42 protein-coding genes are annotated in these 53,917 nt (G+C 52.9%); 36 read left to right on the forward strand and 6 right to left on the reverse strand.

Going from position 1 to position 53,917, the window contains the following annotated elements; genetic code table 11:
• Positions 1 to 227 precede the first annotated feature (227 nt).
• From PEL01S_RS27105 to PEL01S_RS27130, 6 genes are all read left to right on the forward strand, one after another.
• Positions 228 to 434, forward strand: coding sequence for a hypothetical protein (locus PEL01S_RS27105; RefSeq protein WP_127462467.1), 207 nt, complete (start codon positions 228 to 230; stop codon positions 432 to 434).
• Positions 424 to 573: a hypothetical protein gene (locus PEL01S_RS35400; protein ID WP_239551358.1), complete on the forward strand. Its 150-nt coding sequence runs from the start codon at positions 424 to 426 to the stop codon at positions 571 to 573. Before PEL01S_RS27105 ends, PEL01S_RS35400 begins: the two co-directional genes overlap by 11 nt.
• A gap of 586 nt (positions 574 to 1,159) precedes the next feature.
• Positions 1,160 to 9,568: a non-ribosomal peptide synthetase gene (locus PEL01S_RS27115; RefSeq protein WP_239551357.1), complete on the forward strand. Its 8,409-nt coding sequence runs from the start codon at positions 1,160 to 1,162 to the stop codon at positions 9,566 to 9,568.
• A complete protein-coding gene (locus tag PEL01S_RS27120) occupies positions 9,565 to 10,443 on the forward strand; it encodes a glycosyltransferase family 17 protein (RefSeq protein WP_127462469.1) in 879 nt (292 codons plus the stop codon). The genes PEL01S_RS27115 and PEL01S_RS27120 overlap by 4 nt, the downstream gene beginning before the upstream one ends.
• Positions 10,444 to 10,670: 227 nt before the next feature.
• The gene (locus PEL01S_RS27125) at positions 10,671 to 12,986 is read left to right on the forward strand and encodes a putative phage tail protein (protein WP_127462470.1); all 2,316 of its coding nucleotides are present in this window, start codon (positions 10,671 to 10,673) and stop codon (positions 12,984 to 12,986) included.
• A 95-nt stretch (positions 12,987 to 13,081) separates the two neighbouring features.
• The gene (locus PEL01S_RS27130; protein ID WP_127462471.1) at positions 13,082 to 14,464 is read left to right on the forward strand and encodes an extracellular solute-binding protein; all 1,383 of its coding nucleotides are present in this window, start codon (positions 13,082 to 13,084) and stop codon (positions 14,462 to 14,464) included.
• Between the two features lie 17 nt (positions 14,465 to 14,481).
• Here PEL01S_RS27130 and PEL01S_RS27135 read toward each other — a convergent pair whose 3' ends face one another.
• Positions 14,482 to 15,696, reverse strand: a complete 1,215-nt coding sequence (locus PEL01S_RS27135) for an MFS transporter (RefSeq protein ID WP_127462472.1) — start codon at positions 15,694 to 15,696, stop codon at positions 14,482 to 14,484.
• Positions 15,697 to 15,948: 252 nt separating this feature from the next.
• On the opposite strand from PEL01S_RS27135, the gene PEL01S_RS27140 reads away from it, so the two are divergent.
• The 5 genes from PEL01S_RS27140 to PEL01S_RS27160 all read left to right on the forward strand — a co-directional run bounded on the left by PEL01S_RS27140 (position 15,949) and on the right by PEL01S_RS27160 (position 21,224).
• Positions 15,949 to 16,428, forward strand: a complete 480-nt coding sequence (locus tag PEL01S_RS27140) for a DUF6530 family protein (RefSeq protein ID WP_063179280.1) — start codon at positions 15,949 to 15,951, stop codon at positions 16,426 to 16,428.
• 24 nt (positions 16,429 to 16,452) lie between these two features.
• A complete protein-coding gene (locus PEL01S_RS35405) occupies positions 16,453 to 17,562 on the forward strand; it encodes an AAA family ATPase (protein WP_127462473.1) in 1,110 nt (369 codons plus the stop codon).
• Between the two features lie 35 nt (positions 17,563 to 17,597).
• On the forward strand, positions 17,598 to 18,674 hold the full coding sequence (locus tag PEL01S_RS35410) for a vWA domain-containing protein (RefSeq protein ID WP_239551356.1): 1,077 nt from the start codon (positions 17,598 to 17,600) through the stop codon (positions 18,672 to 18,674).
• 29 nt (positions 18,675 to 18,703) lie between these two features.
• Entirely contained in the window at positions 18,704 to 19,063 is a 360-nt protein-coding gene (locus PEL01S_RS27155) for a GIY-YIG nuclease family protein (protein ID WP_108530675.1), read from the forward strand.
• Positions 19,064 to 19,259: 196 nt separating this feature from the next.
• Positions 19,260 to 21,224: a hypothetical protein gene (locus PEL01S_RS27160; RefSeq protein WP_163768018.1), complete on the forward strand. Its 1,965-nt coding sequence runs from the start codon at positions 19,260 to 19,262 to the stop codon at positions 21,222 to 21,224.
• A 230-nt stretch (positions 21,225 to 21,454) separates the two neighbouring features.
• Here PEL01S_RS27160 and PEL01S_RS27165 read toward each other — a convergent pair whose 3' ends face one another.
• Positions 21,455 to 22,072 (reverse strand): TetR/AcrR family transcriptional regulator, encoded by a 618-nt coding sequence (locus tag PEL01S_RS27165; RefSeq protein WP_063179288.1) that lies wholly within the window; start codon positions 22,070 to 22,072, stop codon positions 21,455 to 21,457.
• 149 nt (positions 22,073 to 22,221) lie between these two features.
• On the opposite strand from PEL01S_RS27165, the gene PEL01S_RS27170 reads away from it, so the two are divergent.
• The 6 genes from PEL01S_RS27170 to eat all read left to right on the forward strand — a co-directional run bounded on the left by PEL01S_RS27170 (position 22,222) and on the right by eat (position 30,628).
• Complete coding sequence (locus PEL01S_RS27170; RefSeq protein ID WP_239551355.1) at positions 22,222 to 23,181, forward strand: alpha/beta fold hydrolase; 960 nt, start codon at positions 22,222 to 22,224, stop codon at positions 23,179 to 23,181.
• 348 nt (positions 23,182 to 23,529) lie between these two features.
• A complete protein-coding gene (locus tag PEL01S_RS27175; protein WP_127462476.1) occupies positions 23,530 to 25,806 on the forward strand; it encodes a glycoside hydrolase family 65 protein in 2,277 nt (758 codons plus the stop codon).
• A gap of 42 nt (positions 25,807 to 25,848) precedes the next feature.
• Positions 25,849 to 26,514: a beta-phosphoglucomutase gene (pgmB, locus tag PEL01S_RS27180; RefSeq protein WP_127462477.1), complete on the forward strand. Its 666-nt coding sequence runs from the start codon at positions 25,849 to 25,851 to the stop codon at positions 26,512 to 26,514.
• Between the two features lie 178 nt (positions 26,515 to 26,692).
• Positions 26,693 to 27,712: a LacI family DNA-binding transcriptional regulator gene (locus PEL01S_RS27185; protein ID WP_127462478.1), complete on the forward strand. Its 1,020-nt coding sequence runs from the start codon at positions 26,693 to 26,695 to the stop codon at positions 27,710 to 27,712.
• 173 nt (positions 27,713 to 27,885) lie between these two features.
• Positions 27,886 to 29,241, forward strand: coding sequence for an HAD family hydrolase (locus tag PEL01S_RS27190; RefSeq protein WP_174807016.1), 1,356 nt, complete (start codon positions 27,886 to 27,888; stop codon positions 29,239 to 29,241).
• Positions 29,242 to 29,275: 34 nt separating this feature from the next.
• Positions 29,276 to 30,628 carry an ethanolamine permease gene (gene eat, locus PEL01S_RS27195; protein WP_127462479.1) on the forward strand — a complete coding sequence of 451 codons (1,353 nt, stop codon included), beginning with the start codon at positions 29,276 to 29,278 and terminating at the stop codon, positions 30,626 to 30,628.
• A 63-nt stretch (positions 30,629 to 30,691) separates the two neighbouring features.
• Here eat and PEL01S_RS27200 read toward each other — a convergent pair whose 3' ends face one another.
• Positions 30,692 to 31,261, reverse strand: a complete 570-nt coding sequence (locus tag PEL01S_RS27200; RefSeq protein WP_127462480.1) for a TetR/AcrR family transcriptional regulator — start codon at positions 31,259 to 31,261, stop codon at positions 30,692 to 30,694.
• Positions 31,262 to 31,510: 249 nt separating this feature from the next.
• Here PEL01S_RS27200 and asnB point away from each other — a divergent pair, with 249 nt between their 5' ends.
• The 4 genes from asnB (at position 31,511) to PEL01S_RS27215 (ending at position 36,924) form a co-directional block, all read left to right on the forward strand.
• Positions 31,511 to 33,343 carry an asparagine synthase (glutamine-hydrolyzing) gene (gene asnB / locus PEL01S_RS27205; RefSeq protein WP_127462481.1) on the forward strand — a complete coding sequence of 611 codons (1,833 nt, stop codon included), beginning with the start codon at positions 31,511 to 31,513 and terminating at the stop codon, positions 33,341 to 33,343.
• Positions 33,344 to 33,429: 86 nt separating this feature from the next.
• Positions 33,430 to 33,591: a hypothetical protein gene (locus PEL01S_RS34640; RefSeq protein WP_164824323.1), complete on the forward strand. Its 162-nt coding sequence runs from the start codon at positions 33,430 to 33,432 to the stop codon at positions 33,589 to 33,591.
• Positions 33,592 to 33,911: 320 nt separating this feature from the next.
• On the forward strand, positions 33,912 to 36,449 hold the full coding sequence (gene uvrA, locus PEL01S_RS27210; RefSeq protein ID WP_127462482.1) for an excinuclease ABC subunit UvrA: 2,538 nt from the start codon (positions 33,912 to 33,914) through the stop codon (positions 36,447 to 36,449).
• A gap of 91 nt (positions 36,450 to 36,540) precedes the next feature.
• The gene (locus PEL01S_RS27215) at positions 36,541 to 36,924 is read left to right on the forward strand and encodes a MerR family transcriptional regulator (RefSeq protein WP_127462483.1); all 384 of its coding nucleotides are present in this window, start codon (positions 36,541 to 36,543) and stop codon (positions 36,922 to 36,924) included.
• Between the two features lie 86 nt (positions 36,925 to 37,010).
• On the opposite strand, the gene PEL01S_RS27220 is transcribed toward PEL01S_RS27215, so the two are convergent.
• Positions 37,011 to 37,895: an NAD(P)-dependent oxidoreductase gene (locus PEL01S_RS27220; protein ID WP_127462484.1), complete on the reverse strand. Its 885-nt coding sequence runs from the start codon at positions 37,893 to 37,895 to the stop codon at positions 37,011 to 37,013.
• 34 nt (positions 37,896 to 37,929) lie between these two features.
• Complete coding sequence (locus PEL01S_RS27225; RefSeq protein WP_127462485.1) at positions 37,930 to 38,844, reverse strand: NAD(P)-dependent oxidoreductase; 915 nt, start codon at positions 38,842 to 38,844, stop codon at positions 37,930 to 37,932.
• Between the two features lie 385 nt (positions 38,845 to 39,229).
• Here PEL01S_RS27225 and PEL01S_RS27230 point away from each other — a divergent pair, with 385 nt between their 5' ends.
• From PEL01S_RS27230 to PEL01S_RS27260, 7 genes are all read left to right on the forward strand, one after another.
• Positions 39,230 to 40,705, forward strand: a complete 1,476-nt coding sequence (locus tag PEL01S_RS27230) for an FAD-dependent oxidoreductase (protein WP_127462486.1) — start codon at positions 39,230 to 39,232, stop codon at positions 40,703 to 40,705.
• Between the two features lie 124 nt (positions 40,706 to 40,829).
• Positions 40,830 to 41,426, forward strand: coding sequence for a TetR/AcrR family transcriptional regulator (locus PEL01S_RS27235; protein WP_127462487.1), 597 nt, complete (start codon positions 40,830 to 40,832; stop codon positions 41,424 to 41,426).
• A 34-nt stretch (positions 41,427 to 41,460) separates the two neighbouring features.
• On the forward strand, positions 41,461 to 42,177 hold the full coding sequence (locus tag PEL01S_RS27240; protein ID WP_108530656.1) for a response regulator transcription factor: 717 nt from the start codon (positions 41,461 to 41,463) through the stop codon (positions 42,175 to 42,177).
• The gene (locus PEL01S_RS27245; RefSeq protein ID WP_127462488.1) at positions 42,167 to 43,198 is read left to right on the forward strand and encodes a sensor histidine kinase; all 1,032 of its coding nucleotides are present in this window, start codon (positions 42,167 to 42,169) and stop codon (positions 43,196 to 43,198) included. The genes PEL01S_RS27240 and PEL01S_RS27245 overlap by 11 nt, the downstream gene beginning before the upstream one ends.
• A gap of 87 nt (positions 43,199 to 43,285) precedes the next feature.
• Positions 43,286 to 44,206: an ABC transporter ATP-binding protein gene (locus tag PEL01S_RS27250; RefSeq protein ID WP_127462489.1), complete on the forward strand. Its 921-nt coding sequence runs from the start codon at positions 43,286 to 43,288 to the stop codon at positions 44,204 to 44,206.
• Positions 44,199 to 44,933 (forward strand): ABC transporter permease, encoded by a 735-nt coding sequence (locus tag PEL01S_RS27255; RefSeq protein WP_127462490.1) that lies wholly within the window; start codon positions 44,199 to 44,201, stop codon positions 44,931 to 44,933. The genes PEL01S_RS27250 and PEL01S_RS27255 overlap by 8 nt, the downstream gene beginning before the upstream one ends.
• Before the next feature lie 38 nt (positions 44,934 to 44,971).
• Positions 44,972 to 45,799, forward strand: a complete 828-nt coding sequence (locus tag PEL01S_RS27260) for an undecaprenyl-diphosphate phosphatase (protein WP_029191421.1) — start codon at positions 44,972 to 44,974, stop codon at positions 45,797 to 45,799.
• A 270-nt stretch (positions 45,800 to 46,069) separates the two neighbouring features.
• On the opposite strand, the gene PEL01S_RS27265 is transcribed toward PEL01S_RS27260, so the two are convergent.
• Entirely contained in the window at positions 46,070 to 46,312 is a 243-nt protein-coding gene (locus PEL01S_RS27265) for a hypothetical protein (protein ID WP_127462491.1), read from the reverse strand.
• A 148-nt stretch (positions 46,313 to 46,460) separates the two neighbouring features.
• On the opposite strand from PEL01S_RS27265, the gene PEL01S_RS27270 reads away from it, so the two are divergent.
• From PEL01S_RS27270 to PEL01S_RS27300, 8 genes are all read left to right on the forward strand, one after another.
• Complete coding sequence (locus tag PEL01S_RS27270) at positions 46,461 to 47,195, forward strand: response regulator transcription factor (protein WP_127462492.1); 735 nt, start codon at positions 46,461 to 46,463, stop codon at positions 47,193 to 47,195.
• The gene (locus tag PEL01S_RS27275) at positions 47,192 to 48,295 is read left to right on the forward strand and encodes a sensor histidine kinase (protein WP_127462493.1); all 1,104 of its coding nucleotides are present in this window, start codon (positions 47,192 to 47,194) and stop codon (positions 48,293 to 48,295) included. The genes PEL01S_RS27270 and PEL01S_RS27275 overlap by 4 nt, the downstream gene beginning before the upstream one ends.
• Positions 48,296 to 48,404: 109 nt before the next feature.
• Positions 48,405 to 49,181 (forward strand): ABC transporter ATP-binding protein, encoded by a 777-nt coding sequence (locus tag PEL01S_RS27280; RefSeq protein ID WP_127462494.1) that lies wholly within the window; start codon positions 48,405 to 48,407, stop codon positions 49,179 to 49,181.
• Positions 49,156 to 50,505 (forward strand): FtsX-like permease family protein, encoded by a 1,350-nt coding sequence (locus tag PEL01S_RS27285; RefSeq protein WP_127462495.1) that lies wholly within the window; start codon positions 49,156 to 49,158, stop codon positions 50,503 to 50,505. Before PEL01S_RS27280 ends, PEL01S_RS27285 begins: the two co-directional genes overlap by 26 nt.
• 87 nt (positions 50,506 to 50,592) lie before the next feature.
• Positions 50,593 to 52,047, forward strand: coding sequence for a serine hydrolase domain-containing protein (locus PEL01S_RS27290; protein ID WP_127462496.1), 1,455 nt, complete (start codon positions 50,593 to 50,595; stop codon positions 52,045 to 52,047).
• Entirely contained in the window at positions 52,044 to 52,169 is a 126-nt protein-coding gene (locus tag PEL01S_RS35415) for a hypothetical protein (protein WP_010494255.1), read from the forward strand. The genes PEL01S_RS27290 and PEL01S_RS35415 overlap by 4 nt, the downstream gene beginning before the upstream one ends.
• A 106-nt stretch (positions 52,170 to 52,275) precedes the next feature.
• Positions 52,276 to 52,614: a prenylated flavin chaperone LpdD gene (gene lpdD, locus PEL01S_RS27295; protein ID WP_127462497.1), complete on the forward strand. Its 339-nt coding sequence runs from the start codon at positions 52,276 to 52,278 to the stop codon at positions 52,612 to 52,614.
• Between the two features lie 610 nt (positions 52,615 to 53,224).
• On the forward strand, positions 53,225 to 53,917 hold a 693-nt coding region (locus PEL01S_RS27300; RefSeq protein ID WP_127462498.1), incomplete at its 3' end, for a bifunctional 3-deoxy-7-phosphoheptulonate synthase/chorismate mutase.

Below are 53,917 nucleotides of genomic sequence, written 5' to 3' on the forward strand. Positions count from 1 at the left end.
ATATAGTAACGCTGGGCGCGTGGAGTTGGTTAGGGCATGAGTTAAGTTTAAGGATTTTACAGTAAAAAAATGATTACATAGGTCGCTCAAATGAGCGGCTTTTTCTTTTGTCCTGAAAGAAGGGAGGCTTTGCAGGGGGATAACCTTGCTGCTTTTTTTGTTACATGTTCGCATTTTGTTCGCATATAATAAATGCAAACAAATGTTCCTATCGGGAGGCGGACACATTGGAAAAGCAAATGCTTCGATATGTTGGACAACAGGTCGAAATCATCTACCTTGGGAATGACGGCAGCATGACACAGCGAAGGATTGCAGTTCGGTCAGTTGAACGAGACAGGGTCAAAGCGTTTTGTTTCCAGCGGCAAGCGCCACGAGTGTTCAAACTGGAGAATATCCTTGCCGTACAACAGGTGGTGTGTCATGCTGGCTGATGCTGAACGGAAAGTGCTGCGGATCGTTGCGAATTATTCGGCTGGGCGTAAAAGGATGCCTACTTTAATCGAGCTGGGGAGAAAGACAGGAAAAAGTCAAAAAAAGCTACTGGAGACTTTGTCGGAGCTGGCGAAGTAAGGTTATATTTCTTGGACCCCGGCCGATCCTGACCGGATCACGTTGCTTCAGGCGTGGGAACGAGAGGACAGGGAAAACTGGTGGCAGATGTACGGTTCAAGGTGAATATTTGGATATCATGTGGCTTTGGGGACGAAATGGGGACACACTTCGCCCGGGACATCAATAATTCACTCGGATTAAGAACAGTTAAAGATTTACACGGATTCAATACAGATGCATTTCGATTTTACGGTTAAGTTGTAATTGACAGATTGGAAAATTAAAGGATTAAAGTCTAAAATCGCACAACAATAATTAATGATGGAAATTAATGAATGGATTGGACTATATTAGAGTAGTACAAAACTTCTTTGTAATGCCCTCTTTATAATAGCGCTCAGCGTTTCACGAGGGGAGATTGTTCAGAATAAGTAGAGAGGAGAGTAAGTAACCGATGACACCTGCTAACGAAACAGCCCTCCGTGATGCCTTGGACGGCAGCCGATACAGCTTGCCGCTGTTTTCGAATAACAGGGGCCAGGGTGAACTCAGGGGCGATTACGTTTTCCATAAGATCCGTTTGGGGAGCCGACAATGCAAAGCAATGACGGAATTTGTCCACGGGCATCAGCTTTGCGTGCCTTCTTTCCTAACGGCGGTATGGTCTGTCCTGTTATCGCATTATGCCAATCAATACGAGGTGCCCGTTTTATATTCCGTCATGCCGGACGAAGCCGGGGACGAAAGCCGGCATAACTATCCGCTGCTGGTCAACATTCGGCAAGAAGACGGTCTTCTTGATTTGGTACGCAGAGTCAAAACGCAAATGGATGATCGGAAAGCAGGCGGCGGTTCTTGGAGCGAAACGTTAGCGCGGCAAGCCGAGGACTATTTTAATGTCGGCATCTTGGAAGCGCGCGGAAGTAGTCTGCTCCCTGACGTCAATACGAAAAACATTCGGCGCGGCAAGGACCGGCCGGAGCTTGCGCTTCGTTATCGTTATCGTCTCGACGGACTCGATTGTGCGGTCCAGTATGACGGCAAGCGCTTCGGTAAAACGCAGATCTCCCGGCTCGCGGGGCAGTTCCGGGTGCTGCTGAACAACGCATTGAACGGGCCGGAGAAGCCCGTGCTTTTCCACCCGTTCCTAACCGCAAGCGAAGGGAAGCAATTCCTCCGATGGAACGATACGGACAGGGCATATCCTGCGCATAAAACCGTTTATCAATTGGTCGAGGAACAGGCGGCCAGGACGCCGGACGCGGTCGCCTTGGAGTTTCGTCAGCAGAAGCTGACCTATTCCGAATTAAACCGCCGGGCGAACCGAATTGCCCGCGTCATTGTAGATGCGTATCGGGGGAACGGGCAGGCAGATCTGCTGCGAGGCACGCTGATTCCCATCATGATGGAGCGAAGCGCGGATGTGCTTCCGGCTATGCTGGGCGTGATGAAGACGGGAGGGGCTTACCTTCCGATCGATCCCCAGTACCCGGAGGAACGCATTCGGTTTATTTTGGAGGATGTACAAGCCCAAATCATTGTGACAACGAGCCAATTGGCCGGCAAGCTGAGTCCGGTGATTGCTCAAGCCGGTATGGAGGCGCATTCGGTTATTTGTATCGACGAATGGCTTGCGCAGCCCTGTGATTGCGCCGAAAATTTGAACGTTGAGGTCAAGCCCGACGATCTGGCATATGTCATCTATACGTCCGGTTCCACCGGAAAACCGAAGGGCGCGCTCATCGAACACGCCGGACTTGTTGCGTTGATTCCTTATCTTATCGACAAGTTTGGGCTGACTTCGGAGTCGCGAGTGCTGCAGTTCGCTTCCATCAGCTTCGACGCGTCGGTGTACGAATGGATCGGAACGCTAACAGTCGGTGGAACGCTCGTTGTCCTGTCGGACGAGGAGTTACCTCCATATGCTGATATTTCGGACGTGCTCGAACAAAAAAATATTCATATCACTATGCTGCCGCCATCCGTATTAAAAACGATGAAACAGCGTGATTTGCCCGATTTGCGGACGATCGTGTCAGGCGGAGAGGCTTGCACGCCGGATATTGTGAACGATTGGGGAAAAGAGCGGTTATTCCTGAACGCTTACGGTCCGACGGAAGTGACGATTATTTGTTCCGTAGGGCTCTGCCGTCCGGGGAAAAAAGTGACGATCGGCGGGCCCGTCTATAACAAGCGGCTGTTTGTGCTGAATCCGTTCGGCCAACCGGTTCCGGTCGGCGTTCCCGGCGAGCTGTGGGTGGGCGGCGTCGGGCTGGCCAGAGGCTATCTGAACCGCAAAGAGCTGACCCAGGAACGGTTCGTTCACAAAGAGCTTGTGATGGGGGACGGGCATACTCCACAGCGCGAGCGGTTATACAAAACCGGAGATATCGTCCAATGGACGCCGGGTGGGGAATTGCTATTCATCGGCCGAATTGACGATCAGGTCAAGATTAGAGGCTACCGCATCGAGCTGGGGGAAATCGAGCATCGGCTTCGGCAGTATCCGGACATCCGTCAATGCATGGTCCGCGCGTGGCATGATGGGCATTATCAGAAGCTGGCGGCGTACTATACCTCCTCCCAAGAGCTGGAAGAGGCCGAATTGGTGCAGTACTTGACCTCCGTGTTACCGGCCTACATGGTTCCGTCTTACTTTTGCCGACTGGAAGCGTTTCCTTTGAATACAAACGGCAAAGTGGACCGTTCGGCGCTCCCTCATCCGAATGCGGTATGGAGCCTCTCTTCCGAAGGGGCGGCGGAAGCGGGCGAAGACGAAATGGAAACGCGGCTGCTTCACATTTGGCGGCACCTGCTAAAACGGCCAAATATCGGGGTCAACGATCATTTTTATGCCGTTGGGGGAGATTCCATCCTCGCCATTCAGACGGTATCCATGGCCAGAGATCACGGAATTGTCGTGACTCCCCGACAAGTGGCGGAGCATCCGACCGTGAAGGATTTGGCGGCCGTGGCCGCTTGGGTGGACGGCGGGAAGCGTTCGGAGCAGGCCGTCGATTTGGCGGGCGAATTCGGGCTGACGCCGATTCAGCACTGGTTTTTCGAGCAGCGGTTCGAAGAGCCGAACTATTTCAATCAGTCGCATATGCTGCTGCTCAGCCACTGCGACCCGGCGAGGCTGGAGACGGCTCTTAACCGGCTGGTCCGGCTGCATCCGGAGCTGGCAGTACAATTCGTAAGGCGCGGGTCTACGTATGCGCAGCGCTACCGAATGGATGCTGTCGTACGGTTTGCTTCCCATACTATTCGGGAGACAGATCGCCCCGATCCGGAAATTGCCGCCGTCTGCGCGAAGTGGCACGGCCAACTGAACTATGAATCGGGAACGATGCTTCATGCCGGCTTGATCGAAAGCCACCCTGACGGTAAAATTCGTCTATTTCTTACCGTTCACCATCTGGTCATCGACGGGGTCTCCTGGAGAATTTTGCTTCAAGAGCTGTATCAGTTGTATCAAGGCACCGAGCTGCCCCCGGTTCCAAGCCCGTTTAAACAATGGCAGGCTGCGATCACGGACTATGTTCAAAAAAAGGACCTGCGCGATCATATCAGCTATTGGAGCGACGTGGTGACCCGTTCCGCCGCATACCAGTTACCCGTAGACCACTGCGCGGATAACCGAAGCAGCGCCGAATCCGCGGAGCTAATTGCAACGCTGCCGCCAAGCGATACACAGCGGCTGCTGCACCGGTGCGCTCACGCTTACCATACGCAGATCAATGATCTGCTGCTTACCGCCTGGTCGTTGATGTTGTCCGCCTGGACCGGACAGGGGACGGTTCCCTTCCGGCTGGAGGGTCATGGACGGGAGCACTCCGTATCCGACATGAATTTGACCCGGACGATCGGCTGGTTCACGTCGATGTTTCCCGTATGCATCCGGTTGTCGGCCGACGCTCCTTTGGGAGAAACAATCAAATCCGTCAAAGAACAGCTGCGACGCATCCCTGACCGTGGTATCTCTTACGGGGCTTTGCGGTACTGCCATCCGGACAAGGCGGTTCGAACAGCCTTAACGGCTTCCGAGCCGGAGGCGCTGTTCAATTATTTGGGCCAGTTCGATCAGGCCGAAGCCGGGGAAGCGAACGAATGGCTAAGCTTCACGCGTGATGCCGCACAGGATCATAGTTCGCCGCGAAACCACGGAACGAGTCTATTGGAGCTTAACTGCTCCATCGTTCAGGGCCAGCTGCACTTGTTCATGAAATACAGCAGACGTCATTACGAGGAAGCGACAATTGCCGGGTTGACCGAAGCCTTCATCTCTTATCTGATTTCCATCATCGAGCACTGCGAGGGGAAAGCGAGCGAAGAGTTTACGCCGAGCGATTTTCCGCTGGTTTTGCTTGATCAGCTATCATTGGACCGGATCGTAAATACGTACCATGCGCAAGACGGTTTGGATAAAATCATGCCGCTTAGTCCGCTGCAGAAAGGACTTTTGTTCCACTATTTGGATCATCCGTCCTCCGACCAATATTTCGTGCAGACAAGCTGGAAATACGAAGGCAGGCTCGATGTTACCCGTTATCGGGAAGCGTGGCAGCGTGTCGTTGCCGAAAACGATTGTTTGCGGACGTGCTTCGTCTGGGAAGCGGTGGACGAGCCGGTGCAGAGCGTCGTTCAAGCGGCGGAGCCGGATTGGACGGTAGAGGATATCACCTCACAACCTGCGGACCGGCAGCAAGAGTACTTCGAACGGTGGATGACGTTGGACCGCGAGCGGCGCTTCGACCTGCGACGGCCCGCGTACCGTCTTGCGCTGATTCGCAGCGGTCCGGATGAATGGACGGTAGTTTGGAGCTACCATCACATTTTGCTGGACGGATGGAGCCTGCCGCTGCTGCTCAATCGGGTTCACGACCTTTATGAATGCAGCTTGAAGGGGATAACGCCTCACCGCAATCCGTCGCTCCCTTTCGAACCTTACATGCGATGGCTGATGGCGAAGGAGCGGACGGAGGCCGAATCCTTCTGGAAGGCTTATTTGGCTGACGTTACCGAGCCGACCCCGCTGCCGATGGAGAAAAGCGGCATGCGCTTCGATGCGCACCGACCGATCCGCAAGCAGCAGACCGAGACGCTGCAATTGGACGCTGGCTTTACCGGGCGCATGACGGCATTTGTGCAGCAGACGCAAATCTCGCTCAATACGTTGGTGCAGTTCGCTTGGGGAAAAGTGCTGCAAGTGCTTCATGATGCGGATGTCACCGTATTCGGCATGGTCGTGTCCGGCCGTGGCTCCGACCTTCCCAAAGCAGACCGTATCACCGGCTTGCTGATTAATACGCTTCCTTTTATGATGCGTTGGAATACGGAGCAATCCGTTACCGGCTATGTGAAGGAGCTTCATCACACGATTCAAAAGCTGAACGATTACTGCTGCGTCAGCCTGAACGAATTGAAGGGCTGGAGCTCTGTGCAAGGCCATACTTTATTCCACAGCATTGTCGCCTTCGAAAATTATTTGAACGACTACCGTCAGCCGGCAAGCGGACTGAACATGTCGGCGATGGAGGAACGCGAGAAAACGAATTATCCGCTGACGATCACCATCGCGAGCGACGGAGACGGGATCGTCATCAAGCTGATTTATGATGCCGACCGGCTGGAGCAAGAAACGGTTTGCCGGTTGACAGAGCATTTGCGTCATGCTTTGCATTTTGCGGTGGAGCATCCGGATTGCGCTGTCGGAGATATGAATTTAACGACCACGGACGATTACGATCGCATCGTCTATGATTGGAACCGCACGTTCACGGAGTATCCAAGGGGGAGCTCGGTTCCCGAACTGTTCGGGGAACAGGTCCGGCTTCGGCCTTCCCAACCGGCGGTGATCGCATACGACCGGGTTGTGACTTACGATCGGCTCGACCAACTGTCCCGGCATGTGGCAAGCATGCTCGCGGAGGATGCACCGGTTCGTGGGAAGCTCATCGGCGTCTGTCTGCCGCGCTCGCTCGAATTGATCGTTTCCATCCTCGGTATCTTGAAGGCGGGCTGCGCCTATGTGCCGATCGATCCCGATTTCCCGGCGGAACGCACACGCGACATGATCCGGGACGCCGGACTGGACACGATCATCACCTCGCATAGTGGAGCGGACAGCTTGGCAGAAGCGTGTCAGGATGTGAGATTAAAGCTGATCAGTGCCGATGATTTCGACAACATGACCTCGATAGGGCAGGAAAAAAAAGGGGATGATGCAGCGGCCGCTTGCGATCTTGCTTATCTGATGTATACGTCCGGTTCGACGGGCAAGCCGAAGGGCGTGATGGTCGAGCACCGCAGCATCGCCCGTCTGGTGAAGCATACGAACTATTTCCCGTTTTCCCCGGAGATCAAGCTGCTTTATACCGGTTCGCCGGTATTTGACGCTTCCACGTTTGAAATTTGGGGCACGCTGCTGAACGGAGGCCGACTGTTCGTCGTTTCCAAAGACGATCTGATGAACGTCCGCCAGCTGGAGCAGCGGATGAAAGCATGGGGCATTAATGCTTTATGGCTCACTGCCGGATTATGCAACCAATGGGTCCAGGAGAACGAAGCGATGTTTGCCGGACTCCGTTGGCTGCTCGTAGGCGGCGAAGCGTTATCGCTGAAGCCGATCAATCGTCTGCGGCTGGCGTATCCGTCGCTTACCGTCCTCAACGCCTACGGTCCGACGGAGAATACCACCTTTTCGACGAGCTATCCGATCGAGCAGCCCTTTGAACGGGACATACCCATCGGCAAGCCGATCAGCAATACGACGTGCTACATTTTGGACAAAAGGGGACGTGTCCAGCCTGTCGGGGCCGTCGGAGAAATCTGCGTGGGAGGAGACGGCGTCGCGCGCGGCTACTGGAAGCAGGAGGAACTGACGCGGAAAGCGTTTGTTCCGAATCCGTACGCTTCTGCCGAGGATCGCGCAAAAGGAAGAAATTTGGTGCTATATCGGACGGGAGATCTGGGGAAATGGCTTCCGGACGGCAACATCGAATATATTGGGCGGAGCGACGGCCAGTTGAAGCTTCGCGGCTTCCGGATCGAACCGGGAGAGATCGAGCACCGTCTTGGCTGCTATCCCGCCGTCAAGCAATGCCTTGTCATCGCCCGCGAGCTCCATGGGGAGCTGCGGCTGATCGCTTATTATACATCGGAGATGGATGAACAGGACATTCCGGAAGAACGGCTTCGCGCCTTTATGGCCGACGGCCTGCCTTCGTACATGCTTCCATTCCGGTACGTTCGTCTGGAGTCGTTTCCGCTAACGATAAACGGGAAAATCGACCGGGCAAAACTGCCTCTGCCGGAAGCACGGCGTGCCGGACAGACATCCGACCCCGATGCTGCAACCGGGCTGGAACAGCAGATAGAGCAGATCTGGCGCGCTGTGCTGAAGCTCGACCACATCCGCAAGGATGAAGATTTTCACGCACTGGGAGGCCATTCGCTCCATGCGCTGCGCATCGTCAGCCTGCTGCAAAAGAACGGCTACCCGGTGACGGTCAACCAAATTTTTCGGGAGCAAACGATCGAACGTTTGGCCCGCTCCTTGAGCGGAACGCGTACGGCATCGGCGTCGGACTCGACTATGGCGGCCCGCCCGGATACGGGAATGGCCTCGGCTTTGGGACAGCAGACGTACCCGAAGAATGGATTCCCGCTGTCGGCGGTGCAGAGACGGTTTTTCAACCGCGACTTGAAGAACCGCAACATGTTCAACGTGCCTTATTTGGCTTTGCTCAAGCAGCGGATCACGAAGCAAGAGATGAACCGTGCGCTGCAGCTTCTGGTCGATCGGCATACGGCGCTGCGGCTAACCTTCGCCCTACTCGATGACGGAGAATGGTACCAAGTTGAGCGGGACATCGATTACGGCCGGGCATTTGCCTATGTGGATTTGCGGGAGACCGCGGCATCCCACGATGCCTTCATCTCGGACTACTGCTCGAAGCTTCAATATGATTTTGATATTACGGAAGGTCCTTTGTGGAAAGCCGTATTGTTTGACCATTTTGGCGTCGGAAGCGGGCAGGTGCTGCTGTTGTTGTTCCATCATCTGATTTTTGACGGGATGTCGATGAATATCTTCCTGGATGAATTCAGACAGCTTCTCTTCACGGGGGCTGATGAAGAGCTCGACAGGGAAGCGGGAAGCAGCTACCGCGATTGGTGCCTAGCGCTGACACAATACGCAGCCGGGGGCATTCCGGCCGAGGCGTCAGCCTATTGGAGGGACGTTGTCGGAGGCGGCAAGTCTTTGCAGGTCGACTGGGAAGCGCAGGAATGGCCGGTTCACCGCCATATGGCGACGATCACCTATGATTTGCTGGAAGGCGCAGAGCAGGTCGGTCTGCTGAAAGCATTGGCGGCACAGCGGCAAATCACCCCGCTCGGCATCCTGTTAGCGGCTTTGTCCCGGGCTTGCTTCGACTTGAAAAAGCAGCTGGACCTGCTGCTGCATCTGATGTCGTACCAGCGCGAGTCCTTTTTGCCGAACATCGCGATATACCGCACGATCGGATTTTTTGCCGGGGCGTATCCCGTACGAATCCGCATCGGGGAGCAGGAGCTTGCGGACGATACCGAGGCGCTGCTGGAGCATGTCAAGCGGACGCTGCACGCTATTCCCAAGGAAGGCATGGACTATTTTGCTTTGCGGCACATCGTTCCGGAGCTTCATCCGAAGGCGGAGCCGCTTATCGATGAAAGCCGCATGCTGTTCCACTATCAATCGGAGGAAACGGCATGGCAAGCCGACGATTTTTACGAGCCGTTGACCCTTCCGTACGGGAATACCAGCGCGCCGGACAATCCTTCCGCTTATTGGTTAAACATGACGGCTTGCTTGAAGCGGGACAGGCTGAGCTTGACCTGCTATTACAGCACGCTGCACTACGAGGAACACACGATGGTCGAGCTGGCGCGCCGGTTTGCCGGACATTTGCGCCATGGCATCGAGGTTAACACACTCATAACTACGGGAGAAGGGAGTTTCCGGTCATGAAAATTTATGAATTTTGCCCGTTTTTCAACGAAAACCGGGTGGCGGAAATCAAACTGAAAGAGGATGCCCGCTGGGTCGACGAGCTTCACGTCATTGAGGCCAACAAGACCTTCAGCTATGCGGACAAGCCCCGAAACTTCGATCCGGCTTATCTCGGTCCGAAGGTGGTTTACCACTCGCTTCATGCCGACAACGCGTTTCGCAAGCCGGAGCGGCACCAATTGTACTTTAACCCGGATACGTGCCAAGCGGCGAACTTTGACCGCTGGTATTGGCGCTTGCTGAGCTACAACAGCGCGTTTCATAACGAAGCGTACCAAAGAAGCCGGTGCGCTGACATTTTGCGGGAGCGGGTGGAGGATGACGATGTGATCATTTTGGCCGACTTCGACGAAATCATCGACAGCCGCATGGCGGACCGGATTGTCTCCGAGGTGAAAAGACGTCAAGTCATCACCGTCAAAATGCACTATTCCGTCTTTTTCCTGAATCTATTCTGCCGCTCCAATCACGGCGCTCCGCACTGGAGCTATCGCGTCTTCGCGATGAGCGGACGCTTTTTCAGAAGCATGCCTTTCTCCGCGGATTATCTAAGGAAGAAGGGCATTGCCGAAGGGTTATATCAGGAAATCTACTGCCTGGAGGAACCGGCCGGATTTCATCATTCGTGGCTGGACTATCGCCAAACCGCGCTGCCCAAGCTCCAAGCGTTTGCAGCCAATGTCAAGGACAAAAGTATCGTGAACGAGGATTACATCAAGCAGTGTCTGGACGATAAAAAGCTGTACTATCTCGATACCGAGCTGTACGTGGATAACGAAAAACCGTTTTTGGCCGCGCTGCGGGACATCCCTACGGCGGATCTGTGGTATTGAAATCTAGCTAACTAAGAATCCGAAGCTTTTCGGATTCTTTTTTTATTTACAAAAAAGAATTGACAACGCTTACAATTTCGTGGATGATGAACATAAAAAACAAACCTAAAACAAACCAGAAGTCGTTATTTATTTGATGATCTTCGCATTTTTTGAATCAGAATGAAACCAGATTGAAGGAGTTCAAATCGGAAAACGGATACCCATCGAAAAGGAGCTGTTGAACGATGTTCTTCTCAGAGAATGGAACAAACGGTAAGGCGAACGAAACGATCAGCAGACGAAAAGTTCTTAAGACCTTAGGACTCGGAGGGGCGATATTGGCCGGCAGCGCCTTCGGCGGCTCGCAGTTTGCTTCGGCGGAAAGTCTGCAGTCCGGCGGCCAAGGGGACCGTCAAGTGATGTGGGTCGCCAGCGTGGAGGAACTGATGTCGCTCCCGCCCGGCCAGCTCAAGGACGGCTTGCATGTATTCGTTGGCGGCTACTACAAGAGCGGCGACGGGGGCGGCAAGCTGGTTCGCTATATGGCCGGAAGCGTCAAAGCTGATAACGGCGGCACGGTGCACAAGCCGGCAAAAGGCCAAGGCTGCTTTGAAGTCGTGCACGACGGGGTAGGGGATTTCCGCTGGTTCGGCATTTTCGATGCGAAGACGAATGCGGACGGGGCGCTGGATGCGCTGGTCAACGATCTATCGATCCGACGCGTCGAAGCGTACTCCGACCTGAATTTCGTCAAGCGCCATGTGTTTCACCGGAGCGATATCGAGATTGATTTTCAGGGACATACTGTAACGACTGAGGGGATCGAGCTGAATAAGTTAGACAACCCGTTCGGCGCCGTTATGTTTTTCCAGGGGATCAAAACCGACATGGTCCATACCGTGACGCTGAGCGAAGAACTACCGGAGTACTCGGATATTTTCGAGGTCGCCGATTCGTCCATTTTCGTGGTCGATAGCTGGTGGCATGCACAAATCAAGAACAATCCGGGCGGAAACGCGCAGCGTGAGCTCGACTATCTTCTCAAAGTAACGGAAATTCTCGACTCTACTCATGTCCGGTTCAATTATAAGCTCGGCTGGCCGCTGGCGAAGGGACGGCTGTTGACCTACCGGAAAATCAACCCGGCTTTCCGCTGCCATGTGCGGAACATGAGCTTTATCGGCATTCCGGTGCCGCCTAACGGAACGAGCACGCGGCCGTTCCCGACTTGGGACCAGATCGGGTCGAATCCGGTCGCGTACGAATTCGCGGTCGAATGCGACGCATCGGGCATCAAGGCGACCAAAGTGTTCTGGCCGGTCGTCATGCGGAGGTACAACACCCATTATGTAACGGAGCGCTGTCAACTGATGAACCCGGAAGAACGCGATTGGGGCGGTACCGGCTATTTGACGCAGCAGATCAACGTGCTGTACGGCCACGTCAGGGATTGCAACACGAGCAATGCTCGTCACTTGAACGATTTTACGTGTGCGGCCTACTGCATGGTCGAGAACTGCCACGGAGACGGTGACGAGTACGGCCCGTTCGTCACGCACGGTCAATTCGAGCACGACCTGACGTATATCAACAACTCCGGCCTGTTGTCGTTCGCGAACAGCGGCTCGACGTGGGGCGACAGCGCCAAGCGGGTGACTGTCAAGAAGCATATCGCGTCGCGGATCGTCGCGCACAAGCGGCTTACCGACCTGACGCTTGAGGATTGCCATGCCGTCGTGACGTATACGAAGCCCGGCGTGAAAATGGCGAATTCCGGCTCGTTCTGGGTCAACATGGACGGGCTGCAGATGAGAGGCTGTACGGCGCAAGAGATGATAACGATTTCGAAAAGCTCCTCCCGGGGCACAAGGAAAAATATGATCGACAGCTGCTCCTTCGGCATGCTGAAGGGCTATGAAATCGCCCGTCCGATCCGCTCGGGAACGAACCAAATCGGCTATATGCCGTGCAGCGGGGATTTGACGATTGCCAACAGCGAGTTTTACAACGTCGAAGATGTCAACTTGGGGAGTATCGATAAGCTGACGCTCATCAATACTTGGTTCAAGGGCCTGCCTCAGGCAGGAGGCACGGTTAAGGTCGGCACACGTGAAATCGTCATGCAGGGCGGCGGACTTGTGGATTGCTGCTTTTTGTTCACCGGCGCATGGGACAAGGTCGGCGACGTCAACAATCCGAAAAATAAACCCGACCAGTGGATCACGATCGACGGCGGCGCGGTATCCAGCGGAACGAACGGCGAGAAGGCGTTCCTGAAGAGTGCCGATCCGGCAAACGTCATCACGTGGCATTTCGGAAACTGCAGAAGCGCCGCTTCGGACGCGGATACGGCACATTTCCAGATCCAAGGCGGGATGAACAAGCTGAAGGCCGTCGGCTCTCACTTCGCGGGCGGGAAGTATGTAGCGGCGGACGGCGCTTTCGGAAGCGGAGGTTACTTCTTCATGACATCGTGCCTGGAAGAGAAGGTCAACCGGACGGCGCTGCCGGCGGAAACCGATACGGTAAAACACAGCGCCGGCAACTTTTCGATTTCTTAGTGGGACCTTGTTATAATAACAAGTAATAGAGCGGATACAGGATGGTCCCTATTTCCTGTTCTGTTCAGTGTATCGGGCGGAAATGAGGTCTAAGGATGGAACAAAGGACAAGTCGCAAAACGCCCCGCGAGCGGCTAAGCGAATTCGTCAGCACGCTGCGGGAAGATATATTGACAGGAAAGCGGCCGACAGGAGACTACTTGCCTTCCGAAAAATCTTTCGCCGCGCAGTTCCAGTTGAGCAATCAAACGGTGCGAAAAGGGCTGGACGTTCTCGTTTCGGAGGGGCTGATCGAAAAAATACCACGCGTCGGCACGAAGGTTATCGGGCCTCCGGACGAAGCTTTCGTCACCGTGAAGCTAGGTTTTCACAGCTCCGTCACCGGAGAAGCGGGAATTCATCAGCTGCTGTCGATCTTTCAAAAGGAAAACCCGCATATCCGGATACAAGCCGTGCCTACGTCCAGCACCAACTACAAATATATCAGCAAGTACTTGTCCGGCGGCATCCTTGATGTGGTCATGATGAACTTTATGAATTTTCGGGAATGTGTGGAGAGCGGAGACGAAGGGCTGCTGGAGCCGATGGAACGCAATCCGGAGCTGTATTCCTTCCTGTCGGACGCCTTTATGGCGAATGGCCGCCAGCTCGTGCAGCCGTTTATTTTTTCCCCGCTCATTCTATGTTATAACCGGGAGCACTTTCGGGCGGCCCATTTATCCGAGCCGGACAGCAGCTGGCAGTGGAACGATCTGATCGACTATTCGGCGTGGCTTGCCATTCCGGGTGAACGGCTTGGCTTTCACTGCGACTTGTATTCGCCGAACCGCTGGCCTCTTCTGCTGCTGCAGACCGGTGGAAAGTTTGAGCGGCACGAAGACGGCCGGCTTAAGCTTGCCGGTACGCCGATGATGGACGCGCTTCGCTACTGCGGGGAGATGAAGCAAAGTATTCCTTCTTTATCCGAAGGGGTGACGACCGGCGAATCGGAGCTGCTTCTGGCGAAGGGCAAAGCGTCGATAATCATGACCAGTTATTTTTATTTGAATTATTTGCTTGGCGAGCGGGTATCCTTTGACATCGCGCCCGTACCGCATTTGGGTACACCGAAGACGATGCTGCTGAACATCGGGCTTGCGATCAATCGTCAGTCGCAGGTCAAGGCCGCCGCTGCCAAGCTGGTGGAGTTTTTGACCGGTTACAAGGCTCAGCTTTACGTTCGGCAGAACACGTACAGTCTTCCCGCAAGAAAATCCGCCGCCGAATGGGTAGGGGAAGAGAAACGGTATCTACCGTCGAGATTTTCGTTATTTCGCGAAACGATTCCCGGCTTTCGGTATTTTACCGATCTGGCGATCGGCGCGCGCGAGCTGTCCGTCATCAACCAGGAACTCAAGATGTATTGGGCCGGCTTGGAAACCGAGGAGGCCCTGTGCTCTCAAATCGAGGAGCGTCTGGCGGCTAGTTCCTTGTCCTAACAACAAAAAAAACGGAGTCACGCAGGTTTGCGGGCTCCGTTTTCTGATCTAGACGGTGGTGCAAGCATTTTTAAGCAAAGAAGGATACAAAGTAAACATGCAAATCCTGCGAAAAGGAGACAGGATAGCTGCAGTGAAATAAGATCGGCCAACAGACCGACTAAAAGTGTGATCATAATTTGAATGGTACCTTGAGTCATATCGGCTATGCTGGCGAATCTCCCCATCATTTCGGGAGGGACGTGATTTTGAAAACATGTGGCATATCCTGCGCTTGCAAAAGACATAAAAAATCCCAACAATGCAAATGATAGTGCTGCGGTCATAAAACTGGAAGATGCGTAAAATAGGATATAAAAAAAAGTAGTCAGTAATATGCCATAACTCATAAACCAACGATAAGATATTTTTTGTGAAGTTAATGCCGCTAAAAAAGATCCCAGTAACGATCCCACGCCGGTGATACTTATGATATTGCCGTAATCCATATCCGTTAATTTCAAAACCATTTTAATGAAAGCAGCTTCCTGCGAGTCAATCGCATATCCTATTAGCGCAGCAGCTTGAAATAAAATATAGATAGAGATGAAAAATGTTGATGATTTTGCAAATTTAACCACAGTCCTTAGATCATTGGCCAATATGTGGAAAGAGATTTTCCCGCGAACATGGTCACTATTATTTTCTACGTCAGGAAGCAGGAAAATGATAAAAGCGCATACAATGAAACTTATCGCATTAAATACGATGCAAAAATGAACACCGACTGTCATAATTAGCAAACCGGAAATGCCCGGTCCTAACAGAAATGCGCTGGAATTAGTCATACTAATCAAAGAATTAAATCGTTGTCGTTTTTCTGTTGGAATAAGCTTTGTTATATATACGGAGGAACTTGGGCCAAAAAATGAACCGAATAAATTAATGACAAACATTAAGGCGTAAATAACTAACAACGAAGGAGCGAAAAGAATCAAGCCGATTAAGATGCCTCTAATGACATCAACAAATATCATGAGTTTCCTAACATTGATACGGTCGATAATACTGCCGGACCAGAAATTGGTTACAAGCATAGCAATAGGTCTAATGATGAATAGACCTGCAAGTGCAGTCGCCGATCCCGTAAGATTCAAAACCATAATGTTAATTGCGACAAAATAAATCCAATTCCCCAAGTTGGAAAAGCCAAGTCCAAATATTAATAAAATTGCTTTAAGCCGTCCGTTCATTATTCACCTCACCTTAAATTGTCAATTGAATTGTAAATATATTACTTAACTTATAATATAATTAATTTTCTTTCAATATAAAGCAGCCGGGTTTCCCCGTCATAAGGGAAGCTGAAACGGCTCTTTTTCTTTTTGAAGGAAGCAGCAGGCCAATCAACGGATTGACATTCGATCAAGCGCAGGATAGAATGAAGTGGAGATTTAGTAATTTAGTAAATTAGTAATTTAGTAAAATGAAAAGAGGGACATAACATGAAAATACCGACTACGTTAAAGCATAAGCCAGTTGTCGTTTCTGAAAATTATGAGCAGGTTGACGGCCGATTCGCCCGAAATACGGATGCCAAAGGTCTTTCCTTGGGATTGGCCCAATGGAATGACAGGGGGAAAATCGATATTTCGGCCAAGGTATGGCGTTACACGGGGGAAAAATGGTCCCGGCAATCGGAGGAGCTGCCGCTCCACCGCGTTCTTGATTTATCCATTCTGATTTGCCGGACGATGGCGCATTTTCGCGAAGCTTACCGCTATGAGCATTTATATGATCCGCAGGAGCCGGTCATCGACCGGGTCGGTCTGCAGGGGGACGCCATGACCGTGGCCATCTGTACGGACAATGAGAAAATCAATGAAGACATCAAGCTGTTCAGTCAGGCGCTGAGCGATGACGACGAGCTGATCGGCGAACGGCTGCGCACGTTATCCAGAATTTTGAAAGATATGGGGTATTAACTTGGAACTAGGAAGTGATTAGAAATGAATCAGGAATATATATTGTCTCCTGCAAGACAACTGACCGATGCGGAACAAGCGCTTGTCTGGCACAAGCCGTCAACGCATAAGGCCAGCGAAGAAGAACGCCGCATCTGTGCGGAAGTCAGACGCAACTGGAACCGCGGCGAAATGAAAATCGCCAACATTTTGTTGGAAGGCGACGCAGGCTCGGGCAAAACGCAGCTCGCCAAAGCGTTATCGGCGAATTTCGGGCTGCCGTATACGAAGGTCACCTGCTTTGCGGACATGGACAAATCGGACATTATCGGCGCGATTTTACCCGTGATTTCCTCGGAACGGCTGGAGAAGCTGGAGCCTGCGGACCAGGCAGCGTTGAAGGCGTTATACGAGAGCGACGGTTTTCAGAGCGCAGCCGGAGTTTTGACCGACGTCCTGGGAATCGATCCGGAGCAGGCTGCCCTAAAGATGAAGCAGCTATTGAAGCTGGCTGCGGAAAACACCGACGGCGAAGCGGTAGAGTATCGTTTCTACCCTTCCGAGATCGTCCGGGCTTATCAGAAGGGCTACGTCCTGGAAATCCAGGAACCGAACGTCATTCGGGATGCCGCGGTATTAATGGCGCTGAACTCCGCCCTGGAGCTGGATGGCAGCATCAATCTTCCTACGGAAATCGTGCGCAGACATCCGGATTTCATCGCGGTCATCACGACAAACCGCAGCTACGCAGGGGCCAGGCCGTTAAACGAGGCATTGCGCGATAGAGTTCAGCACTCGGAAAAGATGGATCTGCCGACAAAAGAAGTCATGTTGGAACGCGCCATGGCCAAAACCGGCTACAGCAATGAACGGGTATTGGACGTTTTGGCAGACACCATTATTATTCTGGACAAAACTGCCCGGGCCAATGCAATTAAAGGGGTGGCCGGAATGCGCTCGTATTTCTACTGGGCGGATGCGGTCGCCGGAGGGGCTTCCGTCAAGCAATCCCTTTATCATAAAGTCATCTACAAGATCACAACCGACTCCGAGGAAATCAAGCTGTTGGAAGATGCGCTTGCACGCCACGGCTTGACGGCAAGCTTGGAAGAGGTGGAGACTCAAGTAAAAAAAAACGGGATTCTGAAGCCTTAGAGATCAAGACATGGGGAGATGTCGACAGTACCGGCTTGGATCTCGACCGTCCTGCGGACGATGACGCGATCGCATTGAAAAAAAGTGCGGATAGCGAAGAGAGCTCGCCCGATATCGCCAACGATTCCGATCGTTCTGAGGACGACGCCAGCATGGAAAGCTCGGATTTGGGGGAGAGCAATGCCCCGGCTGACCATCCGACCGACTCTGAACCCGTGTCAGAGGAGGCGAAGCGGGAAGAGCGCGATTTCCGCAAAAAGCTGAATCAAGACGCTCGGGAAGTGGTGTCCCATTCCATTCATCATAAGGTAAAGCTCGTCGTTCACCGTCCGGATTACGATCAGGCAAATCAGCAGGAATATGCCCGGCTGAGCAAGGGATTGATGCCGATCGTGCAGGAAATCGCAAGAAAGACGCTTCCGCTGCTGGAGCACGAGGCTTCCTTTGACTTTGCCAAGAATCATTACTATGGCAGCAAGTTTCAAGCGGACAGCGTGGCTTACCGGGATTTCCGGTATTTTGCCAAAAAACGTCCTCCGACGGAATCGCCTTCGCTTGTGGTCGGTCTGAGGGTGGACGAATCGGCTTCGATGAAGGCTTTCGGCAGGTTGGAAGCGGCCAAACGCGCAGTGATCGCCGTATATGAATTTTGTCAGCTGTGTCATATCCCCGTTTTGATCTATGGCGATACGGCGGACGCTTCCAGACTGGAGCAAATGTCGGTTTATGCCTATACCGATTTTGAGCGAATCGATGCGAATGACCGTTTCCGACTGACGGGGATTCGGGCCAGAAGCAACAATCGCGACGGCATGGCTTTAAGAATTATGGCGGAACGGCTGGCTGTCACGCCGCAAAAGACGAAGCTCTTGATCAGCATTAGCGACGGGCAGCCGAAAGCGATGGACGATTATACCGGAAGCTACGCCATTCAAGACATGCAGCAGACGATCGCCGAATACGAGCGGAAAGGAATTACATTTCTTGCCGCCGCGATCGGTCAAGACAAGGACGTCATCAGCCAAATCTACGGGAATGAGCGCTTCCTGGATATTACCAATTTACATGGATTTCCGGCCAAGCTGGTTCGGATTATCGCCCGGTATTTATGATTAACGGGCCCGGAAGGAGAGACTAAACAATGGATAAGAGCAAACGCAAGGAGCTGCTGGAGGAGTTTAAGCAGATTAAGACTTACATGGGTATCATTCAAATTACAAACAAAGTCAGCGGCAAAATTTTCGTGGACAGCTACCCGAACTTGAAGAACAAATGGATGACCATCAAGATGCAGCTGGATATGGGGAGATTCGCCAATTTAGAGCTGCAAAAGGATTGGAAGGAGCTCGGGGCCGAAGCCTTCACCTATGAGGTGCTGGAGGAGCAGAAAACGGACGATGTGACGGATATGAAGTGGGAGCTCAAAATGATGGAAAAGCCGTGGCTGGAAAAATTGCAGCCCTACGGGGACAGAGGATATAACAAGCCGCCAAGACAGTGAATCCACTTCCGCTCGATGCACCGCCCCGCAAAGCAAGGTTGAATCAAGGAAGGTGAACCCGGGCGCTTTGCGGGGAGCCCGGGGATGTAGGGAATTTTAACTGGGTCCTAAGTATTTCTGTATAAATTGGAGGAATTAGGAACTGAGCATCGAATCCTAAATTATGGTGTTTTAATCATGAAATAGGAGGATGTTCATGAGCGAAAAGGCCGAAGTCCGTCAAATTAGCTCCTTAACCGAGGGATATGAGGAACAAAAGCCGACTTTTATGCAAGCGATACAAGAAGAGATAAGTCTCCCTTTCCCGATCGATAAGTTCAGATTTTTAATTAAGGAATTATCCGCACAACAAAAACGAGCCATAGCCCATTTTTTAAATTTCCCCATCGTTTTCTCCAAGTATAAGAAATTTCCCGATGCACTCTTTCAAAAACTACTCTTCCAGCTGCAAAAACATTACCTCACTTCCGATCGAGAACGACTTTGTTGGGTTATCATATTCGCCGTGTTCGATTTGTTGAAAAACGAATCTCCTGGCTCTCTGGAAACATTTTTGGCTACAAAAGAGGATCATATCTTAAAATTTGGGCGATGGCATGTTTATTGGGCTCTCCGGTTTCATCCTGGCCGTACGATAGAAAGAACATCTTGGGAAGAGGCCATAAGAGAGTTTGAAGAAGGATTGGAAGAGAAGGCTCCGGAAGCGAAGAGCTCGCAAAATGATCGTTCCAACGACGAAAAGCAATCTGTTATAGAGCAAAAGCTGAAGAACGAGTTTGCCATACGCCAGGCGAAGGAAAAGGAAGCCCAGCAGCTGCGCAAGGAGCTTGGAGCTCAAACGAAAAAGCTGGAGCAACTCGAAAAAGAAAAGCAACAATTAGCGGCGGAGCTGCTGATCTTGAAAGAAGAAGCGCTGAAGCAAAAGGCGGAAGCAGACGCCTACCGGAATCAGCTGGAAGCTCGGCTGAATCGTATGAAACAGGAAAAAAACGATCTGCAAGATCTTGTGAAAGAAACTGAGTTGAAAGTTCAGGAAATGAAAGCGAATGCGGTAAAAGCGGCGTATGAAGTGGAGCAATGGAAACAACAGCATGAGAGGAAGGGGCAAAGTAACACACAAGAGCTTATCGCGCTTCTTTTACATTCCTTGCTGCCGGAGTCGGACAAGCTTTATCATGAGCTTCGGCAAGCCAATCCGGAGAACGCATCTGTTCTTCGGGCGCAGATAAGGAAAATTTTTGACTTGATCGATCTTTTGGAACAGTTTCGGCAAGAAACCGGGCAGGCGCAACCGCAAGATCTTGTACAGGTAAGCGATCCTTCGTTTGAACCGGTTCCAAGCGAACCCGAGGCGAGCCGGCAATCTTGTGTCGGTACGTTCTACAGACGAGATCATGGCGGTTACGTCGTCATGGAGGACGGAAAATCGTTTAACGTTACGGAATCGATGGTCCATCAACACGGGCTTGAGCATGAAGCCGAAGTCCAATGCTCGCCAGGCAAGCAACAAAACGGCATGACACTCTATGAAATTGAGCTTTTACTCCAAGGGGACGATACGTATGCTCCGATCCGCCAATTTGATGGATATGTCGAGCTCGGAAATTATTTCACCTGGTACTGTGTAGACATCAACAATGCACAAAACCGATATCCATTGCACCGACGAGATATTGAAATCCAACAGCCTAATGACGGAGATCCGTGTCTATTCAATGTTGCGGACGAAGGGCGATTTGCCCGATTATCCCGATTGTACCGGAAAACAAAGCAGTCTGCGGCCGAGCAAGAATTCAAAGCGTATAAGCCATCTTTACTCCGGAGGCAAGCCGAGAAACCGAAGCCCGATCCATTCTTGGAAAACTGTAAAATTGTCATTGTCGGCGGTCTGCGGAAATGGTTTGAGGGGGTTGTGGCGGAGACAGGCGCAACCCTCATCCATGATAGCGGCGATGCCCCGGAGCGAATTCACGCGGATTTAAGCAAAGCCGATGCCTTATTTTTTCTACTGACGGCCACATCCCACCGAGCTACCTGGAGCTGCGTTGAAATTGCAAAGCAAAAACAAATTCCACATTTTGTTATTCAAGGGTCAAAATCAAACTTACGCATGCTTCTGTGGGAAAATCGGGAATTGATTACAAGGAAGCAAAAAATATAATTTTTGACATCGTTGCTCTTTGCAAAATTTGAAAAAAAATCCGAGCGCAAGGATTGCCGGGTGATCGCCCGCAGCTTGCTGTCTTTGATGAAGCCGGAAGGTCCTACAAGGAAGGCTCTTTCGGCAACGTCATTTTCAGCTGCGGGGCATGAAGAAATGCGAAGGTTTGTCCGGCAAGCTGCTGACTCAAGAAGAACTGGCTTCCGCTCTCGGTGCCGTTTATGCCGACATCATGAAAGCCGAGGGCTTTCCTCCTCCCTTATACATAACGAACTCAAATGCTGGTCCAGCAAGTATTCCAGCCGTTCCGGCGAGAGTCGCCCTGGCTGCATCAGTTGGTGTATGGCCAGTCCGTCGACCAGCGCGTACAATTTCTCCGCTTCCAAAGCGGCATCCAATCCCGATTTCGCCAGATTGGACTCTACCAAGGTTTCAATGACGAATTCAGCGGTCCGATACAAGCCGTTCTGCATTTCTTCACTTACTTTCTTTAGCTCGGGATAAATCATGACCTTAGCGTTAAATAAAAACCAAACCTCTATCTCCTTTGTTCTCTCCTCATTTACAGGCAAAAACTGCAAAAGCAGTTGCTTCAAATCCGGTAAAAACGGCTTCTCGACAGTAAGCTCTGCAACACGATTTTGGACGCGCTGAGCATAAAGGCCCATGCAAAAGGCAAAAAGCTCGACCTGAGTGGAAAAGTAATGCCGCATCGATCCTACGGACAGACCGGCTTCTTTTGCGATATTGCGGACGGTAGCCTGTTCCAGTCCAAATTTTTGGATGACTCTCAAGGCGGCTTGAGCAACAATATGTCGCTGTTTCTCATGATCAACGATTTTTGGCATAGCTCTATTATATCGTTTTGTTTTTTATAATACAATGTGCTACAATGATTTTTGTAATACGATTGTACTAAAAAAAGAGAGGGACTACTGCCCGAATGAACATCAATGTTAGACACAAGAAACCATCAACAAAATTAAAGTGGAAAAGGATGCTGCTCGTTGTATTTTCTATTGTTACACTCCTTTTCGGATCAGGATTTATTTATGAATGGATTGCATCGAAGCAAGCCAAGAAGGATTTTCCCCCTCCAGGAAAACTAGTCGAAGTTGGCGGTTACCGTTTGCATCTTCAAAAATTGGGCAGCGGATCTCCAACAATCATTCTCGAAGCGGGAAGCGGGGAAACAAGCCTGTCCTGGAGAAATATTCCTGAACAACTGGCCGAATTTGCTACCGTTGTAACCTATGATCGCGCCGGTTATGCCTGGAGCGAGAAAGCAAATACGGCACGAACAGGAGCAAACATCGTACAAGAGTTGCATTCAGCCTTGAAAAAAGAGGGAATCGACGGACCTTACCTGCTTGTCGGTCATTCATTGGGGGGGTTGTACGCACGGTTATTCGCACAGACCTACCCGAATGATATCACTGGCTTAGTGCTTATTGATGCCAGACCCGAAAACGATGAGCGTGAGGGCAAGCCGATTCTTGAGCGGGAAAATTTCGCCGAAAACCCGCCTGCGTCGTTCTTAAAGCTCTTAAAGATGTCGGGAGGCTTCCGGTTATCCCAGGACTATATGCTGGAAGGTTTGGTTCCGAAAGAAGATAGAAAACAGTTTATCAATGTTATTGCGACGCCGAACTATTTTGAAGCCAAAGAACAAGAGGGGGATTTGGCAGGCACTACGGAAGACGCGGTTCGGGGACAAAACCTGGGCTCTCTGCCCGTAAAAATCATTGCCAGAGGGCTTCCTCAAAATTACGCCGCATTCGGCATTTCGGAAGAAGGCGGGAAGCGGCTAGAGGAGATCTGGCAGGCCGGACAACGAAATATGCTGAAAATTTCCACCGATAGCGAGCTTATCATTGCCAAGCAAAGCGGCCATATGGTAATTCACGACGAGCCCGGTCTGGTCATCGAAACGATCCGCAGTTTATTGGGGCATTGAGATAGTAGGGAATAGTAAGAAAACGATTATTCAATGAAACAGCGGCAGTCCGGGAACTTTACCCACCCAAGGCTGCCGCTTTGAATATGAACAAGGAGTTTATGTTCCGGTTTGTTGATTTGAAAAGCTTTTCAGATATTTTGCAGCTGAATGCAGGGTAAAGTCTGTGGTTTTGTCTGTAGGGGGAAACGCGCCAATAAACAAAGAAAATCCTTTAAAAAACCACTTTACAACGACCTGCAATCTCACTAATAATAGAGTGGAATGGTTCGCTAAGCTAGAAGCCATGCTTCGATTAAATTTGAAAAGCTTTTCAAACACTAATTTTACGTCCGGGAGTGATAAGCGGTGACATGGACATTGACGAACAATGAATTGACTCCGAAAGCTTTGCTGAATCTGGAAAGCTTATTTTCTTTGGGCAACGGGTATCTTGGCGTTCGCGGCAACTTTGAAGAAGGCTACCGCCCGGAGATGGTCTCGATCCGGGGCACGTACCAGAACGCGTTTCATGACGTGATCGAAATTCCTTACGGAGAAAAGCTTTACGCCTTCCCGGGAACCCAGCAGAAGCTGCTCAATATCATCGACGCGCAAACGATCAAGATCTATTTGGGCGACGACGAGGAAGAGTTCTCTTTATTTGCCGGGGAAGCGGTTGCTTATGAGCGGCGGCTTCATCTTGACCGCGGCTATTCCGAAAGAACGGTGCACTGGCGTTCTCCGGGCGGCAAAGAAGTGAAGCTCCACTTCCGGCGCGTCGTTTCCATGACCGTCAGAGAATTGTTTGCGATTGACCTGCGGATCGAGCCGGTCAATTTCACCGGGCGGGTTAAAGTGGTGTCGACTGTCAACGGAGACGTATCCAACTTCGCAGATCCGAATGATCCCCGGGTCGCCTCCGGTCATTCCAAACGTCTGCAAGTGGAAGAAGCCGGGGAAAAGCAAGGCTACGTCTACGCAATGGACCGCACCCTGGTGTCCGGCTTGAAGACGGCTTGCGTCAGCCGCCATACGGCATCCGGCGCGGCCGAAGTCAAGAGCGCTAACGGCGAAACCGTACTGACGTTTGACTTGACCGAACCGGTTCGGGTGACGAAATGGAACGTGTATACGGATACTTTGCGCCACCGGGATAATCTCGTCGAACAGGCCATCGGCATTCATGAACAGCTCGGCGGGCTGACGTTTGAAGAACTGCTGGATGCTCAAAAAACGTATCTCGACGACTTTTGGGCAAACGCCGATATCCATATCGAAGGAGACGGCAGCCTGCAGGAAGGAATCCGCTTCAATCTCTATCATCTGCTCCAGTCGGTCGGCCGGGACGAATACAGCAATATTTCGGCCAAGGGCTTGTCCGGGGAAGGCTACGAAGGCCATTATTTCTGGGATACGGAAATTTACATGTTCCCGGTCTTTCTGATGACGAAGCCGGAGATTGCCCGCCAGCTGCTGATTTATCGTTATTCGACCTTGGATCAGGCCCGGGCCCGGGCCAAAGAAATGGGGCATAAGCAAGGAGCCTTGTTCCCATGGCGCACGATTTCCGGGACGGAATGCTCGTCGTTCTTCCCGTCGGGCACGGCCCAGTACCATATTAGCGGGGATATCGCCTACAGCTACATCCAGTATTATCTTGGCACGCAGGACGACGAATTCATGAAAACGTACGGCGCCGAATTGCTGTTTGAAACGGCGCGTCTCTGGCTTGATATGGGTCATTATTTGAATGGCGAGTTCCGGATCGACAACGTGACCGGTCCCGACGAATATACGTGCGTTGTCAACAACAACTACTATACCAACGTCATGGCCAAGCATAATCTGAAGTGGGCGGCCAAGGCATACGGGCTGCTGGCCGAAATTGCCCCGGAGGTTTTAGACCGGTTGTGCGCGCGGCTGAACGTGACGAAGCAGGAAGCGGAAGCATGGCACCAAGCGGCGGAATGTATGTACCTGCCATACGATTCAGCGCTGAATATTAACCCACAGGACGATACGTTCCTGCAAAAAGCGGTTTGGGATTTTGAAAACACGCCGGAAGAAAAATACCCGCTGCTGCTGCATTACCATCCGTTGACGCTCTACCGTTACCAGGTGTGCAAGCAAGCGGATACGGTGCTCGCCCATTTCCTGTTGGAGGACGAGCAGGAGCTGGAGACGATCCGCAACTCTTATACCTATTACGAGAAGATCACGACCCATGATTCGTCACTGTCTTCCTGCATTTTCAGTATTATGGCCTCCAAGCTGGGATACGATGCCAAAGCTTACGATTATTTCATCGAAACGGCCCGTCTCGATCTCGACAATACGCACGGCAATACCAAAGACGGCCTGCATATGGCGAACATGGGCGGCACTTGGATGTCGATCGTTTACGGTTTTGCCGGCTTGCGCTTGAAAGAGAGCGGGCTTTCGCTGGCGCCTGCAATTCCAGGGCAGTGGGACCGGTATTCGTTCCAGCTTCAATACCGCGGACGGAAGCTCGCCGTGGATGTCGACCGTCAGAGCATCCGGCTTACGCTGGAAGAAGGCGAAGCGCTGACGCTCAAGCTGTACGGGGACGACGTGACGCTGCAGCACAATCGGCCGTCGGAGCAAGCCTTGAAAGCTAACTAACCGAGCGGTCCAAGCTTGGCTTATAGAAAGGGGAAGCAGAATATGAACACACCGGTGCAAGCGGTCATTTTCGATCTGGACGGCGTCATTACGGATACGGCCGAATACCATTACGAGGCGTGGAAGGCGCTGGCCGAGGAGCTGGGCATCCCGTTTACGCGCGAATTCAACGAGGAGCTGAAAGGGATCTCCCGGATGGAATCGCTGGAAAAAATTCTCGTCCTTGGCGGCAAAGCTCACGATTTTACCGAGGAACAAAAAAACGCGCTTGCGGACAAAAAGAACGAGCATTATTTGACCTTGATTCAAAATATTACTCCTGCGGACGTATTGCCGGGCATCAACGAATTTATTGCCGAGATTGAGGCCCAAGGGCTTAAGATCGGACTGGCGTCCGCCAGCAAAAACGCGCTTGCGGTTCTGGAGTCGCTCGGTCTCAAGGACAAGTTCCACGCGATTGTGGATGCGAAGACGGTGCAGCGCGGCAAGCCGGACCCCGAAATCTTTCTAAAAGCCGCTCATTTGCTGGAAGTGGAGCCCGGCGCTTGCATTGGCGTCGAAGACGCGGCGGCGGGAGTCGAGGCGATTAAAGGAGCGGGCATGTTCGCGGTAGCGATTGGCGCGAAAGAGCTGTTCGCCCATGCCGATCTGGTGTACGAACGCACGGACGAGCTTTCCTTGGAAGCCATCTTGACGCTGGTTCGCTAAACGGATCATCCCAGAATAAAAGCAAAATAAACCTCCGGAGCCGCTGTGAAGGTGGAGCCGGAGGTTTGTTCTTAAGCGACATTCGGGCGATTTGACGAAGGATGGCAAATCATTTACAATGAAACAGGTATGAAAACCTTTTCATACTTATTCCCCTGAATCGGGAGAGTAGTATATTATGGCTACGATAAAAGATGTTGCAAAATTGGCGGGCGTGTCCATAAGCACCATTTCGCGGGTGCTGAATGCGCCGGACAAAGTATCGCAGGACAAAAGGGAACGGGTTCTCCGCGCGATCGAACAATTGAAATATCACCCTAATGCGTTGGCAAGAGGTCTGATCCATAAAAAGACGAAAACATTGGGGATTTTAATTCCTGATATTTCCAATTATTATTACGCCGAAATGTTCCGCGGCATGGAGGATGCGGCACAGGAATTCGGGCATAACATTATCATCTGCAACACCGATAAGGACAAGCAGCGGATGATCTCGGCGCTCCGGAGCATGAAGGAGAAGCAGATCGACGGCTTCGTGTTCACCAGCGAGCCGGTTTATCCCGATTATTACGAAATCTTTAATCAGCTCGGCTTGCCGGTCGTGCTGGCTTCCACACAAAGTCTGGAATACGCCATTCCTTCGGTCAAAATCGACGACGAGCAGGCCGGCTTCGATGCGGCGCAATATTTGATCGATTGCGGGCACCGGCGGATCGCCATGATTAGCGGGCCGCACCTCGACCCGATCGCCGGAATGTCCCGTCTTCAAGGCTTCATGCGGGCGATGAGAACAAACGAGCTTGACTTCGATTCCGCCCGGTGCGTGGAGTTCGGGAACTACCGTTATGACGACGGCTATGCGGCGATGGAGAGACTGTGGGACAAAAATCCGGAGCTGACCGCCGTGTTCGCGGCAAGTGACGAGATGGCGCTGGGGGCGATTTATTTCCTTTATCGAAGCGGAGTCCGGGTGCCCGATGAGGTGTCCATCCTCGGGATGGACAATACGAGAATCGCCTGCATGTCGCTGCCGCGGTTGACCACCGTCGCCCAGCCGATTTACGAGATCGGCTACAAGGCCGTGCGAACGCTTCAGGAAGTGCTGGACGGAGCAGGTCCGGCCACACTTAGAACGTATCTTTCGCATCAAATCGCCACCCGCGACACGGTAAAAAATGTAAACGGCGAAATTTTCTAAAAAATTAATGTTGCAAATTCGGACGGTTGTGTTTTAATATCTTTTTATACAAGTGGATAAAACAGGGCAACGGTGCCATGGCTGCAGAAGTGTGTAATTTCGCTTCTGCTCCAAGGCATTTTTTTGTTTCCGAAACGACTGGGATCAAAACTAGAAAGGGCGGGAGATAAAGTATGAGGCTGGTCGAACCTAAGAGAACGGAAAGACCATCGGGAAGCGTCAAAACAACCAAAGCGATCGTTTCGATATTAGCCGCCGCATTCGTAAGCTTGTCGGCAGGCTGCAGTCCATCGACCACAACGCAGCAGGAAGTCAAGACCCGAGCGGAACAACCTGCGCCGTCCCCTTCGCAACAACTGGCCCTACTGCACTGGGCTCCGGCCAATCACAAAGCGATTCAAGCGTTAATCGACGACTACGGTATCGGCAGCAAAAGCTATAACAAGGACAAAAGGCCTTACGCCGTCTTTGATTGGGACAACACCTCCGCATTCAACGATGTCGAAGAAACCTTGTTGACGTACCAGCTTACGAACTTGCAGTTTAAAATGACGCCGGAACAATTTGTAAGCGCAATCAAAAAGAATATCCCGAAGGATAATTTCAAGAAAGAATTCAATAATAAGGCTGGGAAGCCTGTCCAGATCGATCTCATTAGCGAAGATTTGGGCGCGGATTACAAGTATCTGTATGAAAACTACAAAGGGTTCAAGGGAACCAAATCTTTGGAGGAAATCAAAGCGACCCCGCAATATCAAGATTTTGTCGCCAAGGCCAGATATCTGTACGAAGCGATCGGGGGAACCTTCAGCCCGGATGTCAGCTATCCTTGGGTAACGTACTTATTTTCCGGCATGACGGAGAAGGAAGTGCGTCAATTGGCGGGAGCCTCCATCGATTACAATCTGCAGGACGCCATCGGCGAGAAAACGTTGACCAGTCCGGGCGAATTGCCGGGTCAAGCGGGCGTTGTCGAAGTGAAGATTAAAACCGGCTTGCGGGCGTTCGCGGAGCAGCAAAATCTGTATAAAACGTTCATGGACAACGGAATCGACGTCTATATATGCTCCGCTTCCTTTGTCGATGTGGTTAAAGAATTTGCGTCGAACCCGAAATACGGCTATTCCCTCCCGGAGGATCACGTCCTGGCAATGGAGCTGGAACGGGATGCCGCTGGGGTCATCCAGCCGGAATATCGCAAGGGGTACGACCAGACGCAGGGCAAAGGAAAGACGAAGACGATCGAGCGTTTTCTGGTATCAAAATACGGGCACGGGCCGCTCTTCGTGGCCGGAGACAGCGACGGCGATACGGAGATGCTGACGGATTTTAAAGACATGAAGCTGGGATTGATCGTAAACCGCTTGAAGGGAGGGGAAATCGGGGAATTGTCGAAAACGGCGGCTAACGGCATCGGCACAGGAAACGCCAAATATTTGCTGCAAGGAAGAGACGATAATACAGGAGCCTTCCGAAATACCGAAAAAAGCGTTAGTTTAGGATCGTCCGAAGAGAAATTGCTGAAATAGTCCTCATAGCCCACATGAAGGAGAGAACTGACGTATGGAAAATCATGAATTGAAGAAGACGTTAAAGCCGATTCATCTTTGGGCAATTGCGGTCGGGATGGTCATCTCCGGTCAATATTTCGGGTGGAACTACGGGTTTGAGCAGGGCGGAATTATGGGTCTTGCGATCGCTTCGTTGCTCGTCATCGTATTTTTTACCTGTTTCATATTCAGCTATTCCGAGCTGTCCACGTCCATTCCGAATGCTGGCGGGCCTTCGGCTTACGCGGCAAGAGCGATGGGGCCGTTCGGCGGCTTTATTGCCGGAATCGCGTGTCTGTTGGAATTTGTGTTTGCACCGCCGGCTATTGCGGTTTCGACCGGGGCGTACGTGCATTTCCTGATTCCGGCGGTTGAACCGGTCTATGTGACCATCGGCGTGTTCGTATTTTTTATTCTGATCAACCTGGTGGGGATGAAGGGTGCCGCGCTGATCGAGCTTGGCGCGACGATCGCCGCGTTGATCGGGCTTGCGATTTTTTACGCAGCGGGGCTGCCGCATGTGAAGATTGAGAATTTGGTGAACGAGAATGCGTTTATCGGGGGAAGCGGCGGCGTCATGGCGGCCATTCCGTTTGCGATCTGGTTCTTCCTCGCGATTGAAGGCGGGGCGATGGCGGCTGAAGAAGTCAAGAATCCGAAGCGGGACATTCCGCGCGGCTTTATCTCCGGCATTTTGACGCTGACTACAGCTACGCTATTGACGCTGTTCGTAACGGCCGGTCTTGGAGGAGGCATCGGAAAACCGGCAGATTATCCGCTTCCTCAGGCGCTTGGAAGCGTTTACGGCGAAGGCAGCTGGCTGGCCATGAGCGTGGCGATTATCGGTTTGTTCGGCCTGATTGCCAGCCTGCACGGCATTATTATCGGCTATTCCCGGCAGACGTACGCGTTGGCCCGCGCCGGCTATTTCCCGCAGTTTCTGGCTAAACTCAATTCCAAAAGCGTACCGGTATGGGGGCTCATCGTCCCGGGGGCGATCGGCGTCATTTGCGCCGGCTCCGCCGATTTTGCCAATGCCTTGATCCTGCTTGCGGTATTCGGAGCGGTCGTCATGTACTGTCTCAGCATGATTTCCTTGTTCATTCTGCGCGTGAAGGAACCGAATATGGAGCGGCCTTTTAAAGTGGCCTTCCCTGTTATTCCGGCCATCGCGCTGATTCTGGGGCTGGTGTTCCTTTATTGCGTGATCCGCTACAGTCTCATGACGACCTCGCTTCCGCTGTTCGGCATGAATGTTCCGCTCTGGGGCGTCGTAGTTGTCATTTTCGCAGTAGCCGTGCTTTATTACCTGGTTCGCGTAAAGCCAGCCGACGCTCCCGCGGGGGAAAGCACCGTACTGGATTAGAACTCGTGCAGCCGGCGGTTTCGGCCGGGCGGCAGCGTCACCGCAATGAGCTGCCGCTTCGGTTCAATCGGCGGGGCGTTTGCGCAGCATATGACGAAGCAGCTGCTTCAAGTCTTGATCGCTTTGCTCCGTCTTCGGATAATCGAGCTCGTAGGAAAAAATCATTTTGACCAACATAAACGCGGTAAGCGGCAGCGGCACCTGGGCATAGTGCCCTTGCTGCTGCCCTTCCCGGATCAAGCTGCCGATCAATTGAACGGCGGCTTCTTCGGATTGGACGAAGCACTTTTCAATCTCCGCAAGCCGAAATTCTTTGTATTCCTCGAACAAGGTGGAAACGAAAGGGTCCTGATGCACCTCCGCGCTTAAATAGCCAAGAATGCTGCGCAGACGCACCAAAACATCGCTCTCCTGTTGAAGCTCGGCGAAAGCCTTGGACCGCATCTGGTTGACATGCCGCATGTAGCAATCCATCAGAATTTGGGTCTTATCCTCGTAATAGTAATAGATTGTTCCTTTACCGATCCCCGCCTTCTCCGCAATCTTGCTCAGCGTTGTCCGCCGGACCCCCGAATGGAGGAACAGCTCAGTTGCCGCTTCGATGATTTTTTGTTTTTTGTCCGGTTGTTTCATTGACCCGTCCATGCCCCCATTGTATATAATCTGCTATCTATTATTCATTAACCTGATTAAATAGTCAATATTTGCCAAAATTGTTGGAATGTCTTATTATTAAATTATGACCAATGGATAAATTTGGTCGATTTTTTCACTCAAATTTCGACCGTTTTATGCATTTGGTCGAATTTAAGGCGGTGTGATGTTAACTCTAGAGCCGAAAGGCGCAACAAACTAAACGATGAGGAAAGAAGGTAGAAAATCATGTGCGGAATTGCAGGATGGGTGGATTGGTCCAAGGACCTTTCCGAGGAACGGTCGGTGTTAACGGAAATGACGAGGTCCATTGCGCATCGCGGGCCGGATGCCGAAGGCTTCTGGTTGTCGGAACGGGCTGCTTTCGGGCACCGCCGCCTGATCGTGATCGATCCCGAAGGCGGGAAGCAGCCGATGCTTTATCGGGATGGCGAGCAGACCATCGCCTTGACTTACAACGGCGAGCTGTACAATTACCGGGAGCTGAGAAAGGAACTGGAAGGAAAAGGCCACCGGTTTGAAACGAATTCCGATACGGAGGTGCTTCTGCATTCGTATGTCGAGTGGAAGGAAGATTGCGTAAAGCATTTTAACGGCATTTACGCGTTTGGCATCTGGGATGAGCAGCGCGGGCAGCTGATGCTCGGCCGGGATCACCTTGGGGTAAAACCGCTGTTTTTTGCCAGAAGAGGAAGCGCCATTATTTTCGGGTCGGAAATCAAGGTGCTGCTGGCGCATCCGCTGGTGGAGCCCGTCGTCGATCGTGAAGGGCTGGCGGATCTTTTTGGCATGGGGGCAATGCGGACACCCGGACAAGGGGTGTTCAAGGATGTCGAGGAGGTCAAAGGAGGCCATTACGTGACGTTTACGGCCGAAGGCAGCGACAATATCTGCTACTGGAAGCTGGTAAGCCGCAAGCATACGGACGATACCGAGACTACGGTCCGGACGATCCGCTCGCTGCTCGAAGATACGGTGAAGCGGCAGCTCATCTCGGATAAGCCGGTCGTCTGCATGCTGTCCGGCGGGCTCGACTCCAGCGGATTGACGGCGCTCGCCGGCCAAAATTTCCATGAACAGGGGAAGAAGCTCCACACGTATTCGATCGATTTTGTAAACAACGACCGCGATTTCGAAGAGGATTTTATGCGGCGCGACAAAGACGAGCCTTGGGTCAGGCGGGTATCCGAGCATGTCGGCACGGAGCATCATTCCGTCGTCTTTGGGCCGGAGAAGCTGATCGAGCATTTGCTTGAGCCGATGCGGGCCCGCGACCTTCCGAGCGTAGGCGAGATTGAAACCTCGCTTTATTTGCTGTTTACGGAAATGAAGAAGGATGCGACGGTGGCGCTGTCCGGCGAGTCCGCAGACGAAGTGTTTTCCGGGTACCCGTTCTTTTATCAAGAGCAGTTTTTGAATGCCGACGTGTTTCCGTGGCTGCTGAACTTCGGCTATGCCTCGGACGTGCTCAAAGCGGATATTCAGGACATGCTTCAGCTCGAAGCGTACCGCAAGCGGCGTTTCCAGGAAGCCGTCGGCGAGATTCCGTTCCTCGAAGGCGAAGAGGAGCTTGAGCGGAAGCAGCGGCAAATCTCGTACCTGTTCATCATGCGCTTCCTGCCTTATATGCTGGACCGCAAAGACCGGGCCAGCATGATGACGGGCTTCGAAGTGCGCGTGCCGTTCTGCGACTACCGGCTCGTGGAATACTTGTGGAACGTACCGTTCAAGCTGAAAAGCATCGATCATATCGAAAAAGGTATCCTGCGCCGTGCCTTCGAAGGCGTTCTTCCGGATGACGTCCGGAATCGCCGGAAGAGCGCTTACCCGAGCACGAAGGACAAAGCTTACTTCGATCTGATCAGCCGGTGGATGCTTGACATTCTCGACGACCCGAACGCTCCGATTCATGCGTTGATCGATACCGGGAAGGTGAGGCTTATCGCGGAAGGCAAAAGCACCGTAGAGAGCGGAACCGACGCCCGCGCGATTCTGGATTACCTGGTGCAGGTGAATTGCTGGCTTAAGGAATATGGCGTCAAGCTGGAGCTTGGGGCGTAGACCGCGGGAGGCCGTGCATACGATTCCGGCCGGACTGGATATTCTATACATGCTAAGGCAAAACGACCGACAAGCGAGGGAACCTGATGGCGGAACTCAAAGCCTCCGACAAAGAAAAGCAGCCACAAGGAAGCGAAAAGGAGTCATTTAGCGAAATGAACGAATTCGAGCATAACCGGAATCCGGTCGCCTCCGCGCAGAAGCAAATGGCATCGCAGGAAACGGCCGGCGTCCTGGAGCAGGAATAGCCCGGTTCAGGCAGAGGAATGGAGCAGCAGGCGTGCAGTCCGCGTTTCGGCGCAGGCTGCGCGTCAAGCTCCGGTCCTGCGCTCCGGCGCGTCCGGTTCCTTTTCGGAATCCCCCTCATTCTTCGTACAACGTCCCATGCCCTCTAGCTTTGACCTCATTCGATTCTCTCTCATTTCGATTCCACGATACTCCAGCACGATACTCCGTTTCATCATGTTCACAAAGTCCTCCAATATGACAGTAGATGTCATGTGCGGCACGTATACTTGATCTAGGAAGGTGCGGTACCTAAGACAGACGGAAACGAGGAGGATACAGGATGGAAGGAGCCATTGTCATCCAAGGCGCCTATGAAAATAATCTGAAGCACGTCTCGCTGAGCATTCCGAAGAACAAGCTCGTCGTCTTGACCGGATTGTCCGGCTCGGGAAAATCGACGTTGGCGATGGACATTTTGCAGAAGGAATGCCAGAGGCAGTACATGGAATCGATGGGCATGGTCACGGATGCGATCGACAAGCCAAAGGTGGAATCGATCACCGGTCTTTCCCCGTCGATTGGGGTCGGCCAACAGATCGCCAACCGGAACCCAAGGTCCACGCTGGGGACGGTCACGGAGATTTATACGTATTTACGGGTTTTGTACGCCCGGCTCGGGGAGCGGCCGTGTCCGTCGTGCGGCGCCACGATAAGGCCCTCGTTCGAACCGGCCGGAGAAGGAGTGGCTCCCGGGGCGAAGCTTCTGGAGGAGAGCCATAGCTCGGAAACGGATCGCTGTCCCCAATGCCGGTGCGCGGTCCCCAAGCTGAAGATGGCCCACTTCTCCTTCAACAAGCCGGAAGGCGCCTGTGAAGCGTGCGCCGGACTGGGAATCGTGACAAGCCTGGAGACGGGCTTGGTGTTCGATGAAGAGCGGAGCTTTCGCGGCGGCTGCGTCACTTTTTGGGACGGCATGTTCATCGATTATTATTCCGACGTGCTGCAGGCTGCGGCGAAGCATTACGGGTTTACGTTTGATCCGGACGCGCCTATGAAAGACTACAGTCCGGTTCAGCGGGATTTGCTGCTTCATGGCGTGGAAAGCGAGCCGTTTGCGGGACGTTTTCCTAGCATCAAGGCGCCCAAGTCGGTCGGAAAAGGACGGTTCGAGGGTGTGCTGACTTATTTGCACCGGCGGCACCGGGAGCAGACCGGAGATACCGCTCAGTCGAGGAAGCTGGCGGGCTATTTCACCCGCCGCCCTTGTCCCGCATGCGATGGAACGCGTCTGAGAAGCGATAGCCGCCGGGTCAAGATAAACGGGCAATCGATTGCCGAAATTTCATCATGGCCGCTTCACCGCCTGATGGTGTGGCTGGACGAAATGCGGCCTGCCCTCTCCGAAGCGGGACAAAGCGTACTGGACCCGATCATCCAAGATATTGCGGAGCGCATGAGGCGGGTTACTAAGGTCGGTTTAGGGTATCTGTCGCTGGATCGGCAGGCCAATACGCTGTCCGGCGGGGAAGCGCAGCGTCTTCGGCTGGCCTCGCTGTTAGGCTCGGGTCTTACCGGTGTCTTGTACGTTCTGGACGAGCCGACGGCAGGGCTGCATCCGAAGGATACGGCTTCGCTCATCGGCGTACTGCAGCAGCTGCGCGACCTGGGGAATACCGTGCTTGTGATCGAGCATGACGTCGAAGTGATGGAAGCAGCCGATTATTTGATCGATATGGGGCCGGGCGCAGGCCGCCAGGGAGGGACGATCGTTGGCACCGGAACGTTGGAGGAGCTGAAGTCGAAGCCGGGCTCGGTCACGGGACAATTTCTGAGAAACGATCATGGACGACCGCTATCCTCCGAGCGAAGACCCGGCAACGGCGCCTTTTTAACCGTCCGGAATGCGGTTGCGCGAAACTTGAAAAACATCACGGTCGAGTTTCCTTTAGGCACGTTAATTGCGATTACCGGCGTTTCCGGCTCCGGAAAATCGACGTTATTGTTCGATCTGATCGATCCGGCCGGGCGACAGCAGGTTCAGGGGCGCACGGAAGGTGGCTTGGAATGCGGAAGCATCGACGGGCTCGGGCATATCGACAGATTGATTACGGTCGACCAAACGCCCATCGGACGTATCCAGCGTTCCAACATCGCCACGTATACCGACGTATTTACGCTGATCCGCAATTTGTTCTCCGAGCTGCCGGAAGCCAAGAAGAGAAAGCTGTCGTCGAAGCATTTTTCGTTCAATCTGCCCGGGGGAAGATGCGAGAAATGCCAGGGGCTGGGCGTGCTGCTGCTGGATATGCATTTTTTGCCGGACGTGGAGGCTGTGTGCCCGGATTGCGGCGGAAGGCGGTTTAAGGATGATATCTTGAGCGTCACGTACGAGGGCAAGAACATCTCCGAGCTTCTGGATATGACGGTCCGGGAAAGCTTGCACTTCTTCGGCAGGCATCGCGAGCTGGCGGACAAGCTGGCGCTGCTGTGCGAGGTGGGGCTTGGTTATTTGCAGTTGGGCCAGCCGGCGACTACGCTTTCCGGAGGAGAAGCTCAGCGTCTCAAGCTGGCTAAGGAATTAAGCAAAAAAACAAAAGGGCATACCGTGTACCTGCTGGACGAGCCGACGACAGGACTGCATCCTTCCGATGTGCGTCAGCTTCTCCTTCTGTTGAATAAACTGGTGGATTCAGGGAATACGGTTATCGTTATCGAGCATCATCTGGACCTGATCCGTGAGGCGGATTGGATCGTCGATCTGGGACCGGACGGGGGAGAAGCGGGCGGCTATCTTGTCGCGCAGGGCCGGCCGGAGCAAGTCGCACAAGCGGACGGATCTTATACCGCGGCCTTTTTGAGGCGGTCGCTGACCGGATAAAAGCGGTTCTTGAAAAATTGCCTCTTTACCTTAACCCTTATGTCATAGTTTATAATTAAGAACGGAGTATTTGGGTGAGGAGGCATTTTCCATGAAAATCAGTCAGTTGTCCAGAGCAACCGGCGTAAGCCCGCGTTCCATCAGGCATTATGAGAAGAAGAAGCTGCTTACGGCGAACCGGCTGGAAAACGATTACCGCGAGTTCGACGAGTCGGCTGTGGATCGTGTGAAAACGATCCAAATTTATCTTCGCTTAGGTCTGAGCACCGACGAAATAGAACAAGTATTGAACTGCAAGGACAATTATCCGGAGTATGCAGAGGACGAATATTGCGGCGAAATGCTGGCCGTCTATGAGGAGAAGCTGAACGAGATTAACAAGCAAATGAACGCATTGGCTACGGTTCAGCAGCGGTTGGAAAAGCAGATCCGTCAAATGAAAGAAAAGGGAATCGCGATGGGCGGCGGATATTAGACCGCTCGGACTATCGCGATGAACATCGATCCCGGTCCGGGGAACGGACCGGGATCGTTTTATGAAGACGTCCGACCGCCACCGGATTACGCAGACGGCTTGCCGAGCAGCTCGGCGAGGCGCGAAAATGCGTCGGCGCCTTGACCGGCGTCGATGGCCCGCCTGGCAACGGCATGAGCGGCGCTCAGTACGCTGGCGTCGATCCCGCGGGCTTGAGCGGCATGAATGATATGCTCCATACCGGCCGCCGCCGAGACGATGTTGGACTTTTCGCCGGGGTAATGCCCGTCGTCGACCTGCCGTGCGAATTCGGTCATAATGTCCGGCATGATGTGGACAATGCCCTGAGCGTAAACCACAAGATGCTTGGCTGCGATGTTCTCCGCCCGGGCCAAGGCAAGAGCGTGAATATAGCCGCTCATGGACGTCCAGAAGATATCCAGCAGAGCCACGTCATAGGCCGCTGCCCTTCCAGGGTCCGTGCCGAGATGCGAGGCGGTGCCTCCCAGACTGGCCAAGGCCGGCCGATTGGCCTCATACACGGCTTCCGGTCCGCAGTACAGAACGACTGCCGTGGATTGCCCGATGGTTGGCGTAGGGGTCATGATCGCGCCGTCGAGATAGTCGAATCCCCGCGCGGCTGCCCATGCGGCCATTTCGCGGGCCCGCTCCGGCGTATCGGCGGTAAGGTTAACCAACGTCCGCCCCTTTAAGGCATCTCCGGCAGGGGCGAGAATCGCATTTACGGCGTTGTAGTCCAATACGCAGATAATCACAAGCGGACTGGCGGCGACAGCTTCGACAACCGTATTGGCGAGAGCCGCTCCTTGTGCGACAAGCGCATCCGCCTTGGCGGGCGTGCGGTTCCAGACGGTCGTCGGATGGCCTGCCTTCAGGAACGCGCCGGCTAACGCCTGACCCATCGGACCTAGGCCGAGAACCGTTACCGATGTGCGGTTTTCGTTTGCCATTGGGATAACCTCCTCGTCATTGTGCTTACGTCAATTACGGCTTCTTAAGCAGTCCGGCCAGCCTGGAAAGGCCGTCCGCGCCATAGCCTTCAGCGACCGCCCGATCGACTAGGGCTTGAATCGGGGTGACCAATTCGGTGCTGATGCCCTGTTCTTGGCTGGCTTCGATCAGATTCACAAAGCCGATCTTGTTAATGTTGAGGCTGGAGACGTCGGTCGTATGAACGTTCGCGTCCATCGCTTGCGCTTGGAGGGGCAGAGAGGCCATCATGGCCTGCAGCCATGGAATGACAAGCGCCGTGAACGCGGATGCTTCGACCTTTTCCGTGCCGACCAACGCAACGGCATGGTAAAAACCGCCGAACATCCCGTACATCGCGCTGAGCAGAGCCAAGTCGTAGAGCGCAGCCAGACCGGCATCTTCGCCCAGGTATTTGCCGGAACCAAGTACGTCCAGCTCCTTCTGATAAGTCGTGAAAGCCTCCGACGATCCGCTGAAAAGCAGAAGTGCATTAGGCCCCGCAATCATCTGGGGCACCGCCATGATCCCGCCATCGAGGTAGTTTGCGCCTTGTTCAGCCGCCCACTTCGCCGCCTTGCGCGCCTGTTCCGGTTTTCCGTTCGTGAGATTCACCAGCGTACGTCCGGCCAGAAGTCCGCCTAAGGGGCTCAGGATGTTGTCGACGGCCTCGTAATCCAGCACGCAGACGACGATGAGCGGACTCGCCGACACCGCTTCCGCTGCCGTAGCCGCACGGACGGCTCCTTTGGCGACGAGAGCGTCGGCCTTCCCGGCCGAGCGGTTCCAGACGGTCGTCCGGTGGCCTGCCTTCAGGAACGCCTCGGCGAGCGCCGCCCCCATCATCCCCAGACCAATTACCGTGACCGGCGTAAGGCCGGCTGCTACTGCCTGCTCATGGTTTTCTTTTTCGTTTGGGTTGCTATTCATCAGTGCAAGCACTCCTTTCAACGTGTTCGACTTTATTCTAAAAGATTGACACTAGTGACAATGTCAATAAAAAAATTTTCTTTGCACCTGCTGCGACTCCGGAACCATTGAACCGGTCCGGGGATGGCTTGATATTTTTGACTTGAGAGTAACGCAAAAATTGTCGTTGACAAGAAATGAAAAGCAGTGTAATTTGAAGTTGACTGATCTAGTCAATCTAAAAGTCAGGAATAACATCTGAGCAAGTTGCGTCCGGCTTTGGGGTGATTGGATAAGCCGTAGCCGTTTGCTTCAAGCCCAAGGTTCATAAGCGGCCTACAAGAATAGCTGCGCCAAATTATTGACTGACTAAGTCAATCATAAACAAAAAAAGGAGCGATATCTTATGAACAACATGCGAAAAAAAGGAACAGCCCTCGTTATTGGAGGAGGCATTGCCGGATTACTGTCTGCACGGGTGCTATCGGATTATTACGAAGAAGTCGTGATCGTAGAGAAGGACGATTTTCCCGTCGGTCCGGAAGACCGGGCAGGCACGCCTCAATCGTTTCACCCGCATCGCTTCACCCAGCGGGGCAAAGAGATTATGACCCGCTTCTTCCCGGACTTCGAACAGGATTTGGCGGAGCAGGGAGCCCGATCGGTGCTGAACAAGACCGTGCACAACATGAATCAGTACGGAAGCGTGGTCGTTCAGTATCCGCGCAACGATTACAAGTTCAGCAGGGCTTTGCTGGAGTGGGTCGTTCGCAGGCGTGTCCGGGAAATTCCCGGCGTCCGGTTTCTTCCGAAGCATGAAGTGCTGCGCTTATTGACGACGTCTGATCATGCCGCCGTTACGGGGATTGCGGTCCGGGATCGGGGATCGGACGGGCAAGAAAAGGTTCTGATGGCCGATCTGGTCGTAGATACCAGCGGGCGTTCCTCCAAGCTGACTGCATGGCTGGAGAAGCTGGGATACGACGTGCCGCAGCCGGACCTGTTGAAGGTCAATCTAGGCTACAGCACCCGGCGGTACCGGATTCCTCCCAGTCAAGCCCATCTGACCGAAACGTGGGACACCGTGATCATTGGGGGGCAGCCGGCAAACGGTACATTCTCGGGCGTGTTTTCGATCATTGAGAATCAGATCGCAGAGGTGCTGCTCTACCGCCCTGGCGGACATTATCCGCCAACAGATGCGGAACAATTTGAGCAGGCGGTCGCCCAGCTTCCGAGCCCGCTTATTGCCGAGCTGCTGCAAGGGCTCGAGCCGATCACCAACCCGCGCGGATTTCGTGTGCCGGCCTTGCACCGCCATCATTTTGAACAAATGGACCGCTGGCCGTCCGGACTGTTGGTGCTGGGAGACGCTTTCTGCATCTACGATCCGATTTTCGGTCAAGGCATGACCGTCGCGGCGATCGAAGCGGAAGTGCTGGAAGCTTGCCTGCGCGAGCAATGGGAGGTCCCCCGGCCGCAATTCGAACAACGGGCGCTCCGAAACATTCAGGCTGCGATCGAACCGGCCTGGTGGTTGAACTGCGCGAACGACCTGCAGTGGGAGGGTGTCGAATATGCTGGCGTCGAGCCGCTAAAGGGCATTTCGTTCGGCCGGAGATATCTCGATCTGCATCTGGAACGCGCGACGGCCGGGCCCGATTTTAAGCTGTTCGGACTGTACTGGGCCGTGAATACGCTGTCGATGTCGCCGCAGGAAATGCTGAATCCGGATCTGGTCACGAGCGTGCTCGCGGCGACGGAGGAAGGCCGGCAGTGGCTTGACGAGCTCACGCAGCAGTACGGCCAGCCGCTGGAGCACGTATGGGACGACATCATACCCTCCTTCTCCGCAGCGCCTTATCCGTCCGCAAGCCGTTAAAGGCCGTTACAATCCGGCGATCGGGTTCAATAGCCATCGGATCATGAGAAATGGTATACTCATAGGCGACGTCTATCTATCCATGAATGGTCGTAAGATTTTCAGGCAAAGGAATGAATAATCATTGGCGCCTTTAAACGATGAACAATTGCACCAAATTCGCGACGAGCGCAAGGAACAGATTATGGACGCTGCGCTTAAGGTGTTTTCCCGGCGGGGAATCGCCGGAACGAAAATGAGCATGATTGCGGCCGAGGCCGGCATCAGTCACGGCTTGCTGTACCACTATTTCAAATCGAAAGACGAGCTTTTCACGACGCTTGTCCAAATGGCGATGCTGGGAGCGCAGGACGCGATGAAGAGCATCTACGAACTTCAGGGCTCGCCGCTCGACAAAATAAAATATTTAACGAAAGAAATTCTCGACGAAAGCGGCAGGCCTTACTTCAAGCTGATTCATCAAGCGCGCACGTCGGAAGGCGTCCCGGAGAAGGTGAAAGAGCTGATTGCCCAGTATTCGTTGAAAAGCTTTGTCGACGAGCTGCTTCCTGTCTTCAGGGAAGGCCAACAAACGGGCGAAATTGCGGCGGGCGATCCTGGGGAGCTGATTGCCGCTTATTTATCGGTGCTTTCCAGTCTTATGATGCTGAATGCCCAAGACGAAGAAACTTACCGGCTTCCAAGCAGCGACATTTTAATGCGGATGGTAACCGGCCCTTAATCTAGGGAATGCCAGAAAAAAAGCAGGTGGAACGATGCAGCACGATATTCGAATTCTTATTGCCGATGACGATCGGGAAATTCGCGACCTGGTGAAAACGTATTTGGAAAGAGAAACGTATCGGATTGATGCGGCGGCAGACGGGGAAGAAGCTCTCCGTCTGTTCGAAGCGCACCGCTATAACCTGATCCTGCTCGATTTGATGATGCCCAAGGTCGACGGTATCGAGGTATGCCGAAGACTGCGGATGAAGACGAATGTCCCGATTCTTATGCTCACGGCCAAGGATCAGGAAATCGATAAAGTATTGGGGCTGAGCATCGGGGCGGACGACTATATTACGAAGCCGTTTAGCATCCATGAGCTGGTGGCCCGGATTAAAGCCCACTTGCGGCGTTTCCTGGTCTTGGGCAGCGAAAGCGGCTCGCCGCAGGAGACCGTGCTGAGCTTCAAGAACATGACGATTCATTTGCAAAAGTATACGGTCACGAGAGCCGGGAAAGAGATCACGCTGACGGGCAAAGAGTTCGAGCTGCTGAAATTTATGGCTTCGCACCCCGAGCAGGTGTTTACGAAGACGCAGCTGTTCCGGCAAGTATGGGACAGCGATTATTTGGAAGACGACAACACCGTGATGGTCCATATCCGCAAGCTCCGGATGAAAATCGAGGAGGACCCGTCCGATCCGAAATGGATTCAGACCGTATGGGGAATCGGGTACAAATTTGCAGGTGACAAAGATGAAGCATGACAAAGGCGCCTTTCTCCTTATTGTGCAGTTCATCGTCTTGTCCGCGCTTGTCATCCTGGATTGGAATTATCAGCCCCAAGGCATCGTCCACGGGGCTTTATTCGCTGCGCTCTTTGCCTTGACGGTCGTCCATCTGTTCGTTCGGTACCGGTTCACGGCGAGGTTGAAGGATATGACGGCTGCGCTGAGGCGCGCCACGCAAGGGAATACGAATACCCGGCTGCTTGCCAATGACGACCGTCATTTTGACGAGGTGATTTTTTCGATCAACGAATTGATCGAGCAGTTGGCCAAGGTTCATGTTCGTACGATCCGCTCCGAGGCGGCGAGAAAAAGTCTGCTGTCCAACATCTCCCACGATATCCGGACTCCGCTCACGTCGATCATCGGCTATGCGGATGCGTTGAAGGATGACATCGCGGCTTCGAGCGAAGAGAAAGAGCGATATCTGGACATTTTGTCCGGGAAGGCTGTCGCCTTAAAAGAGCTGATTGACGAAATCTTCGAGCTGGCCAAGCTAGATGCGGACGAAATGCCGTTGAAGCCGGAAACGCTGGATTTTGCGGAAATTGTCCGGGAAGCGGTGATCGGATTTTTGCCCGAGCTGAAAAAGTATGGCATCGAGTTGAAGGCCAGCATTCCGGAGGAAGCCTGCTCCGTCGTGGCCGATCGGGTAAGCGTGCTGCGGATCGTCAGCAATCTGATCAAAAATGCCGTCGAGCATGGAAAAGACGGTAAAGTGCTGGGCATCGAGCTGGCGGAAGCAGCGGACAAGTACCGGCTCCTGGTGTGGGACCGGGGGAGCGGGATTTCGCCGGAAGATTTGCCCCGTGTGTTCGAACGAATGTACCGCACGGATCGGGCAAGGAATCCTTCTGCTCAAGGAAGCGGGCTGGGTCTGGCTATCGCGAAGGCGCTCGCCGAGAAGCATTCGGGCACTCTCTGGGCCGAAAGCGAGCCCGGCGTGAAAACGACCTTCGGCTTCGTTATCCCGAAGCTGGGCGCTGTGAGCCGGGATTAAGAAACAATTAAGAACTGGTTAAGAGGCATTTAAAATCGCCTGCTTATCATGAAATTAACATCTGATGAAAGCAGGAGGGACCACGATTTGAGTGCAGTTATCAAAACGACGCAGTTAACGAAGGTGTACGGGACGCAGAAAGCGGTGGACAACCTTGACATGAATGTGCGTCAAGGTCAGATTTACGGTTTTCTAGGCCAGAACGGCGCAGGCAAAACGACGACCATCCGCATGCTGCTCGGTTTAATCAAGCCGACGCACGGAGAGATTGAGATTTTCGGTGAAAGTTTGTTCAAGCATCAGAAAGAGATTTTAAAAAGAATCGGGTCGATTGTCGAGTTCTCCGGATTTTACGAAAATTTGACGGCCCGCGAGAATCTGTTGATCAACGCCAAGCTGATGGGCGTGCATAAGAAAAACGCCATGGACGAAGCTTTGGAAATCGTCGGTCTGCATCAGGAAACGAAAAAGCTCGTCGGCAGCTATTCCTTGGGAATGAAGCAGCGGCTTGGAATCGCCAGAGCCATCCTCCATCATCCCGAGCTGTTAATTTTGGATGAGCCTACCAATGGCCTGGACCCAGTGGGAATTAAAGAAATCCGCAGACTGATCAAATCTCTCGCCGAGGAGCGGAAAATAACGATTCTCGTTTCCAGCCATATTTTGTCCGAAGTCGAACAGTTGGCCGACCAGATCGGAGTCGTTCATCAAGGGAAGCTGCTGGAGGAGATTTCCTTCGAGGAGCTTCGCAAACGGAACCGCAAATATCTTGAGTTTCAAGTGTCCGACGACAATAAAGCGGCAATGCTGCTGGAGAAGCATTTCGGCATCACGGATTATGAGGTTCACGACGAACGGGTGATCCGGGTATACAGCCATATCGGCGAGCAGGGCAAGCTCAACCGAGTGCTGGTAGAGCATGGGATAGAAGTCACAAAAATCACAATGAGTGTAGACAGATTGGAAGATTACTTTATACAATTGATAGGGGGCGGGACGATTGGTTAACTTGCTCTATACGGAACTGATCAAACTGAAGCGGGCCAAGATGTTTATGGTTAGCCTGCTCGGAGCCGTATCGGCCCCTATCATGATGTTTCTCGCCTTGCTGAATATGAAAAGCAAGAAGCCCGAGACTCCGATTGAATTCGAAGTCGCTTTTATGAACACGAATATGTACGTCATTCTGCTCGTAGGGACGCTTCTCTACGGGGTCATTACGGCGTATCTGTTTCATCGGGAATATGCGGAGGATACCTTGAAAAACCTGTTGACCATCCCGGTATCCCGTGTCAATCTAATCGTAAGCAAGCTGATTTTGCTCTTTCTATGGATTATGGTTCTAACGCTCACCATTTGGTCGTTGACACTGATCCTTGGGCTGATCGGGCAGTTTGAAGGCTTGACTATGGCTTTACTGCTTCAATCCTTGAAGCAATTCGTGGTCGGGGGTGCGCTTTTGTTTCTTCTGTGCACGCCGACGATGCTGATCACCTTTTTGTTCAAAAATTACGTTCCCACCATCATCTTTACGGCGATGATCACGATGGCTAACGTGGTGCTTTCCGAATCGGAATACAAGGCTTTATTTCCATGGTCGGCCTCGTACGTCATCGCGAACGGAGACTTCGTTTCCCAGTATCCGCCGGCTTTTTCTTACGCCGTTATACTGGCAGCTTCGCTCATCGGGCTTGCGGCAACGATTATCTACTTCAAAAAGGTAGATATTCATTGATATAGATATGCAGACAAGAAAATAGGAGTGTGGAGCTGTTGAATTTGTGGGAATTGTTTGTTGGATTCATTCTTGGACTCGTGGAGGGCCTTACCGAGTTCGCGCCGGTTTCTTCGACCGGCCACATGATTATCGTTGACGATTTCTTGTTCCATTCCAAAGAGATGTTTCCTCCGAACGTAGCGAATACGTTCAAGGTCGTGGTCCAGTTGGGTTCGATTCTGGCCGTTGTCGTCCTGATGTGGGACAGGTTCATGAATTTGCTCGGACTTAAAAAATTGCCGGGGCAAACGCCTTCCGGCCCGCGCTTGAATCTGCTGCAGGTTTTCGTCGGTCTAGTTCCCGCCGGCATTCTCGGGGTACTGTTCAATAAAAAAATCGATGAGTATTTGTTCTCTACCGAGACAGTTATCGTCGGTCTGGTGCTCGGAGCCGTTCTCATGCTCGCGGCCGATTGGTTCCGGCCCCGCCGCCCGAAGACGGAGACCGCCGACCAGATTACATACGTGCAGGCGTTTTTTGTGGGATTGTTTCAATGTTTGGCGCTGTGGCCGGGCTTTTCCCGCTCCGGATCGACCATTTCCGGCGGAGTTTTGCTTGGGATGAGCCATCGCGCGGCTGCGGATTTTACCTTCATTATGGCGGTGCCGATTATGGCCGGGGCCAGCTTCCTGTCACTTTTGAAGAGCTGGGACTCGATCACGGCAGCGACCATTCCGTTTTTCGTCGTCGGATTTATTAGCGCCTTCATCTTCGCGCTTCTGTCGATCCGCTTCTTCCTGAAGCTGATCAACCGCATTAAGCTCGCGCCGTTTGCAATTTACCGTTTGGTGCTCGCGGCTGTTATTTATTTTGTATTTTTGTAAGCGAGACTGAGCTTGCGAAAAAACTGGATTATAGAGGTGTACGAGGGGGTGGGGTATCCACTTCCGACCGCTCTTGTCCTCGGGAAATTTGATTGAAGCCGCTTAGTAGCGGATATTTCCCGAAGACAAAGGCGGCCGCTATCGCTTCTCCAGTGGATACCCCACCTCCGTATGTATCTCTATTTTTTGCTTAAGACCACTTTCTCAAAATCTAGCCTACACCCGTTACAAATGGGGTTAGGCTTTTTTTGTGTAAAAAAGTAAACCATACTACGAACAGCAGATTACGGCTTTTTCCAGATGGGATTCCAGGACAAAGACGTTTCCCGATGTATCAAGCTGATAAGATATACGGTTTTGTTCTAAGCGGTTCGTAAGAGCTGTCGTTAGGTCTGGATTCAGGTTGGTCGCATACGCGAAAACTACGTAAGTATCGGGGCGATCGGGCATGAATAGCCAGGATACAAAAATGCCAAAACCTATAGCTAAGCTAATGGCCATTACTTTTTTCATGTGCCTAACCCCCTTTTAGAAATGGAAATAGCATTTTAGTGGATTATATACAATTATATTACAGTAGTCTGCCTTGAAATTAAAATTGCCTGACTGCGGCGATCCTGCTATCTTGGTAGTGTCTGTTGAAAATCTGGGAGGAATCGCTATGTATCGCATTTACATCATAGAAGACGACGACAAAATAGGGGCCGTCCTGAAAAAAAATATGGAGAAATACGGCTTCGAAGCGGCATGCGCGACGCAATTCCGCGAGCTGATGCCGGAGCTGGAAGCCTACGCGCCGCATCTGGTGCTGCTGGATATTAACCTGCCGTATTTTGATGGCTATTACTGGTGCAGACAAATTCGCACGCGTTCCAGCGTGCCGATCATCTTCATCTCCGCGCGGGCCGGGGAGATGGATCAGGTGATGGCCATTGAGAACGGCGGCGATGACTATATTACGAAACCGATCCCATTGGATCTTCTCATGGCGAAGATCAAGGGGGTGCTCCGAAGAGTCTACGGGGAATATGCTGCTGCCGGACATGACGGTACGGCTGCAGGAGCTCCGGAAGCGGAGCTGAATGCGCATGGCTTGCGGCTGCACCTCGGACGAAGCGAGCTGGTATGGCAGATGCGGAAAGCGATGCTGACGAAGAACGAGCGGCTGCTGGCGGAATGCTTCATGCGGCAGCCGGGGCGGATCGTCTCCCGGGAGCAGCTTCTGGAGGCGCTTTGGGACGATGTGCAGTTTGTCGATGACAATACGCTGACGGTTAATGTGACCAGGCTTCGGAAGAAGCTGGAGGAGCTAGGACTGCCGAAGGCCATCGAAACGGTGCGCGGCCAAGGCTATATGTTCCTCTTACGCTACGAACAGGAGGGAGCGGACGCATGAGAGGGTCGTCGGCCGCTATATTTTTGCGCGATCGGCTCGTTTATGCGCTTGTATGCCTGCTTCTGATCGGACTCGGTGCCGGTCTGATGCTGTTGGAGCGGGCACGCAATCCGGCGGGGATTGGGACGGGCACAATCTTTTATTTTGTCATCCTCGGATTATTTGTTGCCGGCGTGTGGCTGGCCGTTGATTATATTCGCCAAAGAGCGTATTACAAGCAGTTGAAGCATGCCGTGGAGAGGTCCGGCGAGCTGCAGGCCGCTACCATCGTCCAGTCCGCAGTTACGGATGAGCAGCGGCTTATCATGCGTTTGCTGCAGGAGCAGTACAGCGCTTATTTGAACGAGCTTGGGCAATACCGCCGCCTGCAGGAGCAGCACAATCATTTTGTGCTGCAATGGGTGCATCATATGAAAACCCCCGTATCCGTTATCGATTTGTTGGTGCAGGATACCCTAACCCAGCTGCCTGTTACGGAAGAGGAACAGAAGCAGCTTGCGCTCAGCCTGCAGGAGGAAGCCGAACGCATGACGAGGGGGCTCGATCTGATGCTGAATACGGCTCGTCTCGATAAGTTTCAAATGGATCTCCATTTTCGGCAAACGGCGCTTCACGAGCTGGTGCGTACCGTCATGAATGCGCATAAGCGGCTCTGTATCCGGCACTCGATCTTTCCGCAGATCGAAGGCGAAGCATGGGCGGAAACGGACGGAAAATGGATGACGGTCGTCCTGAATCAGTTTGTCAGCAATGCGATCAAATACAGCAAGGGCAAGCCCGGAGCCAAGAAGCTTATTTTCCGATTGGAGCCGGATGCGGACGGGGGCAGCAGGCTGAGCGTGACCGACGAGGGGATCGGAATAGCGCCCCACGACCTGCCGCGAATCTTCGATCCGTTCTTCACCGGAGAGAACGGTCGGGAGGCCGGAGAGTCGACCGGCATGGGGCTGTATTTGGCAAAGCAGGTGTGCAGCGGGCTGGGACACCGGTTGTCTGCGGAGTCGAAGCTGGGTAAGGGAACGACGTTTACCGTTTTCTTTCAGCCGCGGAGCATCCATGCGTTAGGTGACAAGGGCGAACGAGACATGCGCTCCAGGTGACAAATTTGTAAGGTACATTGTCATGCAAATCGATGGGACCGGCGTCTCTTCCGAGCTATACTAGCGCTATAGACATCGAAGACAGCAATGAAGGAGGAACCGGGCAACGATGAATGTACTAAGAGCGCAGGGACTCGGCAAAACATACAGCTCCCCCGGAAATATCGTATACAAAGCGTTGGAGGATATTGATTTGACGATCGAGGCGGGCGAGTTTGTCGGCGTCATGGGGCCGTCGGGAAGCGGGAAGACGACGCTGCTTAATCTGCTGGCCACGATTGACCGCCCGACGTCGGGACGCATTGAGATCGACGGGGCTGACCCGGCAGCGCTGAGCGACAAAAAGCTGGCGTTATTCCGACGGCGCGCGCTTGGCTTCGTGTTTCAGGATTTTAACCTGCTCGATACGTTGTCGATCAAGGAAAATATAATTTTGCCCCTCGTTCTGGAAGGGATGGCTCCGAACCTGATCGAGCAGCGGCTGGAGCCGCTTGTCGAGAGACTGCAAATCGCCGGGCTGCTCGGCAAGCGTCCGTATGAGGTGTCCGGCGGGCAGAAGCAGCGCGCGGCGATTGCGCGGGCGCTTATTCACAAGCCATCTCTGCTGCTGGCCGACGAGTTGACCGGCAACCTCGATTCGAAGGCGGCCAAGGATGTCATGGATGCGCTTCAGGAGATGAACGAGCACTTCCAGGCGACTGTGCTGATGGTTACGCACGATCCTTTTTCGGCCAGCTACTGCCGGCGCATCGTGTTTATTAAAGACGGCAAGCTGTTCTCGGAATTGCGGCGAGGCACGAGCCGGCAAGTGTTTTTCCAACAAATCTTGGACGCGCTCAGCGTGCTGGGAGGGAATTTCGATGACGTTTCGCTCGCTCGCGCTTAGCAACATCCGCGGCAACTGGCGGTCATACGGTGCGTTTTTTATGAGCAGCGTGTTTTCCGTGATGATCTTCTACATCTATGCCGCGTTTCTCGCTCATCCCGAGGTGGCGAGCGGCCTGCTCGTGGCTGCGGCAAAAGTCCGACAGGGCATGGTGTTCTGCGAATATGTCATTGTCATTTTCTCGTTTCTGTTCGTGCTGTACTCCAATTCCGCGTTTCTGAAGACGCGCCAGCAGGAGTTCGGCCTGTTCTCACTGTTCGGGATGACCCGCGCGCAGCTCCGCAAGCTTGTTTTGTACGAAAACGCGGCGGTTGCGGCGCTGTCCATCGGAGCGGGGATCGGACTTGGCATCCTGTTCAGCAAGCTGTTCTTTATGGGGCTTGGCGTGCTGCTCGGGATGAGCGATACGATCCCGTTTGCCGTCCCGCAGCAGGCGGTGTGGGTTACCGCGGGGGGCTTCTTCCTGCTGTTCACGCTGATTTCGCTGTGGACGACACTGAGAATGAGCCGCACGGAAATCGCTGATCGGCTTAAAGCTTCGCGCAAGCCGAAAGGGCAGCTCGTCTATTCGCGCTGGCTTGCGCTGCTTGCGGTGGTCTGTCTGGGGGCGGGCTACAGCCTGGCGCTGACGTTGAACGAGGCTTATTTCGATCTGAAGGTGCTGCTGATTTTGCTTACTGTGGTCCTCGGAACGTATCTTTTGTTTACACAGTTCAGCTTTCTGTTTCTGCGGCTGATTCGGAAGCGCGCCGACATCTACTACAACAGAACGAATATGCTCGTCTATGCCCAGCTCGGCTACAAAATGAAAGACAACGCCCGCGTGTTGTTCATCGTATCGATTTTGAGCGCGGTTATTTTAACGGCTTCCAGCGCGGTGTATATGCTTGCGGTTGCGGGGCAATACCAGGACCTGAAGACGCAATACGATAATGTTCGAGAAGTGATCGCCCTGACGATATTTATCGGTCTCTTCATCAGCCTGCTGTTCTTTATCGCGTCCGGCAGCATGATGTATTTCAAGCTGTTTACGGAGCTGCAGGAGGACCGGGCGCAATTCAAGGCTTTGACCCGAATCGGTATCACCTTGGACGAAATTCGCGCAATCGTCGTTCCGCAGGTCGGCGTCATGTTCTTCGCGCCCTGTTTGATCGGCATTGCCCACGCGCTCGTTGCGATGAAAGCACTGGATAACCTGCTTCATTTATCGAATTGGCTTTATTCGTTCGTCGTCATCGGCGTATATATGGTCATGCAGACGGTTTACTTTGTCGTCGCGTGCAGAGGGTATATGAAAAGCGTGCTGCGCGGCGCAGCCTCGTAAGCGGAACGAAGACAAAATGAAGGACTGAACGAAGGAGATTAGACAATGAAATTTTTTTACGTAAAATTTTGACATATATTTCTTATAATGATAATTATTGTTGGTTTTATCGTGTCCCCGCTGTCGGCCCGAGCCGAAGAGAAAACGTTTCAGATCGATCCTGCGAAAATCGATGCCTACGTCGAAGCGGCTATGGACAGGCTTCATATTCCGGGCGCGGCCTTGGGGATTGTCAAGGGCGACCGGACCGTCTACCTGAAGGGCTACGGCGTCTCGGGCCCGGACCAAGCGCCCGTCACGCCGCAGACGCCTTTTGTCCTCGGCTCCACCAGCAAGTCGTTTACCGCCCTGGCGGTCATGCAGCTGGCGGAGGCCGGGAAGATTGAGCTGGATGCGCCGGTGAAGCGGTATTTGCCCTATTTTCGAACCACCGATCAGGCAGCTTCATCCAAAATAACCGTACGCCACTTATTGAATCAAACCAGCGGATTTTCCATCTATGCCGGCCGTAAAGGAATGGTAGAAGGGGACAAGCCGATCGAACAGCATATCCGGGACCTGAAAGATACGCCGCTGACTAAGCCCGCAGGCTCCGGGTATGAATATTCGAACATAAACTACAATATTCTTGGCGGAATCGTCCAAGCGGTCTCCGGGAAACCGTATACCCAATATGTGAGCGACCATATTTTCAAGCCGTTGGCGATGAATCATAGCTACGCCGCCCCGGAGCAAGCCCGCAACGACGGTTTGGCAACCGGATATCAGCCTGTGTTCGGCTATATGCTCCCGACCAAGCAATTGAATCACGAGGCGACCGTTGCGTCAGGCTACTTGATCTCCAGCGCCGAAGATATGTCCAATTACTTAATCGCTCAGCTGAACGGGGGCCGATTCCAAGCCCGGACCGTCTTGTCCGAGCAAGGCGTCCGGCAAATGCACGAACCAGGAGCATCGATTGCAGACGGCTTATTTTACGGGATGGGGTGGAGCGTCAACAAAAACGTCATTTTTCATAATGGCATTACGGAGAATACGTATTCGTTTATGGCAATGGATGGGGATTACGGCATCGTCCTGCTGATCAACGCCTACGATTTTCTCTCATCTTACGATGGCATCGTCTCGGGATTGAACGGAATTGTTCATGGTCAGGAACGCTCGGCAGCGGAATTGCCCGATTATACGAAATCCTACGTGATCTTGGATCTGATCATGGCAGTCGTTCTCGCTCTGATCCTCAGGGCTGTCTACAGCCTCTGGACCTGGAGAACGAAATTTAAAGCGACGCCGCTGCGCATAACCGCGCATGCCGTGTCTATCGTGTTTCTGAATGTGCTGCTTCCTTTGGCCGTATTGATTTATTTCCCTAAGCTGGACCCGGCTCCATGGTCGGTCGTCACGCTGTTTTTTCCCGGCGCGGGACATGCGCTCTTGCTCATCCCGATCGTGTTATTGGGAATGGGAGCGATCAAAACCGTTCTGCTCCTCCGCAGCAGCTTAGGGAGAAAAAGACCTGCCGCGAGGAGGGTGGCCGGATGATGAAGATGTTGGAGAATCTGGCCGCCGCCGCGATGACTACGGCTATTGTCAGCTTGCTGCTCCACGCTCCGTTTGTGAACGGCCAACCGTTAATTGACATGATCCGGGCTTTGTTTTCATAGACTGCCCTGTTCCTGGCGGATAGCATGGTTCCGTCCTTCGTGATTCGGCTCATAGCTTTCATAGGCGAAAGGGAGTAAGGTAAACGTATCCGAGGGGGGCAGGCTAGTGGAAAATAACGGTAACGACTACGGAATTCGCATCGATTCGTATCGGGCGGGGGACGATTATGTATTTCTGATCACCGGGGGGGAAGCGCATGTGGGTGCGGTCGCCTGCGCTTTCCTGCACGAAGGGGAGGTCCGGACGGAGACGATATCCGTGCCCGGGCATCGGGAAGGGGAACTGGTCAAGGAGTTGGCCGAAAGCGTAGCATCGAAGCTGGGCCATCGTGCCGTCGTAATTATGGGAATCCATATCGATCACGCGACGAAGCAGGATATTGCACAAATTATTACTCTCGTCCATGAGAAGATGAGGGCCGCTCTCGAAGGTGAGGAACGATGAGCACACTGATCCGGCTTCTTAATAAAAATTTAAAAGAACGGACCGGGCCGTTTTTGAAAGCCTATTTTTGTTTAGTGTCGTTTAACAATACAACGAATATTTAGTTATAAAATCGGCATTTTCCTATAATTTTAGAGGGATTTTCGGGAAAACCCGTGGAATTAGCGAAAACTACGCGATGTACAACCCCAATGTACTTTTTCGCTATAAAGCAAAAGTGCTTTAAATCATGTACTTGTATTTCATGCTTGTTTCGTTATAAAATGCATCTTAATTAAATCAACTGAATGTTCTGACAAGCAATGAAGGAGAGAGTAAGCGAAGAACGCTTCTTACCAGGGACGGCGTGCCGGCGACTGAGAGCACCCGACGAAGCACTGCGCTGAAGTTCACTCCTGAGCTGGTGCCTGAAGGGCGGCCTGAATCAACAAGGCTTCTTGTAGGGTTACCCGTGGGTCCTGCGTTAAAGGATGGAAAGTGAGAAGAGCACTCCGGTTCGTTTGGCGAAGGGAGCGCACTTCTAATAAGGGTGGTACCACGGCTCCTCGTCCCTTGCGACGGGGGGCCTTTTTTATGTTCCAACAAAAACAATTCAAGGAGCGGATGAGAAATGAACCAACCAAGTTTAGAGCCTTTACGCCAAAAATTGGACGAAACGAACCGCCAGCTTCTGGAGCTGTTGTCGGAACGCGCCCAGATCGCCCAGGAAATCGGGAACATCAAGGAGAAGCAGGGGATTCCGAAATTCGACCCTGTACGGGAGAAGGAAATGCTGACGGAGCTGGTGGCCAGCAACAAAGGGCCTTTTACCGATGAAACGATCCGGCACCTGTTCAAGCAAATTTTCCAGGCTTCGCTGAATCTTCAGGTAACCGATCATAAGAAGCAGCTTCTGGTCAGCCGGAAGAAGCAAAAGGAAGATACTGTCGTTACGTTGGGAGACGATGTGAAGGTCGGCGGAGGAAGTCCCGTTCTGATTGCAGGACCTTGCTCCGTAGAAAGCTACGATCAGACGCGGACGGTAGCCGCGGCGCTGAAGCAGGCGGGCATTACCGTGCTGCGCGGAGGAGCGTTTAAGCCGAGAACTTCCCCTTACGATTTTCAGGGGCTGGGCATTGAGGGGCTTAAAATATTGAAGGAAGTCGGCGACGAATTTGGTCTAAAAACAATCAGCGAAATCGTTGATCCCGCTCATGTGGAGCTGGCATGCGAGTATATCGACGTCATTCAGATCGGCGCGCGCAATATGCAAAACTTCGAGCTGCTGAAAGCGGCGGGCGACGTGCGCAAGCCGATTCTGCTC

This window comes from Paenibacillus elgii NBRC 100335 (assembly GCF_004000865.1).
GTDB classification, from domain to species: Bacteria; Bacillota; Bacilli; order Paenibacillales; family NBRC-103111; genus Paenibacillus_G; species Paenibacillus_G elgii.

What these genes read in the sequence shown, in the direction of transcription:
- PEL01S_RS35400 (WP_239551358.1), top strand. Translation starts at nt 424, where the DNA reads ATGCTGGCTGATGCTGAACGGAAAGTGCTGCGGATCGTTGCGAATTAT.
- PEL01S_RS27115 (WP_239551357.1), top strand. Translation starts at nt 1,160, where the DNA reads ATGACGGAATTTGTCCACGGGCATCAGCTTTGCGTGCCTTCTTTCCTA.
- PEL01S_RS27120 (WP_127462469.1), top strand. Translation starts at nt 9,565, where the DNA reads ATGAAAATTTATGAATTTTGCCCGTTTTTCAACGAAAACCGGGTGGCG.
- PEL01S_RS27125 (WP_127462470.1), top strand. Translation starts at nt 10,671, where the DNA reads ATGTTCTTCTCAGAGAATGGAACAAACGGTAAGGCGAACGAAACGATC.
- PEL01S_RS27130 (WP_127462471.1), top strand. Translation starts at nt 13,082, where the DNA reads ATGGAACAAAGGACAAGTCGCAAAACGCCCCGCGAGCGGCTAAGCGAA.
- PEL01S_RS27135 (WP_127462472.1), bottom strand. Translation starts at nt 15,696, where the DNA reads ATGAACGGACGGCTTAAAGCAATTTTATTAATATTTGGACTTGGCTTT.
- PEL01S_RS27140 (WP_063179280.1), top strand. Translation starts at nt 15,949, where the DNA reads ATGAAAATACCGACTACGTTAAAGCATAAGCCAGTTGTCGTTTCTGAA.
- PEL01S_RS35405 (WP_127462473.1), top strand. Translation starts at nt 16,453, where the DNA reads ATGAATCAGGAATATATATTGTCTCCTGCAAGACAACTGACCGATGCG.
- PEL01S_RS27155 (WP_108530675.1), top strand. Translation starts at nt 18,704, where the DNA reads ATGGATAAGAGCAAACGCAAGGAGCTGCTGGAGGAGTTTAAGCAGATT.
- PEL01S_RS27160 (WP_163768018.1), top strand. Translation starts at nt 19,260, where the DNA reads ATGAGCGAAAAGGCCGAAGTCCGTCAAATTAGCTCCTTAACCGAGGGA.
- PEL01S_RS27165 (WP_063179288.1), bottom strand. Translation starts at nt 22,072, where the DNA reads ATGCCAAAAATCGTTGATCATGAGAAACAGCGACATATTGTTGCTCAA.
- PEL01S_RS27170 (WP_239551355.1), top strand. Translation starts at nt 22,222, where the DNA reads ATGCTGCTCGTTGTATTTTCTATTGTTACACTCCTTTTCGGATCAGGA.
- pgmB (WP_127462477.1), top strand. Translation starts at nt 25,849, where the DNA reads ATGAACACACCGGTGCAAGCGGTCATTTTCGATCTGGACGGCGTCATT.
- PEL01S_RS27185 (WP_127462478.1), top strand. Translation starts at nt 26,693, where the DNA reads ATGGCTACGATAAAAGATGTTGCAAAATTGGCGGGCGTGTCCATAAGC.
- PEL01S_RS27190 (WP_174807016.1), top strand. Translation starts at nt 27,886, where the DNA reads ATGAGGCTGGTCGAACCTAAGAGAACGGAAAGACCATCGGGAAGCGTC.
- eat (WP_127462479.1), top strand. Translation starts at nt 29,276, where the DNA reads ATGGAAAATCATGAATTGAAGAAGACGTTAAAGCCGATTCATCTTTGG.
- PEL01S_RS27200 (WP_127462480.1), bottom strand. Translation starts at nt 31,261, where the DNA reads ATGAAACAACCGGACAAAAAACAAAAAATCATCGAAGCGGCAACTGAG.
- asnB (WP_127462481.1), top strand. Translation starts at nt 31,511, where the DNA reads ATGTGCGGAATTGCAGGATGGGTGGATTGGTCCAAGGACCTTTCCGAG.
- PEL01S_RS34640 (WP_164824323.1), top strand. Translation starts at nt 33,430, where the DNA reads ATGGCGGAACTCAAAGCCTCCGACAAAGAAAAGCAGCCACAAGGAAGC.
- uvrA (WP_127462482.1), top strand. Translation starts at nt 33,912, where the DNA reads ATGGAAGGAGCCATTGTCATCCAAGGCGCCTATGAAAATAATCTGAAG.
- PEL01S_RS27215 (WP_127462483.1), top strand. Translation starts at nt 36,541, where the DNA reads ATGAAAATCAGTCAGTTGTCCAGAGCAACCGGCGTAAGCCCGCGTTCC.
- PEL01S_RS27220 (WP_127462484.1), bottom strand. Translation starts at nt 37,895, where the DNA reads ATGGCAAACGAAAACCGCACATCGGTAACGGTTCTCGGCCTAGGTCCG.
- PEL01S_RS27225 (WP_127462485.1), bottom strand. Translation starts at nt 38,844, where the DNA reads ATGAATAGCAACCCAAACGAAAAAGAAAACCATGAGCAGGCAGTAGCA.
- PEL01S_RS27230 (WP_127462486.1), top strand. Translation starts at nt 39,230, where the DNA reads ATGAACAACATGCGAAAAAAAGGAACAGCCCTCGTTATTGGAGGAGGC.
- PEL01S_RS27240 (WP_108530656.1), top strand. Translation starts at nt 41,461, where the DNA reads ATGCAGCACGATATTCGAATTCTTATTGCCGATGACGATCGGGAAATT.
- PEL01S_RS27245 (WP_127462488.1), top strand. Translation starts at nt 42,167, where the DNA reads ATGAAGCATGACAAAGGCGCCTTTCTCCTTATTGTGCAGTTCATCGTC.
- PEL01S_RS27265 (WP_127462491.1), bottom strand. Translation starts at nt 46,312, where the DNA reads ATGAAAAAAGTAATGGCCATTAGCTTAGCTATAGGTTTTGGCATTTTT.
- PEL01S_RS27270 (WP_127462492.1), top strand. Translation starts at nt 46,461, where the DNA reads ATGTATCGCATTTACATCATAGAAGACGACGACAAAATAGGGGCCGTC.
- PEL01S_RS27275 (WP_127462493.1), top strand. Translation starts at nt 47,192, where the DNA reads ATGAGAGGGTCGTCGGCCGCTATATTTTTGCGCGATCGGCTCGTTTAT.
- PEL01S_RS27280 (WP_127462494.1), top strand. Translation starts at nt 48,405, where the DNA reads ATGAATGTACTAAGAGCGCAGGGACTCGGCAAAACATACAGCTCCCCC.
- PEL01S_RS27285 (WP_127462495.1), top strand. Translation starts at nt 49,156, where the DNA reads ATGACGTTTCGCTCGCTCGCGCTTAGCAACATCCGCGGCAACTGGCGG.
- PEL01S_RS27290 (WP_127462496.1), top strand. Translation starts at nt 50,593, where the DNA reads ATGATAATTATTGTTGGTTTTATCGTGTCCCCGCTGTCGGCCCGAGCC.
- PEL01S_RS35415 (WP_010494255.1), top strand. Translation starts at nt 52,044, where the DNA reads ATGATGAAGATGTTGGAGAATCTGGCCGCCGCCGCGATGACTACGGCT.